Consider the following 57671-nt stretch of genomic DNA (forward strand, 5'->3'; position numbering starts at 1 on the left):
TTTTCTTTTTAACTAAGCGCCCTTGTTCATTGCAGCACACCACATGGAAAAATCTTTTTGCTATATCTAAACCAATTGTTGTAATCTTCATTTTGGTCTTCTCCCTTTGATTATTGTAACCACTTTAATCATGGCACATAGATGCCGTATAGGGAGGAGACCATTACATCAGGTTAGTCAATGAGGTATAAGTGAAAAAATTTAATATCTTGTTTTCAATGCTGATCCTAGCTTAAAAACACGGTATGCTAAAACCACGCTAATAAACCTTTTAGGTGCACAGTATCCATCAACAGATACTAATTTTCAGGAGCTATTATGACAGAGCATAAAAAACCACTGGTATTAATGATTTTAGACGGTTGGGGATACCGCGAAGATACGCAAAGTAATGCTATTCTTGCAGCTAACACGCCGGTATTAGACAATTTATGGGCCACACGGCCACACACATTAATATCAGCTTCGGGTTTAGATGTTGGTCTTCCTGATGGTCAAATGGGTAACTCAGAAGTTGGCCATGTGAACTTAGGTGCTGGTCGCATTGTTTATCAAGATTTTACCCGTATCACTAAAGCAATTAACGATGGCGAATTTGATTCAACCCCAGCCTTAGTTGAAAACATAGATAAAGCGGTAAGTGCAGGAAAAGCAGTTCACATAATGGGTCTTTTAAGCCCAGGTGGTGTGCATAGCCATGAAGACCACATAGTTGCTAGCATAAAACTTGCTGCAAAACGTGGCGCTAAAGAAGTTTACTTTCATGGCTTTTTAGATGGCCGCGATACACCTCCACGTAGTGCTAAAGCGTCAATCGAACGTATTGAAGCGTTATTTAGCGAACTTAAATGCGGTCGTTTGGCGTCACTTATTGGCCGCTACTACGCAATGGACAGAGACAACCGTTGGAACCGCGTAGAAAAAGCGTACAACGTAATTGCATTAGCTGAAGGTGACTTTAATTTTGATAACGGCGTAGAGGCACTTAATGCAGCGTACGAGCGCGACGAAAACGACGAATTTGTGGCCGCTACAACCATTACACCAACAGGCGCCGCTCCTGCTTCAATAAACGATGGCGACACTCTAATTTTTGCCAACTTTAGAGCAGATAGAGCCCGCGAAATTACTCGCGCTTTTGTTGAGCCTGATTTTGATGGATTCGCAAGAAAAAGAACGCCAGAGCTTAGTGCATTTGTAATGATGACAGAGTATGCAGCCGATATAGATGCACCTATTGCCTTTGGTTCAACACCGTTAGTAAACGTACTTGGTGAGTGGTTTGAAAAAAATAACAAAACACAGCTTCGCATTTCAGAAACCGAAAAGTACGCACACGTTACGTTTTTCTTTAGTGGCGGGCGCGAAAGTGAATTTAAAGGCGAAACACGCGAGCTAATTCCTTCGCCGCAAGTTGCAACCTACGACTTACAACCTGAAATGAACTCAGAAATGCTAACCGACAAGCTAGTAGCAGCAATTAAAAGCGGTAAATACGATGCTATTATTTGTAACTACCCTAACGGCGATATGGTTGGTCACTCTGGTGTATTTGAAGCTGCTGTTAAAGCTTGTGAAGCTGTAGATAGCTGTATAGGTCGTGTTGTTGATGCACTTGAAGAGTTTGGTGGTGAAGCACTAATAACAGCCGATCATGGTAATGCTGAGCAAATGGCTGATCTTAAAACAGGCCAAGCGCATACAGCTCACACTAGTGAACCGGTACATTTTATTTATGTTGGTCGCGATGCAGAGCCTATGCAAGGTAAAGCATTAAGTGATGTAGCCCCTACAATGCTTCACTTAATGGGCATGGAGCAACCAAACGAAATGACTGGTACGCCTATCATGATGTTGAAATAACACATGAATAGACGTATTAACCGGTTAATTAAGTGCGGTTTAATACTAACTTCATTAGTGACTGCATCTGCAGTTGCTAATGAAGATCGTACTAAAAAAGACTTATCAGAAGTTCAAAATGCACTTGAGCAAAGCCAAGCTGAGTATAACGCCCAAAGAAAAAAAATAGCGTCACTACAAAAAAACCTAAAAAGCCATGAACTCGATATAGCTAAAAATGCTAAAGCACTTAACATGGCAGAACAATCAGTAAAAGAAACTAAAACACAGCAAAAAGAGCTACAAAATAAAGCCGATGAGCTCGATAAAAAGCACACTCAATTTCAGAAAATTTTAGCCGCGCAGCTTAAAAGCGCCTATATGGCCGGTGGCGACGACTACTCTAAAATGCTGTTAAATCAAGAAGACACTGCAAAATTTGAGCGCACACTTAGTTATTACAACTACTTAAATAAAGCCCGTATTGAACAAATTGAAGATCTAAAAGACCTTCAAAAGCAAATAGTACAAAACCAAGAAGAGCTTGTTAAAACACAAGAAAAACTAGCGCTTTTATTTGATGAGCAAAAAAGACGTCAAACTGCATTGCTTAATGCACAAAGTGAACGCCAAGCTAATCTTAAAAATTTACAAGCTCAGCTCAACAGCACCAAAAGTTCAATAAACTATTTAAAAGAAAACCAACAAACTTTAGTAGCAACAATTGAAGAACTCGAAAAAGAAAAAACACAGAAAATTGAATTACTGGGCCTAAATAAAAACAAAGGCAAATTAGACTGGCCGAGCAAAGGCAAGTTAGAGCACACATTCGGCCAACGTAAACATGGTGGTATTGATTGGAAAGGCGTATTAATTGGTGCAAAAGAAGGCACTAATATTAATAGCGTACATAACGGCCAAGTTGTATTTGCCGATTGGCTAAAGGGCTATGGTTGGGTAATTGTTGTAGACCATGGTGAAGGTTTTATGAGCCTATATGGTCATGCCCAAACACTGCTAAGAGATGTAGGCGACATGGTACGCGAAGGCGAAACCCTTGCTTTAGTTGGCCAAAGCGGCGGACAAGCTAGTTCTGGTCTATACTTTGAAATACGCCACAAAGGACGCGCAGTAAATCCTGTAAAATGGTGCAAACGCATTTAATTAAATAAATCGCTGCACCGCTCTGGAGCAGCTGATGACAACTAAAAAAACTGCAGTAATTACCATTGATCAAAAAAATACAGGCTTTTATATAAGTCTGTATTTACTTGTATTACTAACCTTAATCGCTTTTTCTAGTAACGTACTAGCAAGCTCGATTAAAGATCTTAAAAGACAACAAATAGACGAAATACTCTTTAACATCCATGCCTACTACGTTGAAGATCTCACCTTACAAAATAGCCACCACATTAAATATAATAGCCAACAGTTTGAGCGCTTATATTCAAAGCTCGACTCTTACTCTAAGTACTTAAATGAGCACGAACTAACCTCATTATTTGATAACACAAACGGGCGCTATACAGGTATTGGTATTGAGGTTAAAAATATCGACGAGAATATGACTATTGTTAATGTGGTTAATAACTCCCCCGCAAAAGCAGCGGGTATTTTGCCAAGCGATATTATTGTAAGTGTAAACAACCAAGCAGCCCAAAACCGTACAATCGATGAAGTAGCAACACTAATAAGAGACAGTAAATTTTCAAATATAGAGCTAATTATAAATCGTGATAACAATAAAAACCCACTCACGTTTCATGTAGCACGCCGCCAAATAAACCTCGAAAGCGTAACAAGCGAACTTCTAGATTTTGGTACTGGTTATATAGCTATCAATAATTTTTCTAACCACACATTGCATGAGGTTGCTCTGCAAGTTGCTGCCCTGCAAAGCCACTTTGGTTACCCACTTAAAGGCTTAGTAATTGATTTACGTGATAACCCAGGGGGTACATTACAAAGCGCAGTAGCGGTATCAGACCTATTTTTACAAAGTGGCACTATAGTGACTACTAAAGGACGTTTTTACGATGCCAACCAAGCATTTTATGCAAAGCGTGGAGACATTCTAAAAAATGCCCCCATTGTTGTGCTTATAAATGAAAATTCAGCCTCTGCAGCCGAAATACTTGCAGCAGCACTTAAAGATAATAAACGAGCAACCGTTGTTGGCAGTCAATCTTTTGGGAAGGGTTCTGTACAATCGCTCATTCCTCTAGGTGACGGCAACACTGCATTAAAGCTCACCACAGCTAAATACTTTACGCCGCTAGGTAAATCGATTGATGGAATAGGAATAACCCCAGATGTGGCGGTTAATCAAACAAACCTTTCACAAAGTAATAAAGCCGTTATAATAAAAAATGAACACACTAACAGTAAAGCGCAATTACTTACTGGTAACTTAGCCGACTTACAGTTAGTTAAAGCAAAACAATTACTCAGCATGCAGTAGCTTGTATAAGCTGTATAAATAAAGCTAAAAAGATAATAAAAACTATAAACGTGAAAATAATAAAATGGCTAATATTAGCTATTTGTTTTAGCTCAGCAACAATTAGCGCCAAACAAATAGCAATAGTGATAGACGATATAGGCTATCATCAACGGGACTTAGAGTTCCTTTCCTTACCAGGGCAATTGTCGTATTCAATTTTGCCCCATACTCCTTATTCGCAAATTTTTGCAACGCTTGCTAGTCAATCAAATAAAGAGTTATTACTTCATGTACCTATGCAGGCACTTAACGGTAAAGAACTCGGACCTGGCGCGCTTACTTTAAATATGAATAAAGAGCAGCTTCAGCAAACTCTAGGAACCGCTCTCGCTAGTTTACCGCAAGTTAAAGGCGTTAATAACCACATGGGCTCAGCGCTTACGCAGCAAAGCCAAGCTATGAAGTGGACAATGGAAGTGCTTAAAAAGCGCCATTTATATTTTTTAGATAGCCGCACAACCGATTTAAGCCAAGCACAAAATGCTGCTAACTTTTTAGGTGTTGCCAATATTAGTCGCCAAGTGTTCTTAGACAATATAACTACACCAGAACAACTGCAGCTAAGGCTTGAAGAATTAAAACAACTAGCCATCACTCATAATTCCGCTATTGCAATTGCTCATCCCTACCCAGAAACCATCGAATTTTTACGCCATGCCTTACCCGAGCTAACTAAGCAAGGTTTTGAGCTTGTGCCGGTTTCGCAGCTGGTTGAGCGTAAATACATTCAGTTAGCGCAAGCTGAGGGAAAAGAGATTAGTGCTCGGTGATATAAGCTTTAAATAAAGCTATATCCGAATGATAAACTAACCATTCGATAATGCAGAGTATTAGGGCGTGTTGATCTTTGATGGTTGAATTTGCAGCAGTATGTTTGGTTTTTAGGCAAGGCAGAGCCTATGAAGTGTGGTTATTCCCCATAAATAGGCGATAACGCAGCATAAATGCCAAACATGCGCTGCCCTTCGGGTTCAGCCTAGGGACGATAAACTCTTTGTTACTCGGTTTTTACTTAGCCCACTAGGTTACAAACCTCGCGCCGCGATTTAATCGCCCCTAGATTGAACAAATTTCAATCCGCAAAGATCAACACGCCCTAGTATTATACCAATTCGCTTAATTAAGTGATCTATTTTGAGGGCGGAAAAACGAGTTGATAGCCAGGCAAAAAAATCGCTATTTAGTTGTTCTAATTGAGAATTTTTTAACGCAGGTAGCGACACGTTTAGCCCCGCAAAATGATTAAGTATTATTGCGGATTGGTACTACTTAATTAGATATTTTATCGTTGGGTTTCGCTTCTCTCAAACCAATCTACGCGAAAGCAAAAAGCCCCGCATTTTCATGCAGGGCTTTTAAATTTGCTGCTTGAGCAATATTAGCTCATAGCGCTTTGTAACTTTTTCATCGCTGTTTTTTCAAGCTGGCGAACACGTTCAGCAGATACACTGTACTTTTGTGCAAGCTCTTGAAGAGTCGCTTTATCATCCGACAACCAACGTGCGCTAACAATATCTTGTGAACGTTCGTCTAGTGTTTTAAGTGCGCTAAATAAACGAGTATGCGCTTGCTCTTTCCACTGTTCTTGTTCAACGTCGTCAGCTAAATCAGCTGCGCCATCTGTTAAATACTGTACTGGAGAGTACGTACTTGTTGGTGCGTCGTCGTTATCGTCGCCAGTTAGGTCAAAGCCCATGTCTTGGCCGCTCATGCGCGATTCCATTTCACGTACTTCTTTTTCACTCACACCTAGCTCGCTAGCAACGGTACTAACCTCAGCTTGATTAAACCAACCTAAACGCTTTTTGTTTTTACGAAGATTAAAAAACAATTTACGTTGCGCTTTAGTGGTTGCAACTTTAACTATGCGCCAATTTTTAAGCACAAACTCGTGAATTTCGGCTTTAATCCAATGCACTGCAAACGATACTAAACGTACACCCACAGTAGGGTCGAAACGCTTAACCGCTTTCATCAGGCCTATATTACCTTCTTGAATAAGGTCAGCTTGTGGTAAGCCGTATCCCGAGTAGCCTTTAGCAATATGTGCTACAAAGCGTAAATGCGACATAATGAGTTGCTTGGCAGCACTAAGATCACCTTCTTCCTGAAGCTTTTTAGCAAGTTCTTGCTCTTGTTCAACTTTAAGCATAGGAATAGTGCTTACCGCTTGAAGGTAACCGTCCATGCTTGCGCTTTGTTGTCCGACTGTAAGTGCCATTGCGTATAAATCTTTACTCATTTTTCACCTCGGTGATAAACATTTGAAACTATCTTAGCACTCTTTCTTTAAGAGTGCTAACCCCAATTTAAAACTTTTTTAAAGTATAAATCAAGCAGTTTTTAGTATGTGTTTAGTCTACTACAAGCGACTGAATAAGTGATGAATTGAGGAGCTGCAGCAGGTTAACCTCGCTGCATCACCTTATTTACAACTCATTACTTCATGGGAGGATAGTACATAAATATGACAGTATTAATAACAGGAGGTACAACCCAGTTCGGTACGATACGCATATCAAGCTGGGTTGGTTCACTTATAGTTTGCAGGATTGTTTATACTTTATCGGGTTCTATTTCTTTAATATATCGATTTACAGAAAGGTACGAGCCTACAAATCCTAAGCTTGTTGCAAGTAACACTAAAAAGCCGAGCTCATTAAGCGATAATCCAATTAACGAGAAGCTTGTTTGATACACCCCCGCTACACTGCTCACAGCGCTTGAAAGCCACCACATCATTAGTCCTACGCATATAAAGGCGAATAAACCACCTATTACACCATACCAAATACCTGTCCACAAAAATGGGGCATGTATAAAGGTGTTAGTTGCGCCGACTAGCTTCATTACTTGTATTTCTTCTTTTTTATCCATGATCGACAAACGGATGGTGTTACCAATAATAAGCGTCACTGAGGTAAGCAGTAATAATGCGATGGTTATTACACTTTCTTTCAGTAAATCTAGTAATGCATTTAAACGCTCTAGCCACGCTATATCGAGCTTACCAAAATCAACTTCACGTTCACTTTCTAATTTAGTTAGCAGTACTTTAGCGGCATTTGGGTGTCTATGACGTTTTGTAGGAGTAACAAGTACCACATCAGGTAATGGGTTTTTATCTAAGTACTCTAAAGCTTGCCCAAAGCCAGATACGTCTTTAAATTCTGTTAGTGCTTTTTGCTTTGATATAAATTCAACGCTTTCCACTTCTGGATAAAGTGCTAAACGCTTTACTAATGTTTGCGTTTCTTGCTCGTTCATACTTTCTTTTACAAACAACGATATTTCACTCGCTTCTTCAAAACCACTACTTACTTGCTGTACGTTTTTAACAACGAGATAAAGTGTTGCAGGTAACGTTAGGCTCAAACCAAGTACAGCAATAGTCATCATAGATGCAAGCGGCGTACGCCACATTTCACCTAAGCTATGAACACCTTGGCGAAAAATATTAATAATGAAAAAATAACCGCCAGCTAATACTGATTTTTTTTGCTTGTCGTTACTATTTTGACGACTTTTAAAAAGTAAACTCATAGTGCTCCCTCAGCGAGCGGATCTTGAAGCATGCGGCCATCTTTTAAGGTTAGACTGCGGTACTTCATACGTGCAACCAAACCTAAGTCATGCGTCGCTATAAGAACAGTGGTGCCGTGTTTATTAAAGTCCTCAAACAGCTTTAGGATTTCCATTGAAAGCTCAGGGTCTAGGTTACCTGTAGGCTCATCGGCTAACAGAATTGGCGGAGAGTTTACAATTGCTCTGGCAATACCAACACGTTGCTGCTCGCCTCCAGAGAGCATAGACGGATGACATTTTATTTTGTCTATCAGGCCTACTTTATCAAGCGCACCATGAACACGTTTAGCTATTTGCTTATGGTGAGTACCCTCAATAATAAGAGGCAGTGCCACATTATCAAAAATAGTATAGCGCTCTAGTAAACGGTGATTTTGAAAAATAATACCTATATCACGGCGAGCATAAGGAATTTGACGCGAGTTTACTTTATTTAAATCAACACCGTTGATAAATACACTGCCTGCCGATGGACGTTCCATTAAGCTAATTAACTTAAGCAACGTACTTTTACCCGCACCACTGTGGCCGGTTAAAAAGGCAAGTTCACCCGGTTTAACATGAAAATTAACTTTTTCGAGGGCGCGGTGCCCTCCAGGATAAGTCTTACTTACTTGCTGAAAATTTATCATTTTTTTATTATGCCAATTCAATTAGTTTACTAATAAAATTGGTATTCCTCGCAATTAAAAAGGGAGCAAGCTCCCTCTTTTGGTAAATTAAACGTCGTCCTCATCTTGGCTAAATAACGCATCAATAAAGTCATCGCTTTTAAAAGCGCGTAAATCATCAATACCTTCACCAACACCAATGTAACGAATTGGAATATTAAACTTATCTGCAACCGCAAAAATAACACCACCCTTTGCAGTTCCATCAAGTTTTGAAAGCGTAATACCAGTTAAGCCAACGCATTGATTAAATAAGTTCACTTGGCTAATTGCATTTTGACCTGTGCCAGCATCAATGGTTAACATCACTTCGTGCGGCGCATCAGGATCAATTTTTTTCATAACACGAGCTATTTTTTCAAGCTCTTGCATTAAGTTATCTTTATTTTGCAAGCGACCCGCTGTATCTGCAATTAACACATCTATATTACGTGCTTTTGCAGCTTGGAATGCATCAAAAACAACCGATGCACTATCTGCACCCGTATGCTGTGCAATAACAGGAATGCTGTTACGTTCACCCCAAACCTGAAGTTGCTCAACAGCAGCCGCTCTAAACGTATCGCCAGCAGCCAGCATAACCGACTTACCTTCGCTTTGAAATTGCTTAGCCATCTTACCAATAGTCGTTGTTTTACCAACGCCATTTACGCCCACCATTAAAATAACAAATGGCTTTTTATCTTTGGTAATTACTAAAGGCTGTTCAGCCGTTTTTAGCATCGCCGCCATTTCTTGTTTCATTAACTCATAAAGCGCATCACCATCTTTTAACTGCTTACGGTTTGCAGCATCAGTTAAGCTATCAATCAACTTCATGGTGGTATCAACGCCTAAATCGGCGGTGAGCAGCTGTGTTTCAAGATCTTCAAATAATTCGTCATCTATTTTTTTACCACTAAAAATAGATGCAAAGCCAGAACCTATATTAACGCGAGTTTTTAACAAGCCCTTTTTAAGGCGAGAGAAAAACCCTTCTTTTTTCGGCTTTTCTGCTTTTTTAGATTCTTCAATTGCAAGTTCTGCTGTGATACGTTCTTGTTCTAAACGCTCGTTCTGAGCTTTTTCAGCCGCAATACGTTCTTGCTCTAAACGTTCACCCTGAGCTTTTTCAGCCGCAATGCGTTCTTGCTCTAAACGCATTTGCGCTTCTTGTTCTGCTAAACGTTTTGCTTGATCTTGTCTTTGTGCTTCAGCATCTGCTTGTTCTTTTGCTAATAACTCAGCATTCGCTTGCTCTATTGCAAGCTTTTCAGCCTTTACAGCTTCATCCTTTTTTTCAAGGCGTATTTGATCTAGTCGCTCAGCTTCTACTTTTTCTGCAGCCAATCGCTCTTGCTCTAACAGCATCTGCGTTTCTTGGTCGGCTAAACGTTGTGCATATTCTTGTCTTTGCGCTTCTGCATCAGCTTGTTGTTTTGCAAGTAATTCAGCATTGGCCTGCTCAATTGCAATCTTTTCTGCGTTTTCAGCACGCTCTTGCTCTAAACGTTTTGCTTCAATTTGTTCAGAAGCAATACGCTCCTGCTCTAAGCGCTCTGTTTCGGCCTCTGCTTTTAAACGTTCAGCTTCAGCTTGCTCCTGTGCTAGCTTTTCTTGCTCTAAACGTTTTGCTTCAATTTGTTCAGCAGCAATACGCTCCTGCTCTAAGCGCTCTGTTTCGGCCTCTGCTTTTAAGCGCTCAGCTTCAGCTTGCTCCTGTGCTAGCTTTTCTTGCTCTAAACGTTTTGCTTCAATTTGTTCAGCAGCAATACGCTCCTGCTCTAAGCGCTCTGTTTCGGCCTCTGCTTTTAAGCGCTCAGCTTCAGCTTGCTCCTGTGCTAGCTTTTCTTGCTCTAAACGTTTTGCTTCAATTTGTTCAGCAGCAATACGCTCCTGCTCTAAGCGCTCTGTTTCGGCCTCTGCTTTTAAGCGCTCAGCTTCAGCTTGCTCCTGTGCTAGCTTTTCTTGCTCTAAACGTTTTGCTTCAATTTGTTCAGCAGCAATACGCTCCTGCTCTAAGCGCTCTGTTTCGGCCTCTGCTTTTAAGCGCTCAGCTTCAGCTTGCTCCTGTGCTAGCTTTTCTTGCTCTAAACGTTTTGCTTCAATTTGTTCAGCAGCAATACGCTCCTGCTCTAAGCGCTCTGTTTCGGCCTCTGCTTTTAAGCGCTCAGCTTCAGCTTGCTCCTGTGCTAGCGTTTCTTGCTCTAAACGTTTAGCTTCAATTTGTTCAGCAGCAATACGCTCCTGCTCTAAGCGATCTGTTTCGGCTTCTGCTTCTGCTTGTAAACGTTCAGTTTCAGCCTGCTGTGCAAGCTTTTCTTGCTCTAGCTTCTGCGCTTCTTCTTGCGCTAATGCTTGTTGTTTATCAGCGGCTGCTTTTTGCTCTGCTTCTTTTTTATCTGACTTGCCAAAACCGAGCCACGACATGAATTTACTTTTTTTTGTCATACTTGCTAATAACCACTTATAAAAATCTGATAAACTAAAATTTGAAATAGCTTGGCAATGCCCAGCAATAGTTGCTAATAAATACAACCATTCAAAACGTAAGTGTTCAATAGTAACACTTTTAATACGGTTGAAAAATGAAGCTACACGTAATCACCCATAATATTATCTGAGCTAGATACCATATACCATTTTTTAGTGAGCTAAATGAGAAAAAAAACAACGCAAAATAAAGCTACTAACAAGCCCAGCGATGGCTTTATTAGAGTGATTAGTGGCCAATTTCGAGGCCGAAAACTCCCAGTTAAAAATGTAGAAGGCTTAAGACCTACTACCGATCGAATTAAAGAAACTGTATTTAATTGGCTAATGCAAGATACGCGTCACACAAATGTACTTGATTGTTTTGCAGGTTCTGGTGGGTTAGGATTTGAAGCGCTATCTCGATTTGCCAAAAACGCCACATTTATCGAGCTCGACTCGTCAGCTGCCAAGCAATTAGAACAAAACATTAGCACTTTAAAGCTCGACAACGCATACGTTAAACATACTAATTCACTCTCCTTTTTAGAGCAAAAAAACACAAACGAAGCGTTTAATCTTGTATTTGTTGACCCACCATTTCGTAAAGATTTAGCGCAAACAACCTGCGATTTATTAGAAAAAAACCAATGGTTAAGCGATGATGCATTAATTTATGTTGAAGTAGAAACAGAGTTAACCACCTTCAAGAACCCGAGCAACTGGTTGTTAATTAAAGAAAAAAAGGCAGGCCAAGTGTTTTGCAAACTCTACCAGCGCCAAGCAAATTAATACTGTTTTACATGATGCGTTTCTGTTAATATTGTCCTTTACATGTGGTGTTGCTTCGGATTACAATACCGCACCATTTTTGAACCACTTGATCAATGTTTGATCAACTTGAGCAACGCTCATAATTTAGGTAGGTGAATTTTTAATGCCAGTAATTAAAGTAAGAGAGAACGAACCGTTTGACGTAGCACTTCGTCGCTTCAAGCGTTCATGTGAAAAAGCAGGAATCCTTTCAGAAGTTCGTCGTCGCGAGCACTATGAAAAACCAACAGCTGAGCGTAAGCGTAAAAAAGCTGCTGCAGTAAAACGTCACATGAAAAAACTTTCTCGTGATAACGCACGTCGCGTTAAATTATACTAATATATTAGGTCTTGTATAAATGAGCCTTTTAATAACGCTAAAAGATGCGCAAAAAGATGCGATGAGAGCTAAAGACAAATTACGTCTTAACCCTATTCGTATGGTACTTGCTGCAATCAAGCAACGTGAAATTGACGAGCGTATAGAACTAGACGACGCAGGTATTACCTCCGTTATAGTGAAGCTTGTTAAACAACGTCGTGACTCTTACACTCAGTACAAAGATGCTGGGCGTGATGATTTAGCTGATATTGAAGCCAATGAAATAGTAGCACTTGAAACTTTCTTACCTCAAAAATTGAGTGAAGAAGAAATCATTGCTCTCATTGATGCGGCTATTGCTGATACTAACGCAGCAGGTATGCAAGACATGGGTAAAGTAATGGGTATAATCAAAAGCAAAGCCGAAGGTCGTGCCGATATGGGCAAAATCTCTGGTTTAATTAAGCAACGATTAACTGCCTAATACTCCCACATACATTAAAGTATGATTGAAGTGAACCGAGCCTTGCGCTCGGTTTCTTTGTTTTTAACTTTAATAAAAAGTACACCTACTAGGTTACTTTAAAATGAAATTTTTTATAGCTTCCCTATTTATTTTGTTATCATTTTGGTAAGTTAAAGCACGCTATACTTTGCATCAAGCAAGTATAAAAAAGTAAATTTCATATTCGTTATTCTTCTTATTATTTCAGGACTGTATTTTACTAATGGCTGGAAAGATCCCACGTAACTTTATAGACGATTTACTTGCCAGAACCGATATTGTCGACCTGATAGACTCAAAAGTAGGTCTAAAAAAAGCAGGTAAGGATTATCAAGCTTGTTGCCCATTCCATAACGAAAAATCGCCCTCATTTACCGTATCGCAAGACAAACAGTTTTATCATTGCTTTGGTTGTGGCGCTAATGGTAATGCTATTTCGTTTGTAATGGAGTATGAAAAGCTTGAGTTTGTAGATGCTATTGAAGAAATAGCAAGCATGCTTAACTTAGAAGTACCTCGAGAACAAGGCACAAACTCAGCACCAGAACGTACTGCTGCGCAAAAGCGCTCTGATTACGATTTAATGCTTCATACTGCGCGCTTTTATCAGCACCAATTAAAACACCACAGTAATTCTGCCGCCGTTATTGAATATGTAAAAGGCCGTGGTTTAAGTGGTGAGACAGTTAAAAAGTTTATGATTGGCTACGCCCCCAGCGAATGGGATGGATTATGTCTTCAGCTTGGCCGTAATAAAGAACAAAAAGAGCAATTAGTTGAATTAAAGCTAGCTTCAGAAAAAACACCGGGCAGACAATTTGATTTTTTCCGCGACCGATTAATGTTCCCTATTCGCGATAAACGCGGACGCGTTATTGCATTTGGTGGGCGTGTAATGCAAGCCGACCAAGGGCCAAAATATTTAAACTCGCCAGAGACCCGAATTTTTCATAAAGGCTTTGAGCTTTACGGACTTTATGAAGCAAAGCAAGCCCATAAAAAACTTGAGCATGTAATGGTTGTGGAAGGTTACATGGATGTTGTTGCCTTAGCCGAGCAAGGGATTGAATATGCCGTTGCATCACTAGGTACCGCAACAACAAGCGAGCACATGCATACGCTGTTTAGAACAACAGATAAAGTAATCTGTTGTTACGATGGCGACAGAGCTGGCCGTGATGCAGCTTGGAGGGCGCTTGAAAACGCACTTCCTTATTTAAATGACGGTAAAGCACTGCAATTTACTTTTTTACCCGATGGCGAAGACCCTGACTCTCTTGTACAAAAAGAAGGTAAGGAGCAATTCGAATTGCGCCTAAGCCAAGCAGATGACTTTACCAAAGTATTGTTTAATAAATTAAGCCAAGAAGTTGATTTAACACTCGACTCAGGAAAAGCTAAATTACTCAGTGCAGCACTTCCACTCATTGAAAAAATCCCAAGTGAATTTTATCAAGAAAACATTCTTGAACAGTTAGGGCGTTTAATCGGAAGAACACGTGAGCAATTAAATAACCGTTTAAAAACGCCAAAGCAACAGCATTCGATTGAACGTAAGTTTAAAATAACACCAATGCGTCAAGCGATTGGTATTTTAATTCAACATCCTAATTTGGCTAAAAATGTGCCATATTTGCCTGAACTCGCACAAATGAATATTGCTGGTATAGGGCTATTATTACGCTTACAAGAGCAAGCTTTAGAAAAAGAAAGCATTACCACAGCGCAACTACTCGAATTTTTTAGAGGAACTGAAGATTACGAGCCCTTAATCAAGCTTGCAACGTGGCAACACGACATAAATGAAGAGCGTTTAGAGACGGTTTTTAAAAATACTTTCAAGTTTATTGAAGATCAGTGTTTAAATTATCGACTCGAGACCCTATTAATAAAGGACAAGACTCAAGGCCTTAGTAGCGACGAAAGACTTGAGTGTCATTTGTTAATGACAGCGTTAAAAGCCACTAACAGCTAGTCAAAATTGATTTAAACTGTTATACTGTGCTATTCACTGCGTCACATTATTCTAGTTGGCTTTAATGCAAACTACATGATGGCGCCTGTTGTATCAACTTATCAGAGTGGAAGAAACAATCTCTATGGATCCAACTCCTCAGTCACAATTAAAACTTCTGATTCAAAAAGGTAAAGAGCAAGGCTACTTAACTTTTGCAGAAGTAAATGATCACCTTCCACAAGACATTATAGACTCAGATCAAGTAGAAGATATCATAAGCATGATTAATGATATGGGTATCAAGGTTAGCGAAAACGCGCCTGATGCTGATGAATTAATGATGCAAGAAACAACGACAGACGAAGACGCAGCTGAAGCTGCCGCTGCAGCCCTTGCGACTGTAGAAAAAGAAATCGGCCGTACAACGGATCCGGTTCGCATGTACATGCGTGAAATGGGTACTGTTGAACTTCTTACACGTGAAGGCGAAATTGTAATCGCTAAACGTATCGAAGAAGGCATTAACCAAGTACAGATTTCTGTTGCAGAGTACCCTGAAGCAATCACTTACCTGCTAGAGCAGTGGGATAAGTTTGAAGCTGAAGAAATGCGTTTAAGCGATATCATCGTTGGATTTATCGATCCTAATGAAGATACAGCGCCAATTTCAGCAACTAATATCGGTTCAGAATTAAGTGCTAAGCAACTTGATGACGATAAAGATGACAAAGATGATGCTGATAGCGATGACGAAGATGAAGAAGAAGTAGACACAGGGCCAGATCCTGAAGAAGCGCGCATTCATTTTGAAAATTTACGTGATTTATACAATAAAGCACGTGATACGTTTGAAGCTAAAGGTCGTTCGCATCCTGAATCACAAGCCGCCATTTTTGAAATTGGTGAGCTTTTCAGAACCTTTAAATTAATACCTAAACAGTTTGACCGCATGGTAAATAACATGCGTGAAATGATGGATCGTGTTCGCGTTCAAGAACGTCTAATCATGAAACAAGCTGTACAAATTGCTAAATTACCGAAGAAAACATTCGTTAAGCATTTTGCTAATAACGAAACTGACGCTTCATGGGTAGATTTAGAAATTTCAGGTAACGAAAAGTATTCAGCTAAACTTGAAGAAGTTAAGCCAGAAATCATTCGTAGCATTAATAAACTATCTGTTATTGAACAAACAACAGGTTTAAGCATTGAGCGTATTAAAGACATTAACCGTCGAATGAGCATTGGTGAAGCGAAAGCACGCCGTGCGAAAAAAGAAATGGTTGAAGCTAACTTACGTCTTGTAATCTCAATTGCTAAAAAATATACAAACCGTGGCTTACAATTCTTGGATTTAATTCAAGAAGGTAACATTGGTCTGATGAAAGCAGTTGATAAGTTTGAATATCGCCGTGGTTATAAGTTCTCTACTTATGCTACGTGGTGGATACGTCAAGCAATCACTCGCTCTATTGCTGACCAAGCAAGAACAATCCGTATTCCAGTACATATGATTGAAACGATTAATAAACTTAACCGTATTTCTCGTCAAATGTTACAAGAAATGGGTCGTGAGCCAAATCCAGAAGAATTAGCAGAACGCATGATGATGCCTGAGGATAAAATCCGTAAGGTACTTAAGATTGCTAAAGAGCCAATTTCAATGGAAACACCAATCGGTGATGATGAAGATTCTCACTTAGGTGACTTTATCGAAGATACAACTATTGATTCGCCAATCGATTCGGCAACAATGGAGTCTCTTCGTGGCGCAACTAACGATGTACTTGCAGGCCTAACAGCCCGTGAAGCTAAAGTACTACGTATGCGTTTTGGTATTGATATGAATACCGACCACACCTTAGAAGAAGTAGGTAAACAGTTTGACGTAACACGTGAACGTATTCGTCAAATAGAAGCGAAAGCGCTGCGTAAATTACGCCACCCTTCTCGCTCAGATTTACTGAAAAGCTTTTTAGACGCTAAATAATTTAGCGCTACTATATAAACTAAAAAGGCCGCTATAGCGGCCTTTTTTCTATTTGAAGGAAATAATCATGGCTTGGATCCAAATTCGTATTAACGCCAATGCTGCAACAGCAGATGCAGTAAGTGACCTATTAATGGAAGCGGGTAGTGCTTCAGTAACCTTTATTGACGCAAAAGACACCCCTATTTACGAACCCAAAATTGGCACCGTTGTATTTTGGGCTGATACAACAGTAATTGGCTTGTTTGAAGCTAATCACGATATGAATGAAGTCGTTGCGTTATTGAAACGCCATGATGAACTAAAAGACAATTTAGTATACAAAATAGAGCAGCTTGAGGATAAAGACTGGGAACGTGAATGGATGGATAACTTTCACCCTATTCAATTTGGTGAAAGGCTATGGATTTGTCCAAGCTGGCGCGACATTCCAGATCCTGATGCAGTAAATGTACTGCTTGACCCTGGCCTTGCTTTTGGTACGGGCACACATGCAACAACGGCCTTATGTCTTAAGTGGTTAGAAAGCCAAGATCTAACAGGTAAAACGGTTGTTGATTTTGGTTGTGGCTCAGGCATTTTAGGTATTGCAGCTATAAAACTAGGCGCAGAGCGCATGATTGGGATTGATATTGATCCTCAAGCGCTTGAGGCAAGCTTAGATAATGCTAACCGTAATGGCGTTGCAGACAAACTTGAAGTATACCTTCCAGAAAACCAACCTGAGTTTACCGCCGACATAGTAGTGGCAAATATATTAGCCCAGCCACTTCGCGAATTGCACAGTGTAATTTTAGGTTTATTAAAGCCTGGTGGAAAAATTGCCATGTCGGGTATTTTAGAAGAACAAGCACAATCAGTTGCTGATATTTATGCACCGTTTATTGAACTAGATGATATTGCCGTTGAAGGTGATTGGACTCGAGTGAGTGGCACTAAAAAAGCGTAATAAACTGCACAACCAAATTTAGAGCATTAACTCAAAACCTGCATGTAAAGCCTGTATTTAACAGGCTTTACTATTTTTTTACATATTAAAAGTTTTCTGATTATTGTGTAAAAAATAAAACTTGTATAAATTTCAAACAAATCAACCTACTTGTCATGTGGTTATCAAATGTCAATACGAAAAGGGCAAAAAAAAGTTACTTTTGTTCAATTTATAGCCTTTGATTTTTGTGAAAAAAACCGTAAACTTAGCGCCCCTTGAAAAGAGGCCTATTGAATATAGTGCGTATCGGTAAATACCAACTTGAGAATAATGTAATTGTCGCGCCAATGGCTGGCATTACAGACAGACCATTTAGACAACTTTGCCGTCGTTTAGGCGCAGGGCTAGCTGTTTCTGAAATGCTATCGTCTAATCCTAAGGTTTGGAAAACGGAAAAGTCGATGAACCGTATGGATCACAGCGGTGAGTCGGGTATACGCGCTGTGCAAATTGCAGGAGCAGATCCTGAGCTTATGGCGCAGGCCGCACAATTCAATGTTGCTAACGGTGCACAGATCATAGATATCAATATGGGGTGCCCAGCAAAAAAAGTGAACAAGAAACTCGCAGGCTCTGCCTTATTACAGTTTCCTAAACTTGTGGAAGAGATTATTGATGCAGTCGTTAATGCTGTTGATATACCTGTGACACTTAAAATCCGTACAGGATGGGATCCGGATAACCGTAATGGTGTAGAGATTGCGAGAATAGCTGAACGTTATGGCATTGCATCACTTGCTGTACATGGGCGTACGCGCGCATGTATGTACAAAGGTGATGCTGAGTACGCCACGATTAGGGATATAAAACGTTCAGTGTCGATTCCTGTTGTTGCCAATGGTGATATTACATCACCAGAAAAAGCAAAACAGGTTTTAGACTATACGGGTGCAGATGCCATTATGATTGGCCGAGCCGCCCAAGGTCGCCCTTGGATATTTAGGGAGATAGACCACTATTTGCGAACTGGGGAACACTTACAGCCGCCTGCTATTGCAGAGGTGCGCAGTATTTTAATGGAGCATTTAACAAACCTCCATCTGTTTTACGGTGAGCCAATGGGAGCGCGAATTGCTCGCAAACATGTATCTTGGTATTTGCAAACCCATGACAGTGATGGTCAGTTTAGGCGAGTATTTAATGCGCTCGACAACCCACAAGCACAGGTCGTCGCATTAGAGCAATACTTTAAAACACTAGCAGCTAACTAAGAAAGAAAGAGACTTAATAATGTTCGAACAAAACGTGACTTCTCCATTTATCACTAACCCTCATGTTCAGTCACACGAGAAACCGCAGCCATTGCGTGATGCAGTAAAAAAAGCTGTTCACCACTATTTAAAGCAGCTTAACGGTCAAGATGTGCAAGACGTTTACGACCTTGTTCTTTCAGAGCTAGAAGCGCCATTACTTGAAGAAGTGATGACATATACACGTGGTAACCAAACTCGTGCAGCAATTTTACTAGGTATCAACCGTGGTACTTTACGTAAAAAGCTTAAAAAATACGGCATGAACTAATATGCTGGCTGTGAATTATCACAGCTAATTATTAAAAAAGCACCCTAGGGTGCTTTTTTTATGCCCGTAGTTTAATAGCCGAGTTGCAAAATGCTCACCCTCATCGGCGCTTTATAAGTCGTTTTTTGAGTTGTAATCAGTTAAAATGCCCGCTTCTAAGCTAGCTCATTAACTGAGGAAATCAAACTACAATGGATACTCATCGTCCCATTCGTCGCGCACTATTAAGTGTGTCTGATAAAACCGGTATTGTTGAATTTGCCCGCGCACTAGAAGCGCAAGGCGTTGATATATTATCAACTGGCGGCACATGTAAACTACTTGCTGATAACGGCATAAAAGTGACTGAAGTATCAGATCACACAGGCCACCCTGAAATCATGGATGGTCGCGTAAAAACTCTTCACCCAAAAATTCACGGCGGCATATTAGCCCGTCGCGGACAAGATGAAAGCGTAATGGCAGATAACAACATTTCTGCTATCGACATAGTTGTAGTTAACTTATACCCCTTTGCGAATACAGTCGCTCAAGAAAACTGCAGCCTTGAAGATGCTATTGAAAATATTGATATTGGCGGCCCTACAATGGTTCGTGCAGCCGCTAAAAACCACAAAGACGTAACAATCGTGGTAAACGCGAGTGACTACGACCGTGTTATTAGTGAAATGCAAAACAATAATGGCTCTACTACGTATAAAACACGTTTTGACTTAGCGATTGCTGCTTACGAGCACACTGCCGCATACGATGGCATGATTGCTAATTACTTCGGTAAAATGGTTCCTGATTACACCGAGGAAGCTGCTGTAGAGACTAAATTTCCACGTACTATCAATATGCAGTTTACTAAAAAACAAGATATGCGTTACGGTGAAAACTCACATCAAGATGCTGCTTTTTATGTTGAAAGTGACATTACTGAAGCATCAGTTGCAACAGCAACTCAATTGCAAGGTAAAGCCCTTTCGTTTAACAACATTGCAGATACCGATGCAGCCCTTGAGTGTGTTAAAGAATTTGACGTACCTGCGTGCGTAATTGTAAAACATGCTAACCCGTGTGGCGTTTCAATTGGGGATAACATCCTACAAGCATACGAGCGCGCCTTTAAAACAGACCCTACATCAGCATTTGGTGGCATTATTGCCTTTAACCGAGAGCTAGATGCAGCAACTGCACAAGCAATTGTTGACCGTCAGTTTGTTGAAGTAATTATCGCACCTAGTATTTCAAGCGACGCTGCAAAAATTGTTGAAGCTAAAAAGAACGTTCGTTTATTAGAATGTGGACAGTGGACAGGTAAAGCAGCTGGCCAAGATATTAAACGCGTTAACGGCGGTATTTTAGTTCAAGACCGCGATTTAGGCATGGTAACGCAAGGCGACTTAAAAGTTGTTTCTAAGCGCCAACCTACAGAGCAAGAACTTAAAGATTTACTATTTTGTTGGAAAGTAGCTAAGTTTGTTAAATCAAACGCAATTGTTTATGCCCGTGACGGTATGACCATTGGTGTAGGCGCAGGCCAAATGAGCCGCGTATACTCAGCTAAAATTGCAGGCATAAAAGCTGCCGACGAAAACCTTGAAGTTAAAGGTTCAGTTATGGCGTCTGATGCATTCTTCCCATTCCGTGATGGAATTGACGCAGCAGCAGCCGCTGGTATTACTGCGGTAATTCAGCCAGGTGGCTCAATGCGTGATGAAGAAGTGATTGCAGCTGCTGATGAAGCTGGCATGGCAATGGTACTTACTGGTATGCGCCATTTCCGCCACTAATCACACAAAGGGTTAAACGTTGGTTTAACCCTTTTTGTTTGCTATAAATTCACGTATTCTGATTATTCAATAACCTATTTAAAATTATAATGTGAAGGAACAAACAATGAAATTTGCGCTAAAATCGCTACTTGTAGCCACACTAACGATGACATCGACTATGGCGCTTAGCCATAACCACGAATCGAGCCTTGAGCATGCACTTCAATCAAGCGAACGTAGCGCTAAAAACAGCGTTCGTGACGAATATCGTCACCCGGCTCAAACACTGGCATTTTTTGGCTTTAAACCAACTATGACAGTTGTTGAAATTGCGCCAGGCGGTGGTTGGTATAGTGAAATTTTAGCGCCAGCACTAAAAGAGCAAGGCACTTATTATGCCGCGCACTTTCCTGCTGATTCATCAGTTGGCTACTACCAACGCTCTCTTGCGGGCTTCAAACAAAAAGTAGCTGAAGATGAGCGCTTTAGTAGCGTTAAAATTACTGAGTTTGCACCTGTAACACATTTAGATATTGCGCCAGCTGGCAGTGCCGATATGGTTTTAACTTTCCGTAATGTACATAACTGGTATATGGGCAAAGATAAAAGCGGTGCATTAAGTGCATTCCAAGCTTTTTATAAAGCCCTTAAACCAGGTGGTACATTAGGTTTAGTTGAACACCGTTTAGCTGAAGAACGTGCTGACGAAGATCAAAAAACATCAGGTTATATGAAGCAGAGCTACGTAGTAGACCTTGCTAAACAAGCTGGGTTTGAATTAGTAGCAAGCAGTGAAATAAATGCAAATCCAAAAGATACAGCCGATCACCCTAAAGGTGTATGGACGCTACCACCAAGCTTAAGACTCGGCGAACAAGATGCTGACAAATATAAAGCCATTGGTGAAAGCGACCGCATGACGCTGAAATTTAAGAAACCGCTTTAAATAGGAATTTTCGCCATGAATGTTTTAGTCATTGGCAGCGGCGGCCGCGAACACGCACTTGCGTTTAAAGCCGCTCAAAACACCAAAGTAAATACTGTATTTGTAGCCCCTGGTAATGCAGGTACTGCACTTGAACCAAAACTTGAAAACGTAGCAATAAACGTTGACGACTTAGAGGGTTTACTTAGTTTTGCACAGCAAAACAATGTAGATCTTACTATTGTAGGTCCAGAAATACCGTTAGTACTGGGTGTTGTTGATAAGTTTCGTGAACATAACATGGCTATTTTTGGCCCAACGGCAGGCGCAGCCCAGCTTGAAGGCTCTAAATCGTTTACTAAAGATTTTTTAGCGCGCCACAATATCCCATCAGGCGATTATCAAACGTTTGAACAAATTGACCCAGCCTTAGCTTATTTAAAAGAAAAAGGCGCGCCAATTGTTGTAAAAGCAGATGGTTTAGCTGCAGGTAAAGGCGTAATTGTAGCAATGACGGAAGCCGATGCCGAAGATGCTATTCGCGATATGCTTGCGGGTAATGCTTTTGGCGATGCGGGAAGTCGTGTTGTTATTGAAGAATTTTTAGAGGGTGAAGAAGCGTCTTTCATTGTAATGGTTGATGGCAAAAACGTATTACCATTTGCTACCAGTCAAGACCATAAACGCGCTTACAATGGCGATGCCGGTCCTAACACGGGTGGCATGGGTGCATACTCACCTGCGCCAGTTGTTACGGATGAAATCCACCAGCGTATTATGAACGAAGTGATCTACCCTACGGTAGAAGGCATGGCAAGCGAAGGCCATCCGTACACCGGCTTTTTATACGCAGGTTTGATGATTGACGAAACAGGTACCCCTAAAGTAATTGAGTACAACTGTCGCTTTGGCGACCCTGAAACTCAACCAATGATGCTACGTTTACAATCAGACTTAGTTGAATTGATTGAAGCTGCTAACCGTGTAGAACTTGATAAAACAACGATTAAGTTTGACCCACGCGCAGCCGTTGGTGTTGTACTTGCAGCTAAAGGTTACCCTGGTGATTACCCTAAAGGTGATGCAATTTCGGGGCTAAAAGTTGATTACCCTGCGGGTGAAAAAGTGTTTCATGCGGGTACTAAGCAAAGTGGCAATGACGTTGTAACCGCAGGCGGTCGCGTATTATGCGCAACAGCACTTGGTAACACTGTTACAGAAGCGCAGCAGCGCGCCTATGAGCTTGTTAAACATATTAGCTGGGATGGTATGGAATATCGTACTGATATAGCTTACCGTGCTATTGCACGCGAGCAATAGCCTGTAATACCTATTCATTGGTATAACCAGTTAATTTAACTACAAAAGCGCAGTTTATCTGCGCTTTTTTAGTGCTACACTAATTAAAAGGTTTTTTAAAAGTAAATTAACGTTGGAACTAAGAACTTTACGTTACCATGCAATTGCTGTTGCCATACTGATATTTATATTTTTTATAATCAGTACATTGGCATCAAACCTTGTCGTGCCTACACGATATACAATTGATAAAACGGCTCCAATGTACCTCGATTACGCCTACTATATTGACGAAACCAAAACTAAAACATTCGATACCATCATTAACCAACCTGAATTACTTACTCATCAACCATTTTCAGGTGTTCCATGGAGTTTTAGCCAGCAAAACTATTGGTTGTTTCTTGATTTAGAAAATAAAAGCCTTAACAAGCAAAATGTTGTGGCACATTTTGACAACCCTATGGTCGATCACCTTACGGTGTATCGCCTCGATAAAAACAACAAACTAATTGAAACATACAAACTCGGCGATAAAGAAGAAGCCCTCTCTTTGTTTGAATACAGCGTACCGCATATTCGTTTTTTAGTAGAAAGAAAATCGTCACAGCGCCTAGTAATGAAAATAGACACAATCGGCATAAGTAAAACACCTGTAAACTTATATCGTGATAAAGAGTTTATTGACTTAGTGCGCTCTCAAACTGGGATCTGGGGCATTTTTGTAGGCGTGCTATTGATGGCTGCGCTTTATAACTTGGTGCTTTATTTTGGCATAAAAGACCGTGTTTATTTAATTTATATTGGCTACATCGTCAGCGCTATTACGTTAATGGGGGCTGTATTAGGTTTTGGTTTTTATATATGGCCTAATCACTGGCAGCTCCTTATTAACGAACAAGTCGTGTTTAGTAATTATGGGGTCGCTTTTTTCACCCTTGCTTTTTGCACCATGTTTTTGCGCTACCATAAGGATAAATGCTGGCGCTACAAAATGAGCATCACCCTACTTTGGCTTATGTTTGTTCTTGCTGTATGTAGCTTGTTTATTCCCGAGAATATAGCGGCTCCTATATTTTTTGGTGTGATGGTACTGCTTTATATTACCTGTATTATTTTAATATATAACAAGTTACGTAGTGGTTTTAGGTGGGCTAAGTTTTATGTTTTTTCATGGATACCACTAATATTTGGTGCTGCAATTCAGCCCATGGAACTCACTGGTGTTTTACCGTATACCTTTACAACCCGCCATGCCTTTTTAGTCGCTATTTTGTGCGAAGTTATTTTAATGGCAATGGCGTTAGCAGACCGAGTAAGGTATCAGCGCGAACGTGCGCTTTACCATGCCACGCACACACAACAAACAAAGTTACTTAATAGCTCCAAGCTAAAACAAGCATTTATGGCGCTACAAAGCCAAAACCGCTCAACAACTTTATGTTTAATAAAAATACGTCACTTTAATTCGCTCAATACTATTATTACCTCTTCTCAGGGCTACACACTTATAAAGCATGTAGCCAAAGAGCTTGAATTAGAACTCAGCCATGAACGCGAATTTACAAACCTCGAAACAGATTTAAACACCAGCCCACGCTTAGCCGATTTAAGCAGTGGCGTATTTGCCTGTATTTCTACTAAAACACAAAACCAAGAAATGCTAGAAGCACTACTGACTAAAATAATTAGCAGCCTACCAAAACAATATGAAATTAAAGGGCTAAACCTGCAGCTTAGTTACAGTATAGGCATTAGTAGTGCAGGTAAGAGTAACGACTTTGAATATTGGTTAAAGCGTGGTTATTTAGCGCTTAAAAAAGCAAAAGGTAGCGTTAATCAAGTTGGGTCATCGTCAAACGGTAATAATCTAATGATGGACGTTGCTCTAGCCGCTAAGCTGCAACAAGCCATCAAAACAAATCAACTGGCACTTTATTACCAACCTCAAATAAACTTATTAAGTAACCACGTAAGTGGTGCTGAAGCTTTATTACGTTGGCCCGACCCAGCTTACAGCAACTTATCAATTGAAGAACTAATAATACTTGCTGAGCACACAGGCATTATTAACGAGCTAACACTGTGGGTAATAGAGCAAGCCTGTAAAGACATAGTCAAGCTTACAAAAAATGGCTATAACGAGCACACAATTAGCGTAAATTTAAGTGCTAAAAACTTAACTATAAATAACTTAGCCGAAAAAGTAGAAAATATTTTAATTAAATACCAAGTGCCGGCACAGTTACTTAAATTTGAACTAACCGAATCGGCCTTCGTAGATAGCCAGGATGCACTTATAAAGTTAGTTGATGAGCTAACCGCATTAGGTATTAAAGTAGTACTGGATGACTTTGGGACAGGCTATGCGTCACTTAGCTACTTAGTCAATTATCACTTTAGTGAACTTAAAATAGATAAGTCATTTGTTTTTGATTTACCTAATAACCCTACTCACCAGGTTATTGTACAAACAGCCATTGATATGGCGCATAACCTCAATTTATCAATAACAATTGAGGGGGTAGAAACCCAAGAAATCCATCACTTGCTCAAAGATATGAATGCTGATTGCGCCCAAGGTTATTTATACGCAAAAGCACTGCCTTACACCGACTATTTACACTTCTTAAAAAGCCAATATAGCTTAAAAATGTTAGACTCCTCTTTTTAACATCTTTAGGGGCCAAGTAAAGATGCAAGGCACACTGCGTAAATTAAAATCGAGCTTAACCGAACCAGTACAATATCACTTACCTGTAGGTGAACACCTAGTAGACTTAAATGCATTTATAGGTAAGGAGCTTACGCTTACCTTTAGTGGCACTATTTTATGTTCTAACTGCGGTAAAAAAACCAAAAAAAGCTATTCTCAAGGTCACTGTTTTGTATGCATGCGCAAGCTCGCTAGTTGCGATATGTGTATTATGAAACCAGAAACCTGCCACTACGATCAAGGCACGTGCCGAGAGCCACAGTGGGGCGAAGAAAACTGCATGATTCCGCACTATGTATATCTCGCTAACACCTCTGGGTTAAAAGTAGGTATTACCCGCCACACACAAATACCGACTCGTTGGGTTGATCAAGGCGCGACTCAAGCATTACCTATTTTTAAAGTGCAAACTCGCCTGCAATCAGGTTTAGTGGAAGTTGCATTGGCTGAATTTATTGCCGACAAAACTAATTGGCGCAATATGTTAAAAGGTCAAAACGAAGCAATTGACTTAAAAGCAGCTGCAGCCGAACTGATCCCACAAATTAGTGAGAAGCTAAATGAGCTAAGTGAATTATTTGGTGCAACAGCAATAGAACAACTTGATGAAGATGTGGTTGATTTAGACTTCCCAGTAACCGAGTATCCTACAAAAATCAGCTCATTTAACTTTGACAAAGACCCTGTAGTAAGTGGTATTTTACAAGGTATTAAAGGCCAATACTTAATTTTTGAAAAAGGCGTTATTAATATTCGTAAATTTACGTCTTATGAAGTAACCGTAGGCTAACGAGCTATGTTAAACAGCTACCCACAGTTATTGGTTATTTATAATGAGCTTGAGATAGCCCATAACCAACAAGAGCAACAAGAATGCTTACACAGCGTTACGCAAAGTGAGCTAAGCGATGTGCGAGTACTTAATAAGCAAGGTGACTTCCTTAATTTACAAGGCACTGCTTGCCCTAAATTGAATGGCGAGCAGCTAGCACAGCTTGTTACAGCTTACTTATTAAATGAAGGGCAATGCTGCCTTGGTAAAATCAAAACCCTAAGTGCAGCGCAGGCGTTTGATTTACTAGGGTTATAAACTCCCTTTTTATTTAAAGTTCAGTAAGTACTTTTATATGCGCTACAGCACTGCGACCTAAAGCTGATAGCGCATAGCCCCCCTCTAAATACGAAATAACCCCTTTGCAACCGCCCTCTTTAGCAACACCACATAGTTGCTCGGTAAGCCAAATGTAGTCATCCTCTACAAACTTTAAGCTTGCCATATCATCTTCTAGGTGAGCATCAAACCCTGCGCTTATAAAAAGTAATTCAGGCTTAAACGCTTTTAATTTTGGTAACCATTGCCCAGTAAACACCTCTTTTAGGTCGTCGCCATTGCTAGCAATTGGCAGAGGTGAATTAACAATATGACTATTATTTTTAACCGCTGTATTAGGATAAAACGGATACTGAAATAACGAACAAAGCAGTACGTTTTCGTCATCAATAAAAATGTCTTGTGTGCCATTACCGTGGTGTACATCAAAGTCAGCAATCGCAATACGTTTAACTCCTTTGCTTTGGGCGTACTTAACAGCAATGGCTAAGTTATTAAATACACAAAATCCGGATGACGAATCTTTATTAGCATGATGCCCTGGCGGGCGCACAGAACAAAAAGCGGCATCGAGTTTATCAGCAAGTATTTCATCAACAGCTAAAACCCCCGCACCTACTGCACGCTCAATCGCTTTAAACGAATCTGGGCATAGCCAAGTATCGCCATCTAAATTAGCAAGCCCTTCGGTTGGTATCGTGGCTTCTACGTGTTTAACTAAAGATTCATCGTGAGCAAGTAAATAATGCTCACGCTCGGCTTTAGGGGCTTGAAGGTGGGTTAAGCCAACATCTACACCGCTGGCTAATAATCTGTCGGTAATTGCATCTAAGCGCTCTGGACACTCAGGATGGTCGCCTATCATTTTATGCTTACGGCAATGAGGATGAGAAATAACAGCGGTACGCATAAAAAGTCCCTTACAAGGTGTAAAAACTTAATATAACAAAGCCACCGACAGGTGGCTTTGCGACTTTGGTTTATATCAACATTTTAAATATCAAAGCTATTAGCTACCTTGCCTTTAAATGCAGGTTTCTAAAATCAAAGCTAAAGTCGGTAACCGCTGTTGATACTGCACGCATTTTAGCGCTATTTACACGGTTTTGTGAGCTCATTTCAAAACGAATAAACGCATCCGCTTCAAGCAGTTTTTCATCCCACTTAACTATAAATGTATTACCGGTGTAATGCTCAAGTGTGCCTTTTAATCGTTTAGTGTGCGTAAAATCAATATGCAATTTACTATCAAGCTGCTCAATAATCACATCGCCATACCAATCATCATGTAATGTACCGGTGTAATTAATGTTTGGTAATTGCGGTTGGTAGTCAGCCGGTGCTTCTGGTTTTGCATTAGCGTACGCATGTTGCTTACCTTCAAAATGACTTTTAGCTAAATCCTCTACCCAGTCTTTATCTTCGAGCTCAAGTGCATCTTCAAGTACTTCGTGGGTTACTGCCGAAAGTGCACCAAAAGCTTGTTGATTAGATAAAATAACAATACCAAGTTTTTTCTCAGGCAATAAAGTAACTTGCGATACCATCCCTAAAATACCACCACCGTGACCTAGCTTTTTAAAGCCGTGGTAGTCTTCAATACTCCAACCTAACCCATAACCCCTAAACTGCTGATGATACGATTCAAACGCGCTTTTAGACGCCATAGACGTAATATGTGGGTGCCACATTTGCGCTTGTTGCTTTTCACTAAATAGCTGCTCGCCACTTGGCATTTTACCGCCCGCTAATTGCGTACGAAGCCACTGGCTCATGTCGCTTACACTTGAAGCAATTGCACCTGCACCTCTAAAATCTTCTAGGTAGTTCACAAAAAATGGATGAAGCGTGCCATCCATAGGAATATGACCTGTCGCCCAGTTTTTATTACTTTTTGGAATACGTGAAAATCCCGCGCGTGAGTTATCCATGTGCAGCGGCTGTAATATATTTTTTTCGATGTAATCGTTCCAGCTGATACCCGACACACGTGCAACCACCTCACCAGCGGTAACAAACATCAAGTTGTTATAAGCATACTTACTACGAAAACTGCTCGCTGGTTTTAAATACTGTAATCCCGCTAAAATTTCATCAACTGACTTATCGGTACTTGGCCAAATCATTAAATCGCCCTGCCCAAGCCCTAGCCCACTGCGGTGACTTAATAAATCACGAATACGCATTTCGCGTGTTACGTATGAGTCGTATAATCTAAACTCTGGTAAATGATCAATTACGCGGTCATCCCAGCTTAACTTCCCCTCATCAACTAACTTGGCAAGCGCTGCTGTTGTAAACGCTTTCGTGTTTGAAGCAATACCAAATAAAGTGTCTTTGTTTACTTTTTTGTTGGTATCGAGATTAGTTACACCAAAGCCTTTAGCAAATATCACTTTATCGTTTTCAACAATGGCAACTGCCATACCGGGTACGTCAAAACGCGCCATTGACGCTTTAATTACCTCGTCAATTTTGTTGGTATCAACTTGTGCCCAGCTGCTAAACGTAGTGCCTGCTAATAGTGCGATTGCGGCAAGTTTGGTTAATTTCATATCAATCCTATTTTATTATTTTTGATGAACTGCAAATTCAATTGCTGCGCGCTCTTGATTGGTATCGCTTTTTTGTGCGCGATTTAATATCGCATCACTGTATTCTTTTGGTACGCCCGCTTCAAGTGATCCGCGATGAACGTGTTTTATGTACCAATCGTATGGGAGTACATCGCTGTCGTGGGTATTAGCTATATAACAATGTGCAGTTACAGTCTCACCCGTTAAAAGCGTTGGGGCTATATCTACGCAGTCGTAACCTACGCCCTCAATACCATCTAAAATAACTTTTTCATCTTCATTAAGCTCATAAATAACGCCGTAAACCAGCGCGCCTTCTTTATCGCTTGGGCAAATACTGCATTTGCCAGAGCCATCTTTAAATAGCATATCAAAAGTTAGCTCGTAACCTTTAAGTACCGCTGTTCCTACACGCTTTACATTAGGTAAGCGTGCTAACAAACGATTAGATGACATATTAGAGCCAAACGAAAAATTATATAACGGCATTTTATCTCCTGTACTTTTTAAATAAGTTAAATAACAACACGTACTGCAAGGGCAATTAAAATAACGCCAATTCCACGGTCAAACCAATAACCGCGTTGTTGGAAAAAACCCCTTACATTATTTCTAGAAAGTATTATTGAAAGCATTGAAAACCACGCCCAAGTAGCCAATGCCATGTACACACCGTAGCCGACCTGTACGCTAGTCGGTGTTGTTGGGCTAATCACGAGTGTAAATAACGACATAAAAAATAACGTGGCTTTTGGGTTTAATGCATTTGTGAAAAAGCCGCGCCTAAAAGCAAGCCAAACGGATTCTTCTTGAACGGTTTTGTTTTCAACATCTTTTGCAGCCTCGCCTTCATTACTTGCTGGAGGTTTTGCAGCTCTGAGTGCTTGTACGCCTAAATAAGCTAAATATGCACCGGCAAGATACTTAAGTGCCATAAATAAGCTAGGCGATTGCGTTAAAATAAGCGCTACACCTAAAACACAATAGGCAACGTGCAGTAAAATAGCAGCGCCAACACCGGCACTTGTCCAGAGTGCATTGCGCCTTCCTTGTTGCACACTTTGCTTAAGTACTACGGCAAAGTCAGGCCCTGGGCTTGCTACTGCAAAAAAATGAGCAATAACAATCAGTAAAAATTCATCTAAGTATTCCACGCAGATCCTTGCTAGTTTGGCGAATAAGCTAATAACAGCGGGTTAGCCGAGTTATTTACCAATGCTTTAATTTCTTTTTGTGCTTTTTTAAACTGACCACGTAAATGCGGCTTTAAGTGTTTTTTAGACACTTTATCGTTTTTAAAGTAACTAATCAGAGCATGCATAAATACCGTATGTGTTTCACTTAGCTTAGCTTCACGGTTAGCGTATGGATTATAACAAGAGCCACAACCGCCTTTAAACTGATACACCGTGTTACTCATCATCACACCAAATCCTAAAAAACAGGCAAGTGCATCGGCAGCTTGTGGTAAATACTCCCTACCGCCTGGCGGTAGCACCCCAACGTGATGAATAAGTATGGTGGCCAGAGTACCCGCATAACTAGCCACTAAATCTTGTGGCTGATTAATCTGATTAGGATTAAAAGAGATACTGACCTTATGGCTTGGCGGCACAATTAAATGACTGCCTTCGCCACGTATTTCATCACTAAATTCAAAGTGCGGAAAAACTTGCGGTTGTAACTGCTGAGGTGCGACTAATTGAATAGGCCATGCATTCATACCCGCGTAATTAGTAACGCGGGTAAAAACATTACTCGCCATTTCCTCAATGCTCGATACCGAATCGGGGAAAAAAGTGGCCGTTGGCAGTATTATTTGAGTGTGCTTTGTAAAAAATTCAGCATCAAAGTTTTCTACAGCCCAAATAAATGTATCAATAAGCCATTGCTGTTCTTGCTGCTCTAATAATGGCTTTGATTTAAATAAAGCTAACATAGTGTGCTCTTTTAGATTTTAGTTTAGGTACCAGATTAGTTTTTCTGTGTAAGTGCCCAATCCCACGCTTGAGTATTGTATAGCGGCACTGTTGATAGTGCATGGTGGTGGCTACCACTGGATTCTTTAGTAGAATACGATAAATACAATAAGGTACGGTTTTCAGCATCGTAAATACGGCGCACTTTTAGTGATTTAAATAATATACTTTTAGATGATTTAAATATCACCTCACCTGATTTACTGCGGTCTATTTTTTGTAGTTGCTGCGCTGTAATAGGCCCTGTTTGACGACACGCTATAGACATATCTGACGGGTCAGAAAAGTCCAAATTAGCCTCTATATGACTAATATGACAAGTAACGCCTTCGAGGATTGGATCTTGCTGCGAATTAACTACAACATCTTTAGTTGTAAATAACCCAAGGCTTACCGACGCAACATCATCAGAGCAAGCACTTAATGTAACAACAGCACCTGCAAGTAAAACTAAACGTTTAAATTTTTGTGGTAATTTCATACTTATCCTTAATTAATATATAAGTAATTTAGCACCTACGTTACTAAGCGAAGGTTCACCTGTATGTTTTTATACTAACATCAAAAATAAATACGACTAAATTAGTTTAAAGTAAAGATTTTAGATAGCTCAGGGTTTAGCGAACCCTGTTGTATTTGATACAATTAACTCTCGCTCATGCAGTAACTCATAATAGGAAACGCCTAAATGCCGCACATTATTATTGAACACTCAGAAGACCTCCCTGTATTACCACAAGTTCTCGTAGAAAAAATTCATACTACCGCTTTCGAAAGTAACTTATTTGAATTAGAAACCATCAAAACACGCGCCATTGCTTATCAGCAATATCAACTTGGCGCAGGAAAATCAGGGTTTATACATATCGCGGTACATATTTTGGCGGGACGCTCAATTGAGCAAAAACAAATGTTAAGCGAACTGCTACTTTCATGCTTAAAAACATACTGCAGAGCATCAGACAGTTTAAGCGTAAATATTTACGATATTGAGCATGAGATATACCGTAAAAATTAGTTAACTCTTGTAGTTTTGAGCAATAGAAGTAAACACTAGTAAGTAAAAAGCCCCAATAGGGGCTTTTTTTGTATTCTGAAATCAGATGCAGCTCATTATTATTTACAAGACAGAGCATGAATAGCGTCCGATCTAACGCTGGAATTTAATAGTGCATTCGCACTCTTTCAAATTTAAGAAAGCTTAGCTTAATCTATGGATTAACTTTATTTAAATTATATTTATTATTAGGGGTAAATAAAGAATAATAAATTACACGATATTAAATTCATGTAGCATTAAATAATTTGAGTAGGTATTTTTTTGGAAAGTTTGTAAAAGTGGTGGCCCCTCCCAGACTCGAACTGGGGACCTAACGATTATGAGTCGTGTGCTCTAACCAACTGAGCTAAGGGGCCAACTTTTATATAACTGCTAGGCAGTTAATTTTTGAAGCGTTCAGTCACAGAGCGACTAAAGCGGGTTGCAGTATAAAAACTTTTTAGGTGCTTGTCACTACCAAACACCTTTATTTTAACAATCAGTAAGCTAACTGCTTAAATAGTAATCTTTTAGGTGGGTATAAGCATAAAATGTAAGATATTTCCCATGATATTTTCTGCATTAAATTATAAAAACCTTCCCCCCACATGTAGTCTTTTATATTTAACGCTCTACTTTTTTAAGTAAAGCTAACATATATGTGTAGGCATACAAGGCTGTAAAAAATATGCTTGGGGCTACTGTAAGTGCCAAATTAGGTGTCTGATTAATTACATTCACCATAATCACTAAGCTCGATTGAACAGTAATCGGAATAATAGGCGCAAAAAGTACACCTGCTATTTTTTTGTTACCTAAATACGAGGCGCTAGAGTTAATTGCATTATTGAAGCTTTGTCGTATTGCTACGTTTTGTGGTGTTTTAGAATGAAACATACAAATAATTGGAGTTACAAACGCAAGCGTTACATAACTAGACTTATACTTGTTGACGACCTTTTCTAAAATAAAAGTAAAAAACAGCGTTACAAATCCACTATACAAACCTTGTACTAATGCAGCTTGAAACGTGACAGATTTAGCAATATCTGCCGAACTATTTGCCCAGTAGGCCCAACTAAAATAAAAAACGAATGACACAACGCCTGACAGTATAAGTCGAATATTCAATTAGCTACCTCAATATGCGTAAAAACTTGGTTTAATGATAACACTAGAAGTGATGGTAATATTGCCACTTAATAATAGAGTAATTAATCGCGTATTGTAGATATATAAACAAACTAATGTTAAAGACTTCCTAAATGGCATCAATACAGAATCAGAACACTGCTGTTAGTTAGAAAGCTTAATTGAAGTAAACGATAGGTGTGGCTGAGGGAATGTTGGGAGTGAGTTACAAGAAATAAATCACTTAGTTTGAGTCAATTAAAAATTAGATTTTGATAAAAAATATTTACTTTAAAAACTGATATTGTGAGCCGATCAGTACTGAAGTTTTTATTTAGTTAAACCTCAGTAGTCGGCTTACACAATATATAATCTGTCATTATTTTTTCGCAATAATGTAGATTGCATGTATTAACCCTGGGAAATAACCTAACAGTGTTAATACAATATTTAACCAAAAATGCATACCTAAGCCAACTTGCAAAAATACACCTAATGGCGGCAATAAAACTGAAAGTATTATACGAATAATATCCATGATTAAACTCCATTTAAATTAAGCATTAAAAAGGCGTAAAGCCCAGTGTTAGTGGGCCTTAACTATACTGTGTTATTCAGCAATAATAGATAGTTTATCAACTACGTCACGAACATCTTCAGCATTTTTAGCAATTTTAACTGCTAGCTGCTTTTCAGCTTCAGACTCTACTGAGCCATTCAGAGTTACTATACCGTTGTCGGTATCAACATCGATGTCTGTACCACCAACTTCTGAATCAAACAGGAAGCGAGTTGTGATTACAGTGGTGATTTTAGCGTCCGTTAAGTCGTTATCATCATCGTCCATCATGTCTTTGCTTCTATCTTTTGTGTCCATGCTTTTAACAACGGTAAGGCTGTTTTCAACATCAGATACGCCATCTAGGCTAAGTACAAGTTCTTCTGCTAGCTCTTTATCAAGCTCGCTATTAACTTTACCTGTAAGTACTACCTTGCCATTTTTTACATCAGTGTTAATGTCAAAGTTGTTTAGATTAGTGTTCATAAGTAGAACTGTTTCTGCCTTACCATCAATCCAAGCATCTTTACTTTCGTTTTCCCAGCTGTTTGCTTGGGCACCCATAGCCGTAGTACCAAGAACTAGAGCTGCGATAATAGATTTGTTAAATGTTTTCATAATCTTTCTCCTTTTGATTAAAGACACTTTAACTAATGCGAGCTTTAGGCCAACTTTATTTATATATACATTTCAATAACTTGATGTAATTTTGGGATAAGGCACTATCTATAGCTGTGTAACTATTTACAGGCTACTCGGTAAAACTTTCTCAAATAGTGAAAATAACTAGATAATTGCATTTTTGGTTAATCTATCGTTAATATAACAAAACATAAAACATCATTTAAAATTAAATCATTGATAATTAAGGTTATTATATTTGGTGCGTGCTTTGCATATAAACATCAAGAGCTGTATTAATAGTAAATATAATAAGGAATGCCCCATGTCTGTAAAAGTCGAAGACCGCCCAATAGAGCAAGTACGCGAACAAGTAATTGATCAATTAATTTATAATTACAGTCATGGGGTTATTTCTGTTGATGCATTTGAGAGACGCTTAGATAACGCGATGGATGCACCTAATAACGAAGCTCTTTTAGCCTTAGTAGAAGATTTAACACTTAATACTGATCAGCAATATAAAGCAGAAAAACAATCGCAATTTACACCACATTATAGTGCACAACAAAACAGTGATGATGATTTTACATTACGCAGCATTTTAGGCTCTAACGAGCGAAGCGGTCAGTGGGTCGTGCCAAAGAATATATATTTGAGTAACTTTATGGGATCGGTGGTGCTAGATTTTACCGATGCCATTTTTGCGCATCAAAATGTAACTATTCACGTTAACTGTATTTTTGGTAGTGATGAGATTTACGTACCAGAGCATGTAAATGTAGTGTCTAAAATGTTTTGTATTTTAAGTAGTCTTGAAAATAAATCTGTGTCGCTTAACAAACGCCAAGGTCCTACTATTCATATTGAAGGAAAGGCAGTTATGGGATCGGTTGAAGTAAAAATAAAGCGCACAATTAAAGAAAAATTTATGAGCTTTGCAAATGAGCTAAAAACCCAGTTTGGCACCGGTAATAATAACCGCTCACTATAATTGAGTAGCAGCACTTTAGCGTGCTGCTTAGTATTTTATTATAAATCGTTATTTCGCTCGCTTGGTACATCACTTAAATACTCTACAAATTCCACCTCAAACCCGGCGGGATCAATAAAGTAGACATTCTTTCTGAAAGGATTCTCGCTACCTTGCTTGCTTACTGTAAAACCCACTTTATTTAAGCGCATTACTACTGCGCTTAAATTATTAGTTACATAAGCAAAGTGTGCAAAACCAATTTGATGGCCCGATAAGTTTCTGTTTTCACCCTCACCATGATCGCTTATCGCAATGTAATGCGTGTCATCTCCAAAGTGTACCCAGCGTCTTGGTTTTCCATGCCAATCGCCTCTGCCCTCACTTCTAATCGACCAATGTGGAAATACAGCGCGATAAAATTTAAGCATACTATCTATATCACTCGCGACTAAGTTTACGTGCTCTAAATACATAATGTTGTCCTATCAATTAAGTTAGGGGCACGATAAAACCTCAAGCTAACTTTAGGTAAAGCGTTATTTAAAATTAATTCAATTTAATTAACACACAAAGGAACATAATGACTTATTAATTGCTCATTATTATTTTTTAAAAATATAGACATTTTTCAATCTTGTATAAAAAACAAACATAAGTATTTGGGGTTTATTGTTTACTTTATGTCAAAAGTCGCTAAAATACGCCGGCTGAAATATATAAACGTTCTTTTACAACCCAAAGGTAATACCATGCATCCAATGTTAAACATTGCGGTTCGCGCTGCGCGCAACGCAGGCAAAATTTTACTTCGCGCAAGTGAAGATTTATCAAAAGTTGAAGTGCAACAAAAAGGCGCTAACGACTTAGTAACTAACATTGATAAAGAAGCCGAAGCCGTAATTCGTGACACTATTTTACAGTCTTACCCTACTCACTCTATTGTTGGTGAAGAATTAGGTGAGCATAAAGGCAAGGATGATGATTACCAATGGATTGTAGATCCTATCGATGGAACAACTAACTTCATCAAAGGTATCCCTCATTACGCGGTTTCTATCGCACTTAAAGTTAAAGGTCGTTTAGACCAAGCTGTTATTTATGATCCAATTCGTGGTGAGCTTTTCACTGCATCTCGCGGTCAAGGCACTCAGTTAAACAGCAAACGTCTACGTGTTAGCAAAACTACGGTTCTTGCAGGCACTGTACTTGCTACTGGTTTCCCTTTCAAAAACAAAAACCACATGGATGCATACACTGAAGCGTTTAAAGCATTATTTGTACACACTGCAGACATTCGCCGCGCAGGTTGTTCTGCTTTAGATATGGCATACGTTGCAGCTGGCCGTGTTGATGGATTTTTTGAAATTGGTTTAAAACCTTGGAACTCTGCTGCAGGCGAACTTATGGTTAAAGAAGCGGGCGGTATGGTTGTAGATTTCGCTGGTGGTAATAACTATAACCACAGCGGCAATATTATCTGTGGTTCACCAAAATTGACTCAAGCAATTATTCGTGAAATTCGTCCAGTACTAACTGAGTCGTTACTTCGCTAATTTGATGCTATTAATAGCATGCTAAAAAGGAGCTCAGGCTCCTTTTTTTGTGCCTAAAAATAAGGGTTATCGAGCTTAATCTCTATCGTTTTGCCTTTTGTATAAGGTAGTGTATTTAAATCCTTTGCGAAGTATTCATTAAATAATGCGTCAAATTCACCGCTTTCCTGCATCATTATTAATCCCTCTTCAACAGCCTTTGCTAATTCAGGTTTACTCTTAGTCACAAAGTAATAAATACCGGTTGGATAACTTATGTATAAATTAGGCACGATTACTAAATTACTTTGTTTGTTTTCAATAAGTTCAGAGTTAACCTCAATAAACGAGCGAGGAAAGTAATCTATTCGACCACGGCTCGTTAAAGTGAACATGGCTTGGTAGTTAGTAAGCGGCCTTACATGTAATCCGTTATAGGACATTATTCTTGTATCTGGCCAGTTGTGCCCTTGTACAGCCGAAAACGTAGCTAGCTGCTCAATATTTTTTACCTTTTTAAAGCGCGCCAAGTTTTGCTTATTAGTTAATAAAGCTCGCTTACCTATATAGCCTTTAAATAGTGGTATTTTTATCGCCAAAGCAAGCGCCTCTCGCTCTGGACTACTCATACTCCAATACATGTCTAATTCGTTATCATCTAGGTTTATTAGCTTACGCTTTTGCAGTTCTGATATGGGGGTCATTCGGATAACACCGGGGTAGTTAACACTTTCAAGTGCACGTACTAATAACTCATTGAGGTACTCTTCTCGTGCGTTTTGGGTATCTTGCTTTTGAGCAACATTAATTATTTGCTCTTGCGCCATGAGTGAAAAACTTACAAACAAACTAAATACACTGATAGAAACTTTTATTGGTAACATAATAATTACCTGCTTTGTTTAAATTACCTATTATTGGCTGCAAGGCTAAACACTTCTAAAGCATCCCTTGAGCACATGAATAAATAGATAACTAGAGCGATAACACTTGGCTTATTTTAGCCTCAGTGGCCGGTGCCTTAACCTGTGGCGATTTATATATTATTGCAAAAAGGTCCTACCGATTCACACTACAAAGTTAGCACTGTTTCGTAAACTTGCACTGTTACATCCGCTAATGAAAATTTAGACGCCTGAGAAATTCGTAAATTGCAGGTATAAAAAAACCGCTCATAGGAGCGGTTTTTATTTAATGAGACTCTACTACGGCATTGCGTCTAGGTCTGCACCTTCTTTTTCAATTACTTCTGGTATTAAGTCTTCTTTGCTTACGCCCATTGCTATAGCAACAGAGCTCGCAACATAAATCGAAGAATAAGTACCAATAAACACACCAAACAGCAATGCAGTTGCAAAGCCATGAATGGTTTGTCCGCCCCATGCAAACAAAGCAATCAATACTAAAATAGTGGTGATTGAAGTTACAAGTGTACGGTTAAGTGTTTGCGTAAGTGAAATATCAATAATTTCTACAGTATCGTCAATGCGCACTTTACGGAAGTTTTCACGAATACGGTCAGATACAACAATCGTATCGTTAAGTGAATAACCTATTACCGCAAGAATTGCCGCTAATATAGTTAAATCAAACTCTAAACCTAATATCGAAAATAAACCCACAGTAATAATAACATCGTGTAGTAGTGCACCTACCGCACCCACAGCAAAGCGCCATTCAAAACGAAATGCAACGTAGATTAAGATACAAATAAGTGCAGTTAACATGGCAAGGCCACCCTGCTCTTTTAAGTCTTCACCTACACTTGGGCCCACAAACTCAATACGGCGCATTACTACGCTGTCATCAGCTTTTTTAAGCGCATCGATTACTTGGTTACCAATTACTTCAGCTTTAACATCACTACCGCGCGGTGCTAAACGAACTAAAATCTCTTGGCTTGAACCAAATAGTTGTACTGATGCATCAGCAAAACCATTATCAGCTAGCGCAGCACGTACTTTTTTAAGGTCTGCTGGCTGTGAAAAACCAACTTCTACCGCAGTACCGCCGGTAAAATCTAAACCAAAATTTAGACCTTTAACAAAAACTGATGCAAACGACGCTAAAATTAATAACGTCGAAAAACCCATAGCCACTTTACGAAGAGACATGAAACGAAGGGTTCTACTACCCAAACTTAAAATTTGCATGTCAGCTCCTTAAATCGAAAGTTTATCAATACGTTTACCACCAACAAATAAGTTGATTACCGCACGGGTACCAACGATGGCTGTAAACATTGAAGTTAAAATACCAATCGCAAGTGTTACTGCAAAGCCCGCTATTGGGCCGGTACCTACTGCAAACAGTATAATGGCAGCAATTAGCGTGGTGATGTTGGCATCGAATATAGTGCTAAATGCGCTATCGTAGCCAAAATGAATTGCTTGTTGAGGGCTTCGGCCATCGGCTAGCTCTTCACGGATACGTTCAAAAATAAGTACGTTAGCATCAACCGCCATACCTACCGTTAATACAATACCGGCAATACCAGGTAGCGTAAGTGTAGCGCCTGGAATTAAAGACATAACACCAACAATCAGTACTAAGTTAGCCGCAAGAGCAAGGTTTGCAACCATACCAAAGCCTTTGTAGTACACAAGCATAAACACAAGTACAAACGCAAAACCAAGTGCAACCGCAGTCATACCCGCTTCAATATTTTCTTGACCTAAACTTGGACCTACAGTGCGCTCTTCAACAATTTGAATTGGTGCTACAAGCGCACCTGCACGAAGTAGCAAACTTAAGTTATGTGCTTCAGCTGGGTTATCGATACCTGTAATACGGAACGAGCGATCAAGACGTGCTTGAATTGTTGCTACGTTAATAACTTCTTCAACTTTAATAGGCGGAAGCGCTTTACCGTCTGCATCTTTTTTACCTGATGGCTTATATTCAATAAATACCGTTGCCATACGCTTACCAATAGCACGTTTGGTAAAGGCATTCATTTTTGCCCCACCTTTGCTATCGAGCGTAATACTCACTTGCGGGCGTTGGTATTCATCAGCGCCAGATTGCGCGCCAGTAATATGACTGCCTTCTAGAATAATACGCTTTTTAAGTACAACAGGGTAACCGTCGCGGCTCATGATCATTTCAGTACCCGCTGGGATACGACCTTGAGCAGCAGCGCTGATATCAGCGTTTTCGTCTACTTCGCGAAATTCAAGTGTTGCTGTTGCGCCTAAAATTTCTTTAGCGCGTGCTGTGTCTTGAATACCTGGTAGTTGAACAATAATACGCTCAGCGCCTTGGCGTTGTACGTTAGGTTCTGCAACACCAATTTGGTTGATACGGTTACGAATAATCGTTTCATTTTGCTTGATAGCGTAGTCACGAATTTCTTTGAGTTTTTGCTCACTCATTGTCGCAAAAAATGCTTTATCGTTACTGCTGTCATCAATGTAGACATTTAGCGGGTAGCGAGTTTCTAAGAAGCTCTCTGCTGCGTCTTTATCTGCTTCGGTACGCATTTCTACACGCATACGATCGGAGCCTGCTACGCGGCGAACACTACGGTAACGTAGTTTTTCTTCGCGCAGGTCGCTACGAAAATCTTGTTCCATTTGCTCAAGCTGGTTATCAACCGCTGTTGCCATGTCGATTTCCATGGTGAAATGTACGCCACCACTTAAATCAAGACCTAGCTTCATAGGGTTACCACCAACCGCTTTTAACCAAGCTGGTTGAGCAGGTGCCATATTAATAGCAGAAATGTAATCGTCGCTCAGCGAATCACGCAGTAAGTCATGCGCTTTAAGCTGTTCTTCAACATTTTTTAAACGAACTAAAATTTGCCCATCTTCAAGTATTGTCGATTTAGCGGTTACATTATTTTTTTCAAGGATTGCGTTTACTTTGTCTACAACACTGAGATCGACATCAGCGCCTTTAGCACCTGAAACTTGTATAGCCGGATCACGACCATACAAGTTTGGAGAGGCATATAAAAGGCCAATGGCTACCACAGCTAAAACAAGTAAATACTTCCAAACTGGAAACTTGTTTAACACGGGGTCGTCCTTATTATTTTTATAGCGACTTCATTGTGCCTTTTGGCAATACTGCAGATACTGCAGATTTTTGTACTGTTACTTCTGCCTGCTCGTTTAAAGAGATAACGATGAAATCTTTCTCTTCAGAAATCTTCACAATTTTACCCACTAAACCGCCTTGGGTAAGTACTTCATCGCCTTTAGCCATCATACTCATTAAGCTTTTGTGCTCTTTAACGCGCTTAGCTTGCGGGCGGTAGATTAAAAAGTAAAAAACCAAACCGAAAATAGCTAACATTATTAGCATTTCCCAACCACCGCTTGCCGCAGGTTGACCAGCTGCTGCGTGTGCATTTGAAATAAATAAACTCATGATACTTCCTCTTTAATTTTAAAGTTTAATTTTTTATATCTACTAGCTCTGGCACGTCTTGGCCTCGGCGAGCATAAAAATCTTGTACAAATTCTTCTAATTTACCTTCGCTAATTGCATTACGTAAACCTTCCATAACACGTTGATAGTAACGTAAATTATGAATTGTGTTTAGTCGCGCACCTAAAATTTCGTTACATTTATCAAGGTGATGCAAATAAGCTCGTGAATAGTTTCCACACGTATGGCAATCACACTCAGGATCAAGTGGCCCTGTGTCTGTTTTATGTACTGCGTTACGTATTTTAACTACACCTGTGGTAATGAATAAATGGCCGTTACGCGCATTACGTGTTGGCATAACACAGTCAAACATATCAATACCACGGCGAACAGACTCAACTAAATCCTCTGGCTTGCCTACACCCATAAGGTAGCGTGGTTTGTCTTCTGGCATTTTAAACGCACAATGATCAAGAATATTCATCATTTCGTTTTTAGGCTCGCCTACTGATAGACCACCTAATGCATAGCCATCAAAGCCAATTTCTTCTAAGCCTGCTTGCGATTGTGCACGTAATTCTGGGTACATACCACCTTGAATAATACCAAACAAAGCAGATGGATTGTCGCCATGCCCTTCTTTTGAACGCTTAGCCCAACGAAGAGATAACTCCATAGAATCTTTAGCTTCTTTTTCAGTTGCTGGGTATGGCGTACACTCGTCAAAAATCATAACGATGTCTGAGCCTAAGTCGCGCTGTACTTCCATCGACTTTTCAGGCGACATCATAATTTCATCACCATTTACTGGAGATTGAAATAACACGCCTTCTTCAGTGATTTTACGCATTGCGCCTAAGCTAAATACTTGGAAACCGCCTGAGTCAGTTAAAATTGGGAAATCCCAATTCATAAAGTCGTGTAAATCACCATGTTGCTTAATGATTTCAGTACCTGGGCGAAGCATTAAATGAAAGGTATTACCTAAACATATTTGCGCACCAGTGGCTTTTACTTCATCTGGCGTCATACCTTTTACAGTACCGTAAGTACCAACAGGCATAAATGCAGGTGTTTCTATTACACCACGGTCAAAAATTAAGCGGCCGCGGCGCGCTTTTCCGTCAGTACAATCTAATTCAAATTTCATATCATCCTCAATGTCGGAAAAACAGTCCAACAAGCTATAATTTAACCGCTCGATTCTACCCTTTTTGCCTCATTAATACTATTAGCTGCGATAAATTCAATCTTGCTTATTACGCTAAACAAAAACCCCAGCAACGAAGCTGGGGTTTTTAATGTTTTTTACTGAGTATTAAATAACAAGCTGTTACTTGCGTGTTAAAAACATCGCATCACCGTAACTAAAAAAGCGGTATTTTTGTTCAATTGCGGTATTGTATGCGCCCATAATATTGTCTTGTCCGCTAAAAGCACTTACTAACATAATGAGTGTTGACTCAGGTAAGTGAAAATTAGTGACCATGGCATCAACAACATTAAATTGGTAACCCGGAAAAATAAATATATCGGTATCACCAAAATACGTATCTAACTTGCCGCCGTGAACTTTAGCTGCCGACTCTAATGAGCGTACTGAAGTTGTGCCAACCGCAATTACACGCCCGCCACTTGCTTTGGTTTGTGCAACGGCAGCAACTACATCATCGGGCACTTCTATGTACTCGGAATGCATTACATGCTCATCAACACTATCCACTCGTACTGGCTGAAAAGTACCGGCGCCAACGTGCAAAGTAACAAAAGCCATGTTTACACCTTTATCTTTTAGTGCCGTCATTAACTTATCGTCAAAATGTAAGCCCGCTGTTGGCGCAGCAACTGCACCTGGCTTTTCTCCATAAACAGTTTGGTAACGCTCGCGATCAGCTTCGGTATCAGGTCGGTCAATATAAGGAGGCAGTGGCATATGACCAATATCATTAAGTATATCTAGCACGTTTTGGCTATGATCAAACTCAAGCTCAAATAATGTATCGTGGCGTGCAACCATTATTGCTTTAGCTTTGCCTTCAAGAATAACTTCGTTACCAACCTTAAGCGACTTGCTCGCGCGTACGTGCGCAAGTACGCGATGTTCATCTAGCACTCGCTCTACAAGCACTTCAACTTTGCCGCCAGAGGCTTTTTGACCAAACATACGTGCTGGAATAACGCGTGTATTGTTAAAGACTAACAAATCGCCTTCGTTTACTAAATCAAGTATGTCGCTAAACACTTTATGTTCTAGAGTTCCGCTTGGGCCATCTAAAGTAAGTAAACGGCTGCTAGTTCTGTCCGCTTTAGGAAAACGAGCTATTAATTCATCAGGTAAGTCAAAGCTAAAGTCAGCCACGCGCATAATTAGTAATCCACATCATTTAAAATCGCGCCAAGTGTATATGTATCGGATATTAAGCTCAAGAAATCAGCCAAACTTATAATATCTTGTTTGCGTGTTTATCATTAAATTTTCTTGTTCTTATGGTTAAATGTCACTATTCTTGTTCGGCTGAATTATTATAAGTTACATTAGGGGTGTTCAACACGTGCCAAACCAGCTTAAATTGCTAATATTAAACGCAAGTAGTGCTGAACGCCGCGCGATTAAAGGCACTTTAGATAGCTTAAATGTATTTACCTTTATTGATGCGCAAGATAGCCAACAAGCTTTAAAGCTTTTAAAACAACACCCTGTTGATATTATAATAACGGGCATTAATGTTGGGAAAATTGACGGCTGGCGCTTTTCGAGGATGATCCGCTCAGGATTATTAAAAACACCGAAAAACACCCCAATTTTACTTATTCCGCCAATTTACTGTGAGCGTATTGCAGAAACAACAGCCCGAAGCTACGGGATAGATGCTGTACTGCCGTTTGAACATAAAGACATGCTCCCTCAAGTACTTGCGAATGTTTTATCTACTCACTTAGAAAAAAGTAGCCGGCTAAACTTATTATTATTAGAGCCACTTCAAAATACGGCCGACAAAATAAGTGAACAGTTAAAGTTAAACTTTGCTATTACTCACGTTACCTCAGCCAAAGCAGCACTAAACGCTTACAACCAACAGCAGTTTTCAATTGTGCTACTCGATGCCACTACATCAAGTGCAGAGAGCTCGAGTGTACTCGTTGAAGAAATCCTACAGCACAATTCTAAACAAGCTATTGTTACAATTATAGAAAGTGATGATGCTGATTACGCTGAGCAGCTTTTGCTGTCTGGTGTTACCGATTTTATTAGAGCCCCATACGACCCTTCATTTTTAAATAAAGTGTGTGACCATGCCGCACGACGTGAAGATTTTATGGTGAGTTATGCTGAGTTTGCTTACAAAGTAGAGCAGCTAAGCGTGAGCGAAGTGCGTTACAAAGAGTTATTTTCGGCTCATCAGCGTATTTTATTGCATTTGAATACGGTTGTTTTAGAGCTTGATCAGCAAGGACATATTCGTTTTATTAACCCTGCATGGGAGACATTAAGCGGTTTTGGTGTTAAATCATCACTACAAACCCCATTAAGCGCTTATTGTAATAACGAAGATAAAGGAAGACTAAATTATACTATTAATGACATTTTACATGGTGGCGAGCAACAGCAACAAATAGAAGTAAAGCTCACCCATAAAAATGGCAATTTAATCTGGGTCGAATGCAGATTACAGCTAATCAAAAATAGTCGTAATAACGCGACCATAACCGCCACTATCGACAACATACACGAACGTAAACAAGCAGAAATTCAACTACGTCATTTAGCACACCATGACCCATTAACTGGTTTACATAACCGTTATTACTTTGATCAACAGCTTAATAAAATATGCCAAGATAAATACACGTATGATGGCATAGAGCATGCTGTTATTTATATTGACCTCGATCACTTTAAAATAATAAACGACAGCAAAGGTCACCACCAAGGTGACATAGTATTAAAAGAAGTGGCGCAATTATTTAAAACAAATATTGGCGAAGACCATTTGGTGTGCCGAATAGGCGGCGATGAGTTTGCAGTCATACTTACCGATATGAATTTACTGGATGCACACCTTATTGCAGAAGGTGTGTGTAGTGCGATAGAAAAACATGCTTTTAAATCAGAAGATCAGATATACACTATTAGCTGCTCTATTGGTTTAACTCAAATCACGACACAAAATAACGACCCTAATGAGTGTTTAAAACAAGCCGATATTGCTTTGTATATTGCCAAAAATTTAGGGCGTAACTTAGTACATTGCTACTCAAAAGAGGACGCTCAAAACAATACGCTTCAAACTGGGCTTGAATGGGGTCACGAAATTCGACAAGCACTGCAGCAAGATAATATTGAACTGCATTACCAACCTATTTGGGATTTTAAAGAGTGTAAAGTTGCTTATTTTGAAGCGCTCTTACGCTTAAAACTCAAAGGTAAACTTGTGTACCCAAATCAATTTATTCCCTCTTTAGAGATGCTTAACGACACATTTTTGATGGATCAATGCGTTATACGTAATGCCGTTGCTTGTGTGTCTAAGCACCCAGAGTTAAACCAAGTTGCTATTAATTTGTCAGCACAATCATTCTTAGATGAACGCTTATTGCCATTAATTGAATCAAATCTTGAAAAGTATAACGTGCCCCCTTCGCGGATAATTTTTGAAATAACTGAATCAGCAAGTATTAACAACTTAAAAGCGACTCGTAAAATGATTGAGAAGCTTAATAGCTTAGGCTGTCATTTTTCTATTGACGATTTTGGAACTGGCTTTAGTACATTTAACTATTTAAAGCAGCTTCCAGCACAACATGTAAAAATTGATGGCTCATTTGTAAGCGACATGCTTAATGACCCTATAGACTTAGCGTTAGTAAAAGCAATAAATGATATTAGTCGGTCTCTCGATAAGCGCTCTGTAGCTGAGTACGTTGAAAACGAAGAGATATTTTTTGCACTAAAAGAGATAGGTGTTGATTATGGACAAGGCTACTTTATTGCACGCCCAGTACCTGTTGAAAAAGTAAAAGATGAGCTTGAAAAAATTTCAAAAAATAAAACGTTTTACCAACAACAAGCTAGCCCAAAATAAACAAAATTAAACAATTTGTTACTACCAATATTACCTTTCTTGCCTATACTTTCAGTATCAAATGAAAAATGTCGTGCATTTTAATGTATTTCACTTTAAAAACATGACATTACCTTTTGGCGACGTAGTACTGATATTTATAGTGGGTTTCAAAGCTATTTAAGCTTTTAAGGAGAAAGGTATGACACAGCTAGTTATGTTATTACTGATTATACATTTTGCAATCGCGTATCAGTGTTATCGTTACGCAAATATTAAAGGCTACCCAGTTAAGGTTTTTACTGTATTAGGTTGCGTGCCTTACTTTAACTTGGTGGTATGGATTTATTTACTATTTTTACCCGAACTTGAGCCTTTTGAAAGCCATTTTAAAAATCAAAAGCAGCCTTTATAGGCTGCTTTCATTCATTTACTATTCTTATTTAGAAAAATCTAAACTACATTGGCGCTTTAAAAATATCTCAAGCTGTTGACTAAATAACTTAAAGTCGCGGATCCGCCCCGTAGTTTTCCGCCACAATATGCCAATATCTCTATATGCATCGCTTTGTGATGTTGTTGCCACCATATTTTTATTATCTAAAATTCCGGCGTTAATCGCCATTTGTGGTAAAAAAGTCACCCCGAGCTGATGCTCAACCATACTCAATAATGTATGCAAGCTTGCTGCTTCAAATGGGTTAATACAACTAGCACGGTTTAAATGACATGCACTAAGCGCATGGCCTGTCATACAGTGCTCACGCTCGAGTAAGAATACGCTAGCCTCTGGTAATAGATTAAAGTCGACTACGCCCTTTGCAGCGCTGTAGTCCTTATGGTGCACTAAACTAAACTGATCTTTTGCCAATACTTGTGTATGAAATTTATCGGTTTCGTATGGCAGTGCAAGTAGCGCTAAATCAATATGCCCATGCTCAAGTTTATCCAGTAGCTTATCACTCGTATCTTCTATTAATACCAGCTCTAAATCACAAAAGGTTTCTTTACAAAAGTGATACAGAGGAGCCGCTATAAAGCTAGCAATTGTAGGTATAACACCCACCGTTAATTTACCACTCAGTGGTGTTAAAAAGCTTTTAGTGAGCTCTTTTAAACTAATTGTATCGTTAATTATTTTACGAGAGCGCTCAACAACCTCTTCACCAATACTGGTAAACATAAGGCTGCGATTTTCGCGTTCAATAAGCTGGCAACCCAACGTTTCTTCAAGATTTTGAATAGCACTGCTTAAAGTAGATTGCCCAATAAAACAGGCACTGGCAGCTCTGCCAAAGTGCTGATGTTGATGAACAGCTAATAAATACTGTAGCTGTTTGATACTTGGAAGATTGGTCATTTTTTCTTTCCACAAATAAAAAGACCCCAACACCTAGGGCATTGAGATCTTTTCAAGCTAAAAGTCTTTGAGTACTTTTTTGTTAAACCCCAAATGCGGTTCTTAGTACGTAGAAAATAACAATAGCAAGGGCAGCGCCAACTGGCAATGTAATTACCCAAGAAACTACAATGTTTCTGATAACACCCATGTTAAGTGCACCAATTCCACGTGCCATACCTACACCTAATACCGCACCTACTAAGGTTTGAGTAGTAGAGATTGGCATACCAGTACCTGATGCAATTACAACGGTAGAAGCAGCGGCTAGTTCAGCAGCAAAACCACGGCTAGGCGTTAAATGTGTAATGCCTTCACCAATCGTTTTAATTACTTTTTTGCCCAAAATAGCAAGACCCGCAACAATACCAAAACCACCTAGAGGTAGAATCCACCAAGCAATAGCCGCTTTTTTAGCAATTTCACCATTGTTTTCAACAATATTTACAACAGCAGCTAGTGGACCGATTGCATTAGCAACATCGTTAGAACCATGTGCAAAGGCCATACAACATGCTGTTAATACCATAAGAACAGCAAACACTTTTTCAACATTGTTGAATTGCATTTGTTTATCTGCTTTTGGATCGATATTTAAACGAGAAATAGCAATTTTACCAATTATAGCAACGACAACTGCTACAGCTATTGCTAAGGCGTACCCTTCGGCTGCACCTAAATCAACACCAACATGCTTTAAGCCTTTTTTAATTGTAACCAAGGCCATTATAAAACCTGCTAAACCCATATAAAGTGGTACATAGCGTTTAGCATTTTTTAGTGGTGCATCTGTATTAAAAATAAGTTTTTGTGCACTCATAAATATTAAGTATGCAATAAAGCCTGATATGGCGGGCGTTATAATCCAACTACCAACAATACCACCTACTTTATCCCATTGAATCGCCTCAGTACCAACAGCAACTAACGCAAAACCAATGATTGCACCAATGATTGAGTGAGTCGTTGATACTGGCCAACCCAAGAACGAGGCCATTAATAACCAAGCACCCGCTGCAAATAAAGATGAAATCATACCCAGAACCATAAGTTCAGGAATGTCTGCAAATGGTGCGGCATCGATAATTCCTTTACGAATTGTTGATGTAACCTCACCACCTGCTAAGTAAGCGCCTGCAAATTCAAAAATCATCGCTATAAAAATAGCTTGTTTGATTGTTAGCGCTTTTGAACCTACAGATGTGCCCATGGCGTTCGCTACGTCGTTCGCGCCAATACCATAAGCCATAAAAAAGCCGACTGCTGCGGCAATTAAAATTAATACCGTGCCGTAAGATGCAATGATATCCATTGTAAAACCTTAATCTTTCGTGTTTGAACTGATTTTAAATTAACGAGCTAACATCAGCTCAAGACGTGATCCTACGCGCTCTGCAATATCTGCAAGCTCGCCAACCCATTCAATGATTTTGTACAAAAACATAACATCAATTGGATTTAACTCACCCTCTACATCACGTAGCTGGCGGCGTACTTTTATCTGCATTTCGTCCGTGTCTTGTTCTATGGCATCCAATTCAACTAACATTTTTTCTACTAAGGTGACTTCTCGACCTTTAAAACCCGTTTCTAGCAATTCTTCTAATTCGTTAATTGCTTTAGATGCTTGTTTAGTCGCATCTACACAACGGGTTAAGTAAGCTAAGAAATCAGCTTGCATAACTTTTGGAATGGTCATTTCACGACCAATCACTCGCCCTGCAATATCTTTTGCTTTATTGGCAATTTTATCTTGTTGAGTTACTAGTTCGAGAAGATCTGTACGCTCTACCGGCATGAATAAACCACGCGGTAATTGTAAACGTATATCTCTTTTCATATCATCAGCTTCACGTTCTAAATTGCGAATAGTGATGCGAAGCTCTTCTGCTTGTACCCACTCTTCTTTAAATACGTGATTAAAAAAAGGTATCAAAGCTTTACTTGCTTGATGAACCTTCTTGATGTGTTCTTCCATTGGTTTGATAGGAGATTTTGCAAATACTCCTAAAAACGCGTTTGTAGGCATAACTGACCCTTTAATCAAATTGATATGCTTTGCAGCATGAATTTTACAGTATTAACCAAGATTGTGAACGCTTTTTATTACTTCACTAAAGCTTGCAATACACAAAGCGGCACTAAGCCGCTTTAATAGAAAAGCATGATGGGTAAAAAATCATAGTGATTTTTCTATATCTTCTTGAGATGTATGGCGAATATCTTTGCCATTAACAAAATAAATAATGTATTCAGCAATGTTCTGACAGCGATCACCAATACGCTCTAATGAGCGAACAGACCAGACTAAGTCCATGATTTTAGGTATTGAGCGTGGATCTTCCATCATGTAAGTCATTATTTGACGTGTGATGGCTTCATATTCGCGGTCAACTTTTGCATCTTCTTTATGTACTTGAAATGCACGTTGCACATCCATACGCGCAAATGCATCTAGTACGTCGTGTAGCATTTTTAAAACCTGGCGGCCCATGTTTTCAATATTTACTAATAAATCTTGCTGATCTTTGGTAAATGAGTCTAGTGCAACTTTAGCAATTCGCTCAGCTTCATCGCCAATACGTTCTAAATCAGCAATTGTTTTAGCAATTGCAATCACTAAACGCAGGTCACTTGCTGCAGGCTGACGACGAGCAATAATACGCGTACATTCTTCATCAATGCTTACTTCCATTGCATTCACTTTATAATCGTTCTGACGTACCTTTTGAGCAAGCTCTGCATCGTTACGACTCACCGCATCAAGCGCACTGTTTAACTGCTGCTCAACTAAGCCACCCATACTTAATACATGATTACGTACATTTTCTAGTTCTTGGTTAAAACGCCCAGAAATATGTTTATTAATATTATGTTCCATAGTTACCTTCTCTCTTAATCTTGCACAACACGCTACAACGGGCTAATTAACCGTAACGACCGGTAATATAATCTTCGGTCTTTTTCTTCGTTGGTGTAGTAAATAAGGTATTTGTGTCTGAGTACTCAATCAATTCGCCCATATACATAAAGGCTGTTTGATCAGATACACGTGCTGCTTGTTGCATGTTATGTGTAACAATAACAACGGTAAATTGGTTTTTTAAATCGTTTATTAGCTCTTCGATTACCAAAGTAGAAATAGGGTCAAGTGCTGATGTAGGTTCATCTAATAAAAGAACTTCTGGCTCAATTGCAATTGAGCGAGCAATCACTAAACGCTGTTGCTGACCACCCGATAAGCCAAACGCGCTATCGTGTAATCTATCTTTTACTTCATCCCATAAAGCAGCACCACGAAGTGATTGCTCTACCACTTCGTCTAACTTACGCTTCTCTTTAATGCCTTGTAAGCGTAGGCCATAAACCACATTTTCATAAATTGATTTAGGAAATGGGTTAGGACGCTGAAACACCATACCTACATTACGACGAAGTGCTGCTACATCTACGCTCTTATCGTAAATATTTTGACCGTGAAGTAATATTTCACCTTCAATACGACAAATATCAACCAAATCATTCATGCGGTTAATACAACGTAATAGAGTTGATTTACCACAGCCCGATGGTCCTATAAACGCAGTTACTTGGCCTTTTGGAATGTTCATATTTACTTTATTAAGCGCTTGCTTATCACCGTAGTAAAGATCGAGATCTTTAATCTCTAGCGCTTTTTGGTCATCCGTTAAATTTTCTAGGTCTAACTTCTGGCCTATATTAGCTTGGTTTACTTTTGGAGCGACTGTAATCATTTTTGTTACCTATAAAATCTTTACTAATTAGTGTTCAAGCGATCTGTACTTTTCACGTAAATGGTTACGTATACCAATGGCCGTTATGTTTAGGGTAATAATCACCGACACCAATAAAAAGGCCGTTGCGTATACCAGCGGGCGTGCCGCTTCAACATTAGGGCTTTGGAAGCCAACATCGTATATATGAAAGCCTAAGTGCATGAACTTTCTATCTAAGTGAAAATACGGGAAGTTGCCATCAAGTGGTAATGTAGGGGCCATTTTTACAACGCCTACTAGCATTAACGGTGCAACTTCACCTGCAGCACGTGCAACTGCCAGTATTAAACCTGTCATAATTGCAGGGCTTGCCATTGGAATAATTATGCGCCATAACGTTTCAACTTTTGTTGCGCCAAGCGCTAGTGAACCATCACGTACGGTACTTGGAATACGAGATAAACCTTCTTCAGTCGATACAATAACAACTGGCAGCGTTAGTATGGCGAGCGTTAATGCAGACCACATTACACCTGGCGTACCAAATACTGGCGTTGGCGACGATTCTGGATAAAATAATTGGTCTAAGCTACCACCTAACATGTATACAAAAAAGCCGAGGCCAAATACACCGTATACAATTGAAGGAACACCGGCCAAGTTAATCACTGCGATACGAATCATTTTAGTGATTGCATTTTTTGCGGCGTACTCGTGTAAGTAAATTGCAGCAACAACGCCAAACGGCGTCACAATTACAGCCATCAGCATAACCATAAATACAGTACCAAATATAGCAGGGAAAACACCGCCTTCTGTATTTGCTTCACGTGGATCATCGGATACAAACTTACCTAGTTGCACAAAGTAGTGGCCTAGCTTTGCAAAAAAGCCCATATCGTTTGGAAACCAAACATCAAGTACTTGATACATAGGAATTGTAACAACTTCACCGCGCATATCTTTTACAGTTACGTGGTCACGTTTAGCTTGTTTGCGTAGTGCAAATAAATCTTTTTCAAGTACACCATACTCTGCACGTAATTCAGCACGTGCTTGAGCAAGCTCAGCAACACGTTCATCAGTGAGAGCGTTATCAAGTAAGTAGCCTTTTTCTTTTAAACGTAAGCGTTCAAGTGCGTAGTTAATATGCCCAATGTCGCCATTTTGCAAATCAAGTGCTTCGTCATTTAAATCAACTGCACGCTCAACAAGCTCATGTAGCGCTTCTATTTTATCGCCATTAACCGGTTGACCGTCTTTAATAACGTTTTGCACATAACCATAAAAGTTACCGTTTTTACTACGCTCAAATACTGCAAGCGCAGCTGGTGCTGTTTTATTTGTTATGTCGGTTTCTAATATCCAACGAAAATCTAAATCTACATATTCGCGGTTACCTGTTTTAATAAGTAAGCGCTCTATTTCTTCTTTTTCAAACCCGCTAACATCAATACCTGTCGCGGCTAAACGCGTTTTTGGTACTAATTCACGGTCGTAAACTTCGCCAATAACGGTTTGCTTTGCAATCGACCCTTCAAGTTCAAACTGTACAACTTCTGAAGGCCAGAAAAAGCTTAACCCTTTCCAGGCTATCATTGCTAATAAGCCTAAAACTGAAATCAAACTGATGCTCACTGCACCACCGGTCATCCAAATCCAAGGAGAACCAGACTTAAACCACTGCTTTACCATGTCATGTCTCTCCGCTTACATTGAGCTGTATTTTTCACGCAGTTGCTGGCGAACAAACTCAGCGACTGTGTTAAAAATGAATGTGAATATGAATAATACAAAGGCCGCTAAGAACAATATTCTATAGTGCGAACTACCTACTTCTGACTCTGGCATTTCAACTGCAATATTTGCTGCAAGCGTACGCATACCTTGGAAAATGCTCCAATCCATAATCGGTGTATTACCGGTTGCCATAAGTACAATCATGGTTTCACCAACTGCTCGGCCAAGTCCCATCATTACCGCAGAGAAAATACCTGGGCTTGCTGTTAGTAATACAACACGTATTAGTGTTTGCCACTGCGTCGCACCTAATGCTAATGAGCCATTTGATAAATGCTTTGGAACACTAAATACCGCGTCTTCTGCAATTGAGAATATAGTAGGAATAACCGCAAAACCCATCGCAATACCTACAACAAGCGAGTTACGTTGATCGAATGTCATACCTAGCTCATTTGTTAAATACTGACGTACATTGCCGTCAAACATCCAAAGTTCAACAAATTCGCTCATAGCAAACGAAAACCAACCAATAAGTAAAACGACCGGAATAAGGATAATTGAATGAGAACCTTCAGGAATTCTATGGCGAATTTTTGTTGGCAATTTAGTCCAAGCTAAGCCCGTCGCTAACATACCTAGCGGTAATAGTACGAGTAACCCAACAATCGCAGGTAAGTGTTCTTCTATTAACGGTGCTAACCAAAGACCCGCTAAAAAACCCAAAATAACCGTTGGTAATGCTTCCATTATTTCTACGGTAGGCTTAACCACTTTACGTAATTTGCTCGACATAAAGTATGCCGTGTAAATAGCCGCCGAAAGCGCGATTGGTACAGCAAACAACATAGCGTAAAGTGCAGCTTTTAATGTACCAAACGAAATTGGCACTAATGAAAACTTAGACTCAAAGTCATCACTAGCTGATGTTGACTGCCATATATAACCTGGCTCTGGGTAACCTTCGTACCACACTTCTTGCCAAAGTGCTGACCAAGTAACTTCTGGATGCTCGTTGTGAATATCTAATACGGTTAGTTTGTTATCCGCTAAAATTAACGCAGCATTTGAACGTGGTGCAATTGCAAAGTTCTCTATTGCACCTTCACTTACTTTACCTTGCCAAAGTTTTGCTTCACTTGTTGTGTAATACACACCTAGCTCACCATTATTGCCGGTAGTAAAAAAAGTACGACGGTAAAACTCAGTAAATATATTTAGCTTACTTTGCTTAGTCGTTTCAAATGAGCGAATTTTTTGATATTCGCGGCCTGTGTCAGTGTTTACTTCAAACCACTGCGAAACCTCACCGTTATCATTCGCAAGCATTAATGAGTTTGCACCAGCCAACAACTGTGCAGATACAATATTTGCATTTTCTTCGTTAGCCGAAAGTAATTGAATTTGCTCTACATCACTTGGGTCTCGTGTATCGTATACATACACTTGATTAGCAGAACGCACAAAAGTACGTGTTGTATCTGGCGACATTAATAACTCGTCTACACGTCCTTCAACATCAAGTTCTGTACGCTCAACAACCCACTCAACTTCACCAGTAAACATATTCTCTTCAGCAACAAAACTGCTAAACAGTACACGTTTATCTTCGGTAAGTGCTACAACTGCTGTTTTGTCTTCATAGTGACTAAATGCAAAGCGTTTAATAGCCGCACCTTGCTCATCTACTTCTAAAGCCATTTCCCCAAGAGGAAAACCTAAGCGAGGTGTTAATTTACGTTCGTTGTTTGGAAAGGTAACTAAAAATTTAGGTGCAACAACCATTACGGTGCCATCTTTTAAACCAAACGCATAATGCCCTTGAAAAGGCGCGCTAGTTGCAAAGCTTGTTGCATCACTAGGTAACTCTGCATTAAGCATTTTGAGTTTTTTACCAAAACTACCTGACTCAACACTGTAAAAATCAACCTGCCCCTGCTCACTTAGTAAATAAGCTACTTCAGTTTGCTCTTCTACGCCTAAACCTACTATTTGCTGTGAATTAGCAACATGAAAGCTATCGCGCTTTTCTACTTTTGCTGATTCAAAAATTGGCTGTACTACATAAAGAAGGTAAAAGAATATTAATAGCAGCGCTACTAATACCATTATCCCACCTGCGGTTATGCCAAATTTGGCAAACCGATCTTTAAATAGACGGCTTCGATCCGTATTAAAAGTCGGCTTATTCGGATTTGAAGTCATCAAAACACCCTTAAATCTTAACGTTGCATAAATTATATTTCATCAAGATGACAGTATTGTTACAACGGTAACAATAAGCACTCTAAAACAGCTTTAAATAAAACTAACGAGGGAAAAGTCTAAATTAGCTTCAAATAGGTGATTTATAAGTGAACTAAATTATAAAATAATTGGACAAAGTATTTATCGAGGTCAATACTAAAAGAGTACTTAGTAAATAATAATGACTATTAATACTGCGTATAGTCAACACAACTATATCCATTTTTTTAACTTATAATCAAAGATTTATAAAAAAGTGCAACAACACACAATTTAAATTAGACAACATACTTAATGCCTATGCATTTACTTTCTTTGGGCTTAAAAAGAGAATTATTTATGAAGCAGTTGGTTATAACTATTTTAGGGAAAGATCGCCCTGGTTTAGTAGAGAGCATCTCATCAGTCGTATTACAGAATCATGGCAACTGGCTAAGCAGTAACTTAAGCCATTTATTAGGTCATTTTGCAGGTATTATTCAACTTGAAGTTGCTGAGGAGCATTTTCAATCATTACAAAGTGCTTTAAATAAGTTACCTAAGTTAGACGTTCGTATTGAAACCGGAAACACAGAGATTGAACCATCAACACTAGAGCAAATTAATCTAGTTATAACAGGTAACGACCGTCCTGGTATTGTTCAAGAACTGGCAAGTGTAATACGTCATAAAGGCGCTAATATTACTCACTTAAATTCAAGACAACAAAGTGCACCTAATTGGGGAGTGCCTATTTTTAGCGCTGTTGCTACCGTTACTTTGCCAAATGGTATGGATAAAGACGAAGTTATTGAAGCATTGGAATCAATTACAAGTGATTTAATTGTAGATACGGAAGAAGTTTAACCTCCATTTATGCGTGCCATACAACTGACACGCATACCATTTCAGTCCATCAAAATGCTCTGCAGATTATTTAACGCAGACATAAAATAAGCCGATGCAAGCATCAGCTATTTTAAATAATCACCTTAAAGCTAATAAGAGCGAGATAAACTCAGTAATCCCGCTCTTTTATAAAGCTACATATCCATATGACGATTAGTACTTTGCATCATTTGCTTTATACCTTGCTTTTCAAGCTCTAGTATTTGTTGAAGCTTTTCTTGCCCACTTTCGGTTTCGGCGCGTTCAAGTAAGTATTCATATAACTCAATCACTTTTTGATGTTGCTGTGCTAAATAGCCTTGAATGACTTCTTCATCGAATTGCTGATCTTTACTAATGTCTTCAAAAGTAATTAGCTCAGGATTTTTAGCAAAGTATTCATAACTGTACGTATCGAGCGTATTTATTTCGGTTATCGCTTTAAACCCGACTAAATCTTCGGCGAGTTTTTTTTCGTAATTTAGGTAGTAGTCCACCAGCATTGCATTATGTTCATCGAGTAAATCCTTTACGCTATAAAAATTAGCCGCCATTTGCGTATGAAACAAAACGGTCCAATCGTATACCTCTTTAATTGTTTTAACTTGCATGTGCATTCCTTACTTAGTTGACTGTATAGGTAATACACTGCGTAAAGCGTGCCAATTAAAAAGCTATTTAAAAACAGTTAGTTAATTTAAATATGAGTAATAACTAGCTATTTAATAGAACAACTTACAAATTATAGGTAATTTTTATAGAGCAATGCGTGAGTAGTAACCGCACTGCTCTATAGTCTTGTTGTTTTATATTATTTAAGTCCTTGTTTGCGCCACAGCAAGTAAACAGCAGGAATAACA

At 39.4% G+C, this 57671-nt stretch carries 53 protein-coding genes and 1 tRNA gene (1 of these 54 running past the window's edge); 24 read left to right on the forward strand and 30 right to left on the reverse strand.

Going from position 1 to position 57671, the window contains the following annotated elements; all coding sequences use genetic code 11:
• Positions 1–318: 318 nt before the first annotated feature.
• The 4 genes from gpmM to GQR38_RS15005 are packed head-to-tail and all read left to right on the forward strand — an operon-like array spanning position 319 to position 5118.
• Entirely contained in the window at positions 319–1863 is a 1545-nt protein-coding gene (gpmM, locus tag GQR38_RS14990) for a 2,3-bisphosphoglycerate-independent phosphoglycerate mutase (protein ID WP_165722455.1), read from the forward strand.
• A gap of 3 nt (positions 1864–1866) precedes the next feature.
• A complete protein-coding gene (locus GQR38_RS14995) occupies positions 1867–3006 on the forward strand; it encodes a peptidoglycan DD-metalloendopeptidase family protein (protein ID WP_165722453.1) in 1140 nt (379 codons plus the stop codon).
• Positions 3007–3040: 34 nt separating this feature from the next.
• A complete protein-coding gene (locus GQR38_RS15000; RefSeq protein ID WP_165722451.1) occupies positions 3041–4306 on the forward strand; it encodes a S41 family peptidase in 1266 nt (421 codons plus the stop codon).
• 50 nt (positions 4307–4356) lie between these two features.
• Positions 4357–5118 carry a divergent polysaccharide deacetylase family protein gene (locus tag GQR38_RS15005; RefSeq protein WP_165722450.1) on the forward strand — a complete coding sequence of 254 codons (762 nt, stop codon included), beginning with the start codon at positions 4357–4359 and terminating at the stop codon, positions 5116–5118.
• Positions 5119–5726: 608 nt separating this feature from the next.
• Here the strand turns inward: GQR38_RS15005 and rpoH are convergent.
• The 4 genes from rpoH to ftsY all read right to left on the reverse strand — a co-directional run bounded on the left by rpoH (position 5727) and on the right by ftsY (position 11034).
• The gene (gene rpoH / locus GQR38_RS15010; RefSeq protein ID WP_007582838.1) at positions 5727–6590 is read right to left on the reverse strand and encodes an RNA polymerase sigma factor RpoH; all 864 of its coding nucleotides are present in this window, start codon (positions 6588–6590) and stop codon (positions 5727–5729) included.
• 314 nt (positions 6591–6904) lie between these two features.
• Positions 6905–7891: a permease-like cell division protein FtsX gene (ftsX, locus tag GQR38_RS15015; protein ID WP_007582840.1), complete on the reverse strand. Its 987-nt coding sequence runs from the start codon at positions 7889–7891 to the stop codon at positions 6905–6907.
• Positions 7888–8565, reverse strand: coding sequence for a cell division ATP-binding protein FtsE (ftsE, locus tag GQR38_RS15020; protein WP_007582842.1), 678 nt, complete (start codon positions 8563–8565; stop codon positions 7888–7890). Before ftsE ends, ftsX begins: the two co-directional genes overlap by 4 nt.
• 87 nt (positions 8566–8652) lie before the next feature.
• On the reverse strand, positions 8653–11034 hold the full coding sequence (gene ftsY, locus GQR38_RS15025) for a signal recognition particle-docking protein FtsY (protein WP_165722448.1): 2382 nt from the start codon (positions 11032–11034) through the stop codon (positions 8653–8655).
• Positions 11035–11241: 207 nt separating this feature from the next.
• Here ftsY and rsmD point away from each other — a divergent pair, with 207 nt between their 5' ends.
• The 14 genes from rsmD to GQR38_RS15095 all read left to right on the forward strand — a co-directional run bounded on the left by rsmD (position 11242) and on the right by GQR38_RS15095 (position 26944).
• Entirely contained in the window at positions 11242–11847 is a 606-nt protein-coding gene (gene rsmD / locus GQR38_RS15030; RefSeq protein WP_165722446.1) for a 16S rRNA (guanine(966)-N(2))-methyltransferase RsmD, read from the forward strand.
• Between the two features lie 145 nt (positions 11848–11992).
• A complete protein-coding gene (rpsU, locus tag GQR38_RS15035) occupies positions 11993–12208 on the forward strand; it encodes a 30S ribosomal protein S21 (RefSeq protein ID WP_002957797.1) in 216 nt (71 codons plus the stop codon).
• A 19-nt stretch (positions 12209–12227) separates the two neighbouring features.
• The gene (locus tag GQR38_RS15040; protein ID WP_024590610.1) at positions 12228–12674 is read left to right on the forward strand and encodes a GatB/YqeY domain-containing protein; all 447 of its coding nucleotides are present in this window, start codon (positions 12228–12230) and stop codon (positions 12672–12674) included.
• A gap of 244 nt (positions 12675–12918) precedes the next feature.
• Complete coding sequence (dnaG, locus tag GQR38_RS15045; RefSeq protein ID WP_007586534.1) at positions 12919–14670, forward strand: DNA primase; 1752 nt, start codon at positions 12919–12921, stop codon at positions 14668–14670.
• 124 nt (positions 14671–14794) lie between these two features.
• Complete coding sequence (rpoD, locus tag GQR38_RS15050) at positions 14795–16642, forward strand: RNA polymerase sigma factor RpoD (RefSeq protein ID WP_007586533.1); 1848 nt, start codon at positions 14795–14797, stop codon at positions 16640–16642.
• Between the two features lie 67 nt (positions 16643–16709).
• Positions 16710–17591, forward strand: a complete 882-nt coding sequence (gene prmA / locus GQR38_RS15055; RefSeq protein ID WP_010553367.1) for a 50S ribosomal protein L11 methyltransferase — start codon at positions 16710–16712, stop codon at positions 17589–17591.
• 281 nt (positions 17592–17872) lie between these two features.
• Positions 17873–18844 (forward strand): tRNA dihydrouridine synthase DusB, encoded by a 972-nt coding sequence (gene dusB, locus GQR38_RS15060; RefSeq protein ID WP_346774073.1) that lies wholly within the window; start codon positions 17873–17875, stop codon positions 18842–18844.
• Between the two features lie 19 nt (positions 18845–18863).
• Positions 18864–19154 (forward strand): DNA-binding transcriptional regulator Fis, encoded by a 291-nt coding sequence (gene fis / locus GQR38_RS15065; RefSeq protein ID WP_002957804.1) that lies wholly within the window; start codon positions 18864–18866, stop codon positions 19152–19154.
• A gap of 191 nt (positions 19155–19345) precedes the next feature.
• Positions 19346–20932, forward strand: coding sequence for a bifunctional phosphoribosylaminoimidazolecarboxamide formyltransferase/IMP cyclohydrolase (gene purH, locus GQR38_RS15070; protein ID WP_165722442.1), 1587 nt, complete (start codon positions 19346–19348; stop codon positions 20930–20932).
• Between the two features lie 106 nt (positions 20933–21038).
• Complete coding sequence (locus tag GQR38_RS15075) at positions 21039–21860, forward strand: class I SAM-dependent methyltransferase (protein ID WP_007586523.1); 822 nt, start codon at positions 21039–21041, stop codon at positions 21858–21860.
• A gap of 15 nt (positions 21861–21875) precedes the next feature.
• Positions 21876–23159: a phosphoribosylamine--glycine ligase gene (purD, locus tag GQR38_RS15080; RefSeq protein ID WP_165722440.1), complete on the forward strand. Its 1284-nt coding sequence runs from the start codon at positions 21876–21878 to the stop codon at positions 23157–23159.
• A 112-nt stretch (positions 23160–23271) separates the two neighbouring features.
• Positions 23272–25812 carry an EAL domain-containing protein gene (locus GQR38_RS15085; RefSeq protein WP_165722438.1) on the forward strand — a complete coding sequence of 847 codons (2541 nt, stop codon included), beginning with the start codon at positions 23272–23274 and terminating at the stop codon, positions 25810–25812.
• 22 nt (positions 25813–25834) lie between these two features.
• The gene (locus GQR38_RS15090; protein ID WP_165722436.1) at positions 25835–26644 is read left to right on the forward strand and encodes a DUF2797 domain-containing protein; all 810 of its coding nucleotides are present in this window, start codon (positions 25835–25837) and stop codon (positions 26642–26644) included.
• A gap of 6 nt (positions 26645–26650) precedes the next feature.
• Positions 26651–26944, forward strand: coding sequence for a hypothetical protein (locus tag GQR38_RS15095; RefSeq protein ID WP_024600161.1), 294 nt, complete (start codon positions 26651–26653; stop codon positions 26942–26944).
• Between the two features lie 13 nt (positions 26945–26957).
• Here GQR38_RS15095 and GQR38_RS15100 read toward each other — a convergent pair whose 3' ends face one another.
• The 6 genes from GQR38_RS15100 to GQR38_RS15125 all read right to left on the reverse strand — a co-directional run bounded on the left by GQR38_RS15100 (position 26958) and on the right by GQR38_RS15125 (position 32001).
• Entirely contained in the window at positions 26958–27875 is a 918-nt protein-coding gene (locus tag GQR38_RS15100; protein ID WP_165722434.1) for a histone deacetylase family protein, read from the reverse strand.
• Between the two features lie 103 nt (positions 27876–27978).
• Positions 27979–29520, reverse strand: coding sequence for a serine hydrolase (locus GQR38_RS15105; RefSeq protein WP_165722432.1), 1542 nt, complete (start codon positions 29518–29520; stop codon positions 27979–27981).
• Positions 29521–29535: 15 nt separating this feature from the next.
• Positions 29536–30030 carry a gamma-glutamylcyclotransferase family protein gene (locus tag GQR38_RS15110; protein WP_007586500.1) on the reverse strand — a complete coding sequence of 165 codons (495 nt, stop codon included), beginning with the start codon at positions 30028–30030 and terminating at the stop codon, positions 29536–29538.
• A gap of 26 nt (positions 30031–30056) precedes the next feature.
• A complete protein-coding gene (locus GQR38_RS15115; RefSeq protein ID WP_007586498.1) occupies positions 30057–30695 on the reverse strand; it encodes a LysE family transporter in 639 nt (212 codons plus the stop codon).
• Between the two features lie 11 nt (positions 30696–30706).
• The gene (locus GQR38_RS15120; RefSeq protein ID WP_165722430.1) at positions 30707–31480 is read right to left on the reverse strand and encodes a hypothetical protein; all 774 of its coding nucleotides are present in this window, start codon (positions 31478–31480) and stop codon (positions 30707–30709) included.
• A gap of 35 nt (positions 31481–31515) precedes the next feature.
• Positions 31516–32001, reverse strand: a complete 486-nt coding sequence (locus GQR38_RS15125) for a CreA family protein (RefSeq protein WP_076925008.1) — start codon at positions 31999–32001, stop codon at positions 31516–31518.
• 207 nt (positions 32002–32208) lie between these two features.
• On the opposite strand from GQR38_RS15125, the gene GQR38_RS15130 reads away from it, so the two are divergent.
• The gene (locus GQR38_RS15130; RefSeq protein ID WP_002957818.1) at positions 32209–32538 is read left to right on the forward strand and encodes a 5-carboxymethyl-2-hydroxymuconate Delta-isomerase; all 330 of its coding nucleotides are present in this window, start codon (positions 32209–32211) and stop codon (positions 32536–32538) included.
• Between the two features lie 321 nt (positions 32539–32859).
• Here the strand turns inward: GQR38_RS15130 and GQR38_RS15135 are convergent.
• The 4 genes from GQR38_RS15135 to GQR38_RS15150 form a co-directional block, all read right to left on the reverse strand.
• A tRNA-Ile gene (locus GQR38_RS15135) sits at positions 32860–32936 on the reverse strand.
• A gap of 247 nt (positions 32937–33183) precedes the next feature.
• Positions 33184–33690 (reverse strand): hypothetical protein, encoded by a 507-nt coding sequence (locus GQR38_RS15140; RefSeq protein WP_101162741.1) that lies wholly within the window; start codon positions 33688–33690, stop codon positions 33184–33186.
• A 379-nt stretch (positions 33691–34069) separates the two neighbouring features.
• Entirely contained in the window at positions 34070–34228 is a 159-nt protein-coding gene (locus GQR38_RS15145) for a YqaE/Pmp3 family membrane protein (RefSeq protein ID WP_121953763.1), read from the reverse strand.
• Positions 34229–34300: 72 nt separating this feature from the next.
• Positions 34301–34867, reverse strand: a complete 567-nt coding sequence (locus GQR38_RS15150; RefSeq protein WP_165722428.1) for a BON domain-containing protein — start codon at positions 34865–34867, stop codon at positions 34301–34303.
• A gap of 328 nt (positions 34868–35195) precedes the next feature.
• Between GQR38_RS15150 and GQR38_RS15155 the strand changes: the two genes are divergently transcribed.
• Positions 35196–35864: a LiaF domain-containing protein gene (locus GQR38_RS15155; protein ID WP_024597540.1), complete on the forward strand. Its 669-nt coding sequence runs from the start codon at positions 35196–35198 to the stop codon at positions 35862–35864.
• 38 nt (positions 35865–35902) lie between these two features.
• On the opposite strand, the gene GQR38_RS15160 is transcribed toward GQR38_RS15155, so the two are convergent.
• On the reverse strand, positions 35903–36319 hold the full coding sequence (locus tag GQR38_RS15160) for a VOC family protein (RefSeq protein WP_165722426.1): 417 nt from the start codon (positions 36317–36319) through the stop codon (positions 35903–35905).
• Between the two features lie 276 nt (positions 36320–36595).
• On the opposite strand from GQR38_RS15160, the gene suhB reads away from it, so the two are divergent.
• Positions 36596–37399 (forward strand): inositol-1-monophosphatase, encoded by an 804-nt coding sequence (gene suhB / locus GQR38_RS15165; RefSeq protein WP_002957826.1) that lies wholly within the window; start codon positions 36596–36598, stop codon positions 37397–37399.
• Positions 37400–37452: 53 nt separating this feature from the next.
• Here suhB and GQR38_RS15170 read toward each other — a convergent pair whose 3' ends face one another.
• The 6 genes from GQR38_RS15170 to queA form a co-directional block, all read right to left on the reverse strand.
• A complete protein-coding gene (locus GQR38_RS15170; protein ID WP_010553382.1) occupies positions 37453–38262 on the reverse strand; it encodes a transporter substrate-binding domain-containing protein in 810 nt (269 codons plus the stop codon).
• 321 nt (positions 38263–38583) lie between these two features.
• On the reverse strand, positions 38584–39531 hold the full coding sequence (gene secF, locus GQR38_RS15175; RefSeq protein WP_007586474.1) for a protein translocase subunit SecF: 948 nt from the start codon (positions 39529–39531) through the stop codon (positions 38584–38586).
• A gap of 9 nt (positions 39532–39540) precedes the next feature.
• Positions 39541–41400 (reverse strand): protein translocase subunit SecD, encoded by a 1860-nt coding sequence (gene secD, locus GQR38_RS15180; RefSeq protein WP_010554381.1) that lies wholly within the window; start codon positions 41398–41400, stop codon positions 39541–39543.
• A gap of 19 nt (positions 41401–41419) precedes the next feature.
• Complete coding sequence (yajC, locus tag GQR38_RS15185) at positions 41420–41755, reverse strand: preprotein translocase subunit YajC (RefSeq protein ID WP_007586472.1); 336 nt, start codon at positions 41753–41755, stop codon at positions 41420–41422.
• Positions 41756–41780: 25 nt separating this feature from the next.
• Complete coding sequence (gene tgt, locus GQR38_RS15190; RefSeq protein WP_007586471.1) at positions 41781–42908, reverse strand: tRNA guanosine(34) transglycosylase Tgt; 1128 nt, start codon at positions 42906–42908, stop codon at positions 41781–41783.
• A 183-nt stretch (positions 42909–43091) separates the two neighbouring features.
• Positions 43092–44123, reverse strand: coding sequence for a tRNA preQ1(34) S-adenosylmethionine ribosyltransferase-isomerase QueA (gene queA / locus GQR38_RS15195; RefSeq protein WP_010554380.1), 1032 nt, complete (start codon positions 44121–44123; stop codon positions 43092–43094).
• A gap of 187 nt (positions 44124–44310) precedes the next feature.
• Between queA and GQR38_RS15200 the strand changes: the two genes are divergently transcribed.
• Both GQR38_RS15200 and GQR38_RS15205 read left to right on the forward strand, forming a co-directional pair.
• Positions 44311–46842: a GGDEF domain-containing protein gene (locus tag GQR38_RS15200; protein ID WP_165722424.1), complete on the forward strand. Its 2532-nt coding sequence runs from the start codon at positions 44311–44313 to the stop codon at positions 46840–46842.
• 181 nt (positions 46843–47023) lie between these two features.
• Positions 47024–47236 carry a hypothetical protein gene (locus GQR38_RS15205; protein ID WP_121953757.1) on the forward strand — a complete coding sequence of 71 codons (213 nt, stop codon included), beginning with the start codon at positions 47024–47026 and terminating at the stop codon, positions 47234–47236.
• 24 nt (positions 47237–47260) lie between these two features.
• Here GQR38_RS15205 and GQR38_RS15210 read toward each other — a convergent pair whose 3' ends face one another.
• The 7 genes from GQR38_RS15210 to GQR38_RS15240 all read right to left on the reverse strand — a co-directional run bounded on the left by GQR38_RS15210 (position 47261) and on the right by GQR38_RS15240 (position 55902).
• Positions 47261–48181 (reverse strand): hydrogen peroxide-inducible genes activator, encoded by a 921-nt coding sequence (locus tag GQR38_RS15210; RefSeq protein ID WP_165722422.1) that lies wholly within the window; start codon positions 48179–48181, stop codon positions 47261–47263.
• An 82-nt stretch (positions 48182–48263) separates the two neighbouring features.
• Positions 48264–49532 (reverse strand): inorganic phosphate transporter, encoded by a 1269-nt coding sequence (locus GQR38_RS15215; protein WP_007586466.1) that lies wholly within the window; start codon positions 49530–49532, stop codon positions 48264–48266.
• Positions 49533–49571: 39 nt separating this feature from the next.
• Positions 49572–50249, reverse strand: a complete 678-nt coding sequence (locus GQR38_RS15220; protein ID WP_002957838.1) for a TIGR00153 family protein — start codon at positions 50247–50249, stop codon at positions 49572–49574.
• 150 nt (positions 50250–50399) lie between these two features.
• Entirely contained in the window at positions 50400–51101 is a 702-nt protein-coding gene (gene phoU / locus GQR38_RS15225; protein ID WP_007586465.1) for a phosphate signaling complex protein PhoU, read from the reverse strand.
• Between the two features lie 46 nt (positions 51102–51147).
• On the reverse strand, positions 51148–51975 hold the full coding sequence (gene pstB, locus GQR38_RS15230) for a phosphate ABC transporter ATP-binding protein PstB (protein ID WP_007586464.1): 828 nt from the start codon (positions 51973–51975) through the stop codon (positions 51148–51150).
• Between the two features lie 27 nt (positions 51976–52002).
• Positions 52003–53652 (reverse strand): phosphate ABC transporter permease PstA, encoded by a 1650-nt coding sequence (gene pstA, locus GQR38_RS15235; RefSeq protein ID WP_007586463.1) that lies wholly within the window; start codon positions 53650–53652, stop codon positions 52003–52005.
• 15 nt (positions 53653–53667) lie between these two features.
• Positions 53668–55902 (reverse strand): ABC transporter permease subunit, encoded by a 2235-nt coding sequence (locus tag GQR38_RS15240; RefSeq protein WP_165722420.1) that lies wholly within the window; start codon positions 55900–55902, stop codon positions 53668–53670.
• A gap of 381 nt (positions 55903–56283) precedes the next feature.
• On the opposite strand from GQR38_RS15240, the gene GQR38_RS15245 reads away from it, so the two are divergent.
• Positions 56284–56790 (forward strand): ACT domain-containing protein, encoded by a 507-nt coding sequence (locus GQR38_RS15245; RefSeq protein ID WP_007586460.1) that lies wholly within the window; start codon positions 56284–56286, stop codon positions 56788–56790.
• A 176-nt stretch (positions 56791–56966) separates the two neighbouring features.
• On the opposite strand, the gene GQR38_RS15250 is transcribed toward GQR38_RS15245, so the two are convergent.
• Positions 56967–57422, reverse strand: a complete 456-nt coding sequence (locus GQR38_RS15250) for a hypothetical protein (RefSeq protein ID WP_007586459.1) — start codon at positions 57420–57422, stop codon at positions 56967–56969.
• A gap of 200 nt (positions 57423–57622) precedes the next feature.
• Positions 57623–57671 carry the end of an efflux RND transporter permease subunit gene (locus GQR38_RS15255; RefSeq protein WP_165722418.1) on the reverse strand. It continues 3071 nt past the right edge of the window, so 49 of the gene's 3120 nt are visible here — the last part of the coding sequence; its start codon lies off the right edge, out of view; the stop codon is at positions 57623–57625.

The organism is Pseudoalteromonas sp. c7(2019) (assembly GCF_011378625.1).
GTDB lineage: Bacteria > Pseudomonadota > Gammaproteobacteria > Enterobacterales > Alteromonadaceae > Pseudoalteromonas > Pseudoalteromonas arctica.

Bases quoted from the DNA above. Each gene is read 5' to 3' on its own strand.
- gpmM (WP_165722455.1), top strand. From the start codon at position 319: ATGACAGAGCATAAAAAACCACTGGTATTAATGATTTTAGACGGTTGG.
- GQR38_RS14995 (WP_165722453.1), top strand. From the start codon at position 1,867: ATGAATAGACGTATTAACCGGTTAATTAAGTGCGGTTTAATACTAACT.
- GQR38_RS15000 (WP_165722451.1), top strand. From the start codon at position 3,041: ATGACAACTAAAAAAACTGCAGTAATTACCATTGATCAAAAAAATACA.
- rpoH (WP_007582838.1), bottom strand. From the start codon at position 6,590: ATGAGTAAAGATTTATACGCAATGGCACTTACAGTCGGACAACAAAGC.
- ftsX (WP_007582840.1), bottom strand. From the start codon at position 7,891: ATGAGTTTACTTTTTAAAAGTCGTCAAAATAGTAACGACAAGCAAAAA.
- ftsE (WP_007582842.1), bottom strand. From the start codon at position 8,565: ATGATAAATTTTCAGCAAGTAAGTAAGACTTATCCTGGAGGGCACCGC.
- ftsY (WP_165722448.1), bottom strand. From the start codon at position 11,034: ATGACAAAAAAAAGTAAATTCATGTCGTGGCTCGGTTTTGGCAAGTCA.
- rsmD (WP_165722446.1), top strand. From the start codon at position 11,242: ATGAGAAAAAAAACAACGCAAAATAAAGCTACTAACAAGCCCAGCGAT.
- rpsU (WP_002957797.1), top strand. From the start codon at position 11,993: ATGCCAGTAATTAAAGTAAGAGAGAACGAACCGTTTGACGTAGCACTT.
- GQR38_RS15040 (WP_024590610.1), top strand. From the start codon at position 12,228: ATGAGCCTTTTAATAACGCTAAAAGATGCGCAAAAAGATGCGATGAGA.
- dnaG (WP_007586534.1), top strand. From the start codon at position 12,919: ATGGCTGGAAAGATCCCACGTAACTTTATAGACGATTTACTTGCCAGA.
- rpoD (WP_007586533.1), top strand. From the start codon at position 14,795: ATGGATCCAACTCCTCAGTCACAATTAAAACTTCTGATTCAAAAAGGT.
- prmA (WP_010553367.1), top strand. From the start codon at position 16,710: ATGGCTTGGATCCAAATTCGTATTAACGCCAATGCTGCAACAGCAGAT.
- fis (WP_002957804.1), top strand. From the start codon at position 18,864: ATGTTCGAACAAAACGTGACTTCTCCATTTATCACTAACCCTCATGTT.
- purH (WP_165722442.1), top strand. From the start codon at position 19,346: ATGGATACTCATCGTCCCATTCGTCGCGCACTATTAAGTGTGTCTGAT.
- GQR38_RS15075 (WP_007586523.1), top strand. From the start codon at position 21,039: ATGAAATTTGCGCTAAAATCGCTACTTGTAGCCACACTAACGATGACA.
- purD (WP_165722440.1), top strand. From the start codon at position 21,876: ATGAATGTTTTAGTCATTGGCAGCGGCGGCCGCGAACACGCACTTGCG.
- GQR38_RS15090 (WP_165722436.1), top strand. From the start codon at position 25,835: ATGCAAGGCACACTGCGTAAATTAAAATCGAGCTTAACCGAACCAGTA.
- GQR38_RS15095 (WP_024600161.1), top strand. From the start codon at position 26,651: ATGTTAAACAGCTACCCACAGTTATTGGTTATTTATAATGAGCTTGAG.
- GQR38_RS15100 (WP_165722434.1), bottom strand. From the start codon at position 27,875: ATGCGTACCGCTGTTATTTCTCATCCTCATTGCCGTAAGCATAAAATG.
- GQR38_RS15105 (WP_165722432.1), bottom strand. From the start codon at position 29,520: ATGAAATTAACCAAACTTGCCGCAATCGCACTATTAGCAGGCACTACG.
- GQR38_RS15110 (WP_007586500.1), bottom strand. From the start codon at position 30,030: ATGCCGTTATATAATTTTTCGTTTGGCTCTAATATGTCATCTAATCGT.
- GQR38_RS15120 (WP_165722430.1), bottom strand. From the start codon at position 31,480: ATGTTAGCTTTATTTAAATCAAAGCCATTATTAGAGCAGCAAGAACAG.
- GQR38_RS15125 (WP_076925008.1), bottom strand. From the start codon at position 32,001: ATGAAATTACCACAAAAATTTAAACGTTTAGTTTTACTTGCAGGTGCT.
- GQR38_RS15130 (WP_002957818.1), top strand. From the start codon at position 32,209: ATGCCGCACATTATTATTGAACACTCAGAAGACCTCCCTGTATTACCA.
- GQR38_RS15145 (WP_121953763.1), bottom strand. From the start codon at position 34,228: ATGGATATTATTCGTATAATACTTTCAGTTTTATTGCCGCCATTAGGT.
- GQR38_RS15150 (WP_165722428.1), bottom strand. From the start codon at position 34,867: ATGAAAACATTTAACAAATCTATTATCGCAGCTCTAGTTCTTGGTACT.
- GQR38_RS15155 (WP_024597540.1), top strand. From the start codon at position 35,196: ATGTCTGTAAAAGTCGAAGACCGCCCAATAGAGCAAGTACGCGAACAA.
- GQR38_RS15160 (WP_165722426.1), bottom strand. From the start codon at position 36,319: ATGTATTTAGAGCACGTAAACTTAGTCGCGAGTGATATAGATAGTATG.
- suhB (WP_002957826.1), top strand. From the start codon at position 36,596: ATGCATCCAATGTTAAACATTGCGGTTCGCGCTGCGCGCAACGCAGGC.
- GQR38_RS15170 (WP_010553382.1), bottom strand. From the start codon at position 38,262: ATGTTACCAATAAAAGTTTCTATCAGTGTATTTAGTTTGTTTGTAAGT.
- secF (WP_007586474.1), bottom strand. From the start codon at position 39,531: ATGCAAATTTTAAGTTTGGGTAGTAGAACCCTTCGTTTCATGTCTCTT.
- yajC (WP_007586472.1), bottom strand. From the start codon at position 41,755: ATGAGTTTATTTATTTCAAATGCACACGCAGCAGCTGGTCAACCTGCG.
- tgt (WP_007586471.1), bottom strand. From the start codon at position 42,908: ATGAAATTTGAATTAGATTGTACTGACGGAAAAGCGCGCCGCGGCCGC.
- queA (WP_010554380.1), bottom strand. From the start codon at position 44,123: ATGCGCGTGGCTGACTTTAGCTTTGACTTACCTGATGAATTAATAGCT.
- GQR38_RS15205 (WP_121953757.1), top strand. From the start codon at position 47,024: ATGACACAGCTAGTTATGTTATTACTGATTATACATTTTGCAATCGCG.
- GQR38_RS15210 (WP_165722422.1), bottom strand. From the start codon at position 48,181: ATGACCAATCTTCCAAGTATCAAACAGCTACAGTATTTATTAGCTGTT.
- GQR38_RS15215 (WP_007586466.1), bottom strand. From the start codon at position 49,532: ATGGATATCATTGCATCTTACGGCACGGTATTAATTTTAATTGCCGCA.
- GQR38_RS15220 (WP_002957838.1), bottom strand. From the start codon at position 50,249: ATGCCTACAAACGCGTTTTTAGGAGTATTTGCAAAATCTCCTATCAAA.
- phoU (WP_007586465.1), bottom strand. From the start codon at position 51,101: ATGGAACATAATATTAATAAACATATTTCTGGGCGTTTTAACCAAGAA.
- pstB (WP_007586464.1), bottom strand. From the start codon at position 51,975: ATGATTACAGTCGCTCCAAAAGTAAACCAAGCTAATATAGGCCAGAAG.
- pstA (WP_007586463.1), bottom strand. From the start codon at position 53,652: ATGGTAAAGCAGTGGTTTAAGTCTGGTTCTCCTTGGATTTGGATGACC.
- GQR38_RS15240 (WP_165722420.1), bottom strand. From the start codon at position 55,902: ATGACTTCAAATCCGAATAAGCCGACTTTTAATACGGATCGAAGCCGT.
- GQR38_RS15245 (WP_007586460.1), top strand. From the start codon at position 56,284: ATGAAGCAGTTGGTTATAACTATTTTAGGGAAAGATCGCCCTGGTTTA.
- GQR38_RS15250 (WP_007586459.1), bottom strand. From the start codon at position 57,422: ATGCAAGTTAAAACAATTAAAGAGGTATACGATTGGACCGTTTTGTTT.